Here is a 56,959-nt window from a genome sequence, read left to right as displayed (position 1 = left end):
CGTGACGGAGCTCGCCTCGGCCGGGAGCTCGCGCTCGCCGCGCACCGCGAGCGGCAGCGTGGTCAGGCCGAGCACCTCGGTCTCCGCGAGCGTAGCGGCGCGCTCGACGACGTTCTGCAGCTGCCGCACGTTGCCCGGGAAGCGGTAGCGCTCCAGCGCCTCCAGGGCCTCCTCGGAGAAGCGCAGGTGCGGCCGCCCCAGCTCCTCGCGCATCTTCGAGAGGAAGTGCTCGGTGAGCAGCCGGATGTCGTCGCCGCGCTCGCGCAGCGGCGGCAGCTCCAGGTTGATGACGTTGAGCCGGTAGAGCAGGTCCTCGCGGAAGCGCCCCGCCTTGACCTCGGCCTCGAGCGACTTGTTGGTGGCCGCGACGAGCCGGGCGGCGAAGGGAATCTCCACCGTCCCGCCCACCGGCTTCACCTTGCGCTCCTGCAGCACGCGCAGCAGCTTCACCTGGGTCGCGGCGGGCACCTCGGCGATCTCGTCCAGGAACACCGTCCCCTCGCCCGCGGCCACCAGCAGGCCGGTGCGGTCCGCCGCGGCGCCGGTGAAGGCGCCGCGCACGTGGCCGAAGAGCTCGCTCTCGAGCACGCCCTCGTTGAGGGCGGCGCAGTTGATGGGCAGGAAGGTCGCGCTCGCGCGGGGGCTGCGCATGTGGATGCCCCGGGCGACCAGCTCCTTGCCCGTGCCGCTCTCGCCCGTGATGAGGATGGTGCTGCGGCTCGCGGCCACCTTCTCCACCAGTGCCGCCACCGCGCGCATCGCCGGGCTGCGCCCCACCCACAGCGACGCGCTGTCCAGCGACTTGCGCAGCTGCTGGTTCTCCTCGCGCAGGCCGCGCTTCTCCAGCGCCTTCTGGACCAGGAGCAGCAGCTCCTCGTTGTCGAAGGGCTTGCAGATGTAGTCGTAGGCGCCCGCGCGCATCGCCTCCACGGCCGAGGCCGGGGTACCGAAGGCGGTGATCAGGATGACCTCGGGCGGCGCGGCCAGCGCCCGGGCGGCGCGCAGCACCCCCATGCCGCTGCCCGCGCCGATCCGGATGTCGGAGACCACCAGGTCGACGGCGCTCTCGCTCAGCCGCTGCACGGCCTCGCGCTCGGTCGCGGCGAGCGTGACGACGTAGCCTGCGCGCGCGAGGAGGAACTCGAGGTACTCGCGCATGGACAGCTCGTCATCAACGACCAGGATGCGCACGGGAGGCCTCGGCGGTGTCGAGCGGCAGGGTGATGGTGAACTCCGTCCCGGCCTGGGGCGAAGAGGTTACTTCGATCATTCCGCCGTGGGCCTGGACGATGGCGTGCGCAGTCGACAGGCCGAGCCCTGTCCCGCCGGGCCGGCTGGAGACGAAGGGCTCGAATATCCGGACGAGGTCCTCCGCGGGCACGCTCCCCGCGGAGTCCCACACCCGCAGCCGCGCCTCGCCGCCGCTCGCCTCCAGCTGGACCCGCACCTCGCCGCCCGCTCCCGTGGCCTGGAGCGCGTTGCGCAGGAGGTTGAGCAGCACCTGGCGCATCTGGTCCGGGTCCACCTCGGCCTCGACCGCGGCCACCTGCCCGCCGAGCACGACGTCCGTGGCCAGGGGGTCGGCGCGCAGCATCTCGAGGGTCTCCTCGACGAGCGAGGCCAGGTTCACCACCTGGCGCGCGGGGCGCGGCGGGCGGGCGAAGCGCAGGAACTCCTCCACCAGGCGCGAGAGGCGGTCCGCCTCGCGCAGCACGATGGAGAGCAGCCGCGCCTGGGCCGGCTGTTCCGCGAGGTCCTGCGCGAGCATCTGCGCCGAGCCCCGCATCGCGGCCAGCGGGTTGCGGATCTCGTGCGCCAGCTGGGCGGACAGCGTCCCCAGCGAGGCCAGCGCGTCCGCCCTGCGCAGGGCGGCCTCCATGCGCCGCAGGTCCGTGAGGTCCTGGAAGACGATGAGCAGCGCCTGGTCGCCGCTCTCGAGCGGGGTGATGGTGAGCCCCAGCGTGCGCAGCCCGTGGGGCGTCTGGACCGCCAGCTCCCTGCGTCGCGCGTGCGGGCCCAGGCCCTGGACGCCCGGCAGGAAGCGCTCCAGCTGCTCGTCCGTCTCGGCCCCCTCCTCCAGCCCGAGCAGCGCCCGCGCCGCCGGGTTGATGAAGGTGATGCGCCCGTGCTCGCCGCTGGTGATGAGCCCGCTGGGCATGCTCGCGAGGATCTGCCGCTGCAGGGCGGCGAGCTGCTGCAGGTCCGCCGTGGTCGCCGAGAGCTGCCCACCCGTCGCCAGCAGCTGGCGCGAGAGGTAGCCCGCGAGCACCGCGATGAGGAACTGCGCCAGCACGTGGCTGCCGAGCACGAAGAACAGCCGGCCCGGCGGCAGGTGCGCCCCTCCGTCGGGAGGGTGCAGCCAGCCCGCCTGCGCGAGCAGCACCATCGCCACGTACGCGACCGAGGAGAGCGCGGCGGCAGTGCGCGCCCCCCGCTCGAAGAGCAGGATGGACGCCGCCACCACCGCCAGCGAGTACGTGAAGATGAACGGCGAGTCGGCGCAGCCCGTCACGTAGACGAGGCCCGTCGCCAGCGCGACGTCGCCCACCACCTGCGCGTAGGCGCTGAACTTCCCGCCGCGGCCCTGGCGCAGCAGCAGCCCGTAGACGAGCGTCAGGACGTAGACCGCGCCCAGCAGCGCGAACGCGAGCAGCTCCTCGCGCGTCAGATCCCTGGGAGGGCCCGACAGCAGCCGCGCCGCGATCGCCACCATCGACAGGGTGGTGGCCACCGTGCGGAACACGGTGAGCCAGGTCAGCTTGCGGAGCAGCTCGTCGGGAGAGACGAGCGCAGGCCTACTTGATGGCACCGGCGATGGAGAAGATGGGGAGGTACATCGCGATGAGGAAGCCACCGACGATGCCGCCGAGGAACACCATCATGATCGGCTCGATCATCGCCGTGAGGCCCGCGACCGCGGTGTCGACCTCGTCGTCGTAGAAGTCGGCGATCTTGTTCAGCATGGTGTCCATGGCGCCGGTGGCCTCACCGACGCCGATCATCTGCACCACCATCGAGGGGAACACCTTGGTCTCGAGCAGCGGCCCCGCGATGTTCTTGCCCTCGGAGATCTTCGTCCGGACGTAGAGGATCGCGTCCTCCACCGTGCGGTTGCCGGCGGTCTTCGCCGTCACGTCGAGCGCGTCCAGGATGGGCACGCCCGAGCTGATCATCGTGCCCAGCGTGCGGGTGAAGCGCGCCACGGCGACCTTGCGAAGCACGGGCCCGAGCACGGGCATCTTCAGCATGACCTTGTCCGAGATGCGCCGGCCCTTCGGGTGGCGATAGAAGTACACCATGGAGAAGATGACCGCCGCGATGCTCCCCATCAGGTGGAAGATGTAGGCCTGCAGCCACTCGGACATGTCCACCACGAACTGGGTGGGGCCGGGCAGCGCGCTGCCGAAGTCGCTGAACATCTTGGCGAAGGTCGGCGTGACCTTGAGCAGCAGCAGCGCCACCACGCCCACCGCGACGCAGAGCACGATGACCGGGTAGGTCATGGCGCTCTTCACCTTGCGCTTGAGCTTCTCCGCCTTCTCCCGGTACTGCGCGAGCCGGTTGAGGATGTTGTCGAGGATACCGCCGACCTCGCCCGCCGCGCACAGCTGCACGAAGAGCTCGTCGAACACCTTGGGGTGCTCCTTGAGCGCCTCCGCGAAGGTGCTGCCGCCCTCCACCTTGGTCTTGATGGCGTACACGACCTTCTTGAAGGCCGGGTTGTCCATCTGGCTCGCGAGGATGTCGAGGCACTGCACCAGCGGCAGGCCCGCGTCGATCATCGTGGCGAACTGGCGCACGAAGACGAGGATGTCCTTGCCGGTGACGCCGCCCAGGCCCGGCATCGTGGAGAGGTCCGCATCCAGGATGCCCTTCTTGCGCACCTTGGTGGGCGTCATGCCCAGGGACTTCAGGCGTGCGTCGACGGCGGCCGCGTCCATGGCCTCCATCTCGCCCTTCTTCACCTCACCGCCGCGAGTCTTCGCCTCCCAGAGGAACTGGGCCGTACTCTTCTTGGGTGCGGTCTTCTGCGCCGGCGCTGCCATCCGGGAAACCTCCACTGGGGAGGCGGGAGATTACCCGCCCCTCGCGAATCTCAGAATTATCGACCGGGCGCCTGGCTGGCCGGCCGCTGCCCAGGCGCCATCTGGCCGCCCGTCTGGGCCATGATGTTGCGCAGCTCCTCGGGGTCGCTCGAGCGGCCGAAGGCCTCGTCCTGGCTGATGATCCGCCGCGCGAGCAGCGCCGCCAGGGCCTGGTTGAAGGTCTGCATGCCGTACTTCTGCTGGCCCACCTGCATCTGCGAGTAGATCTGGTGCACCTTGTCCTCGCGGATGAGGTTGCGGATGGCGGCGTTGGGCACCATCACCTCGAGCGCGAGCACGCGGCCCGGCGAGTTGTTGCGCGCCACCAGCGCCTGGCTCATCACGCCCTCGAGCACGAAGGACAGCTGCGCGCGCACCTGCGGCTGCTGGTAGGGCGGGAACACGTCCAGCACGCGGTTGATGGTCTGCACGCAGCTGTTGGTGTGCAGGGTCGCGTAGCAGATGTGGCCCGTCTCCGCGATGGTGAGCGCCGCCTCGATGGTCTCGAGGTCTCGCAGCTCGCCCACCAGCACGATGTCCGGGTCCTGGCGCAGGATGTACTTGAGCGCCGTCTTGAAGTTGCGCGTGTCCGCGCCCACCTCGCGCTGGTTCACGAGGCAGTTCTTGTGCGGGTGCAGGTACTCGATCGGGTCCTCGATCGTCATGATGTGCTCGTGACGGTCGGTGTTGATCTTGTCGATCATGGACGCGAGCGTGGTGCTCTTGCCCGAGCCCGTGGGCCCCGTGACCAGGATGAGCCCGCGCGGCTTCTTCACCAGCTCGCCCACGATCGGCGGCAGGCCCAGCTCCTGGAAGGTGAGGATCTTGAAGGGGATGGTGCGGAAGGCGCCCGCCACCGCGCCGCGCTGCATGTAGATGTTCGCGCGGAAGCGGCTCAAGCCCTTCACTCCGAAGGACAGGTCCAGCTCGTTGTCCTCCTCGAACTTGTGCTTCTGCGCGTCCGTGAGGATGGAGTAGCAGAGCTGCTTCGTCTCCACGGGCGTGAGCGGCGCGGTCTTGAGCGGCACCAGCTCACCGTCCACGCGCAGCTGCGGCGGGGACCCGGTGGTGATGTGCAGGTCGGAAGCACCCTTCTCGACCATCGCTTTCAGCAGCTGGTGCAGGTTGGCCACGTGTGTTGATCCTCGGGGAGTAAGGATTGCGGAGTGTGCTGCGGGAGGGGCGGCCTAGAAGCGGTCCGGACCGGTGTTGGCCACGACCTCGTCGAGGGTGGTGACGCCGGCCATCATCTTGGCGAGCGCGGACATGCGCAGGCTGCTCATGCCCAGGCGGATCGCCTCCTGCTTGAGCTCGGCGGCGCTGCCGCCGTTGATCACCAGCTCCTTGAGCCCGTCCCAGAAGGGCATGACCTCGTACACCGCCACGCGGCCGCGGTAGCCGCGGTCGTTGCACTCGCGGCAGCCGTTCTTCTGGAACAGGGTGAAGGTGCCCAGCTTCTCGGGCGGCACGCCGGCGTCGATCAGCGCCTGCTCCTCCACGTTCTCCGCGGGCTTCTTGCACGCGTTGCACAGGCGGCGGCAGAGGCGCTGGGCGAGGATGAGGTTGAGCGAGGCCGTCACGAGGAAGGGCTCGATGCCCATGTTCAGGAGGCGGCTCACCGTGCCCGGCGCGTCATTGGTGTGCAGCGTGCTGAGCACCAGGTGGCCCGTGAGCGCCGCCTTGATCCCGATCTCCGCGGTCTCGAAGTCGCGGATCTCGCCGATCATGATGATGTCCGGGTCCTGGCGCAGGAAGCTGCGCAGGGCGGCGGCGAAGTTCAGGCCGATGTCCTCGTGCATCTGCACCTGGTTGATGCCGGCGAAGTTGAACTCCACCGGGTCCTCCGCGGTGCACAGGTTGGTGCCCACCTCGTTGAGGGCGGAGAGCGCCGAGTACAGGGTCGTGGTCTTGCCCGAGCCCGTGGGGCCCGTCACCAGCACCATGCCGTAGGGGCGGTCGATCGCCTCCTTGAACCAGGCGAGCGGCTGCGGGTCGAAGCCCAGCTTGGACATGTCCAGCTGCAGGTTGCTCTTGTCGAGCAAGCGCATCACGACCTTCTCGCCGAACAGCGTGGGGCACACGCTGACGCGGAAGTCCATCTCCTTGCCGCCGCCGATCTTGATCTTGATGCGGCCGTCCTGCGGGAGCCGGCGCTCGCTGATGTCCAGCTCCGCCATGATCTTCAGGCGGCTGGTGATGGCCTGCTTGAGCTTCTGCGGCGGGCGCATCACCTCGTACATCACGCCGTCGATCCGGAAGCGCACCCGGAAGTCCTTCTCGTACGGCTCGATGTGGATATCGCTCGCGCCCTTCTTGATGGCGTCCAGCAGGATGAGGTTCACCAGCTTCACGACGGGCGCGTCGTCCGCGGCGCGCGCCATCTCGGCGATGTTCGCCTCGTCCTCGGCCTGGGCGACCTCCACGTCCTCGGTCACCTCGCCCACGAGGTCCTCGAGGCTCGGGCCCTTCTCCGCGTGGTAGCGCTCGAGCGCCTCGCGGATGCTCACCTCGCTCGCGACCACCGCCTCGATGTTGTAGCCGGTGAGGAACTTGAGGTCGTCCACCGCGTAGATGTTCGAGGGGTCGCACATCGCCACGATCAGCGAGGGCCCCGCGCGGTTCACCGGGATCACCAGGTGCTTCTCGGCCACCTCCTTCGGCACGAGCTTGATGATCTCGGGGTCGATGTCGAAGTCCTTGAGGTTGATCGCAGGGACCCCGTACTGCTTGCTGAGGAAGTCGGTGAGCTTCGACTCCTCGATGGCGCCGGTCTTGATCAGCGCCGTGCCGATGCGCGCGCCCGACTTCTGCTGCTCCTCCTGCGCCTTGCGCAGCTGCTGCACCGAGATGAGGTTCTCGCGGACCAGCAGTTCACCGAGTCGACCGGACATGCTCTTTGTGCCTCGTTACGTGCAGAGAGGGGTGCGTAGGGATGGCGGTAGGGCCACCGGCCGAGCAGCGCTGCTTCGGCGGGCGCATCAACAGTTCAATTTCGCGCCAAATTCTACGGGCCTGGGGAATGTAGGAGTCAAGGCACGGGCTGCGCTCAACGTGCCCCCAAGCCGCGAGAAGGACTGAAGAAATCTCAGTCGTCTGCTCGGGCGATCACCGTGCGGGCAGCCTCGATGTCGCGCTTGATCTGCCCCGCGAGCTCCGCCACCGAGCCGAAGCGCTGCTCCGGCCGCAGCCGCTCGAGGAACTGCACCCGCAGCTCGCGGCCGTACAGGTCCCCACTGAAGTCCAGCAGGTGCGCCTCGATGGTCACCTCGCTGCCGCCGAAGGTGGGCTTCACCCCGATGTTCGCCGCCCCCGGGTGCCAGCGGGACACGGCGCGCACGCTGCCCGGGCCCGCGGCCCCCTCCGGCTCGAGCAGCCCCACCCGGATGGCGTACACGCCGGGCGCCGGGCGCAGCTCGTTCTGGGTGTCCACGTTCGCGGTGGGAAAGCCGATGCCCCGCCCGCGCCCCGCGCCCGGCACCACGGTGCCGTCCAGGTCGAAGGGGCGCCCGAGCAGCCGCTGCGCCGCGCCCACCCTTCCCTCGAGGATGTACTCGCGCACCTTGGAGGAGGAGGCCACGACGCCGTCCACCGTGACGGGCGCCACCACGTGCACGCTCGCCCCGCGCTCGGCCGCGGCCTGCCGCAGGGTGGCCACGCTGCCGCCGCGCGCCTGGCCGTAGGTGAAGTCGCTGCCCACCACGAGGTGGCGCGCGCCCAGCGCATCCAGCAGCGCCGCCTCGAACTCGCGCGGCGGGGTGCGCGCGTAGTCGCGGCTGAAGGGCTGCACGATGGCGCCCGCGAGCCCGCAACGCGCGAACAGCTCCAGCTTGCGCGGCAGCAGCGTGATGAGCTTGGGGGCCAGGTCCGGCTGCAGCACCTTGCCCGGGTGCGGCTGGAAGGTGAAGGCGAAGGCGGGGCCGTGGCGGCGCGCCTCGGCGAACAGGGCCTGGTGCCCCAGGTGCACCCCGTCGAAGTTGCCCAGCGCCACCGCGCTGCCCTCGCCCGCCCCGCGCGCGCGCGCCTCGGGGGCCGAGTGGAAGACACGGAAGGAGTCGGGGCCGCGCGCGTCTGGGGAGGTCTCCGTCATCGCGAGCGCCGGTATAGCGCGCCCGCCCCCTGCCGCGCCCGCGCTTTTGCCCTGGCCAAGCCCCGCCGGAGCGTGCTTCAAGGCGCGCGGCTCCCCCGGGCGCAGGCTCCTTGCGCCCCTTCCCCCACCTGCCCCCCTCGCTCGCGCCCATGGCCCGCCCTCCCCTGCTCCCCGACCCGGTCGGCCTGCACCTGATGCAACTCGAGGCCCCGCCGGACTGGGATGCCGAGTTCGGCTTCCCGGGCCCGCTGGAGCTGGAGATCGGCAGCGGCGCGGGCGGCCACGCGCTCGAGTACTGCCGGCGCAACCCGGGCGTGCGCTTCGTGGCCTTCGAGTGGCGCAAGAAGTACGCGCGCGACACGAAGGCGCGCGGCGACAAGCTGGGCCTGAAGAACCTGCGCGTGCTCGAGGCGGACGCGCGCGACCACGTGCCCCTGCTCTTCGCGGACGGCTCGCTCTCCGCCATCCACCTCCAGTTCCCGGACCCCTGGTGGAAGCGCGCGCACTTCAAGCGCGCGGTCATCCAGCCGGACTTCACCCGGCTGCTGATGGACAAGCTGCGCCCCGGGGGCCTCTTCGACCTGCGCACGGACGTGGAGGACCGCGCCCGCCAGATGCTCGCGGTGCTGGAGGCCGCGGGCTTCGAGAACCCGCTGGGCAAGGGGGCGTTCCACCCCTATGACCCGGAGGAGGTCCCCTCCACGCGCGAGCGGCGCTACCTGGTGAGCGGCGAGCCGGTGTACCGCGCGCGCCTGCGCAAGCCCGCCTAAGTAGGTAGCCAAAAGTATCGAGACAAATTCTGCCTCGAGGCGCAGCTTGGAGGGCATGCGACGAGCACGCCCTCCAAGCGAGTTGGGGCTGACGGGACGCGACGTGCGGCGGCTGGACAAAGCGCTGCACGCAGCCCGGGACGCGCGGCACTTTCGCCGCCTGCTGGCGGTGAAGCTGGTGGCGGAGGGCAAGACTGTGGCCGAGGCCGCGCGCCTCTCGGCCATGAGCCGGCCGGCGGTGTACGCGTGGGTTGAGCGCTATGTGCAGAGGCGCCGCCCCGAGGCGCTGGAGGACGCGCCGCGCGCGGGGCGCCCGCGCGAGGCGCAAGCCTTGAGTGCCGAGCGCCTGCGCGCGCTGGTGGCGAAGAGTCCTACGGAGTGTGGCTGGGCCAGTGGCGGCTGGACGGTGCCCCTCTTGTGCGCGCACCTGGCCCACGAGGGCTGCAGCGTGAGCTGCCGCACGCTGCGCCGCCGCCTCCACGAGGCGCACCTCGCCTGGAAGCGCCCGCGCTACGTGTACGCGTTGGCTGCGCCCCACCTGGCGCAGAAAAAGGGGGGCTTGTTCGCCGTATAAAAGCGCTTCTGAGGCGATTCCCGCGCGCGGTGCTGCTGGTGTCCGACGCCACCATCCTGCGCTGGTTTCCGCCGCTGCGCTCAGCCTGGGCCCCCGAAGGGCAGCAGGCCCAAGTCCTCATCACCGGCGAGAATGCGAAGCGCACGCTGTGGGGCGCGCTCAACCCGCGCACCGGCCACCGCATCGTCACGGCCAGCCGCGGCTGCACTCAGGAGGCCTTCATGGACTTCCTCCGGGCGCTGCGCCGCGCCTACCCGGGCCGCCCCATTCTCCTGCTGCTCGACCGCGCCAGCTGCCACACCGCCCAGAAGGCCCAGGCGCTCGCCAAGCGCCTCGACATCCACCTTCTGTGGCTGCCCAAGCAGCACCCGGAGCTCAGCTGCATGGACCAGCTGTGGCGCGCCCTCAAGCAGTACGTGTCCTCCAACCGCCAGTACCCGGGCATCGAGCTGCACGTCGATGCCGCCGTCCTCTGGCTGCTGTCCCTCACGCGCACCGAAGCCCTCCGTAAGGCGGGCGCCTTGGCGAAGGGCTTCTGGCTGCGCGATTTGTTAGAGAACTTCTGGCTACCTACTTAGGCTGCACGTCCCGCAAACCCCGCTCGCGGGGGTCGATCCGGACCTGCGGGCCAGGGGGGTGCGAAGTTGGCTTCGCCCCTCGAACGGGGAAGAATGCCCCTCATGGCCGGCGCTCCGCACAGCCTCAAAGATGCGCCCGGTGATGCGCCCGGCGGCGCCCCCCGGCGCCCCGCGGGCCCCACCGCCGCGCCCGAGCTCGCGGGCCGCCGCGTGCTCATCGTGGACGACGAGCCCGCCATGGTCGCGCTCGTGCGCAGCGGGCTCGCGCCGCAGGGCTACGCCTTCTTCGAGGCGGCCAACGGCGCCGAGGCCCTGCGCGCGGTGCGCGAGCACCGGCCGGACCTCATCGTGATGGACGTGGAGATGCCGGGCCTGGGCGGCGTGGAGGTGTGCCGCATCATCAAGGCGAACGCCTCGGAGAGCGGCTTCGGCTTCATCCCGGTCATCCTGATGACGGCGCGCCAGGCGGCCAACCGCGTGGAGGGCCTGGAGATCGGCGCGGACGACTACCTCATCAAGCCCTTCGACATGCTCGAGCTGAGCGCGCGCGTGAAGTCCATGCTGCGGCTCAAGGCGCTGCAGGACGCGCTGGTGGAGAAGAACCGCGAGCTGGACCGCGCGAACAAGGAGCTGGACCGGCGGCGCGAGGAGCTGCTCGCGCTCAGCCGCACGGACGCGCTCACCGGCCTGAGCAACCGGCGCTACTTCGAGGAGCGGCTGGCGGTGGAGTTCGCCCGCTCCAGCCGCTACCGCTCCCCGATCGCGCTGGTGATGCTGGACATCGACCACTTCAAGGGGCTCAACGACCGCTACGGCCACCCCTTCGGGGACCAGGTGCTGCGCGCGGTGGCGCAGGTGGCGCGCGAGCGGCTGCGCGACACGGACCTGCTCGCGCGCTACGGCGGCGAGGAGCTGGTGGCGCTGCTGCCCGAGACCGGCCTGCGCGAGGCGAGCGGCGTGGCGGAGCGGGTGCGCGCGGGCATCGAGGCGCTGCGCGTGCCCTTCGTCGCGGCGGCCGCGGGCGTCCCGGGTGCCCCCGCGCCCGAGCGCATCTCGGTGGGCTGCACCGCTTCGCTCGGCGCCGCCTCCTTCCCGGCGCGCGGCGTGGACGAGCCCCAGGACCTGGTGCGCGCCGCGGACGACGCGCTCTACGCGGCGAAGGAGTCGGGCCGCAACCGGGTGTGCCTACACGAGGAGTGAGGTCGAAGGCGCTCCCGAGGCCGAAGGGCTTTGCCCGAAAGGCCCGTTTGCCGTAGATCCCCTTCCCGCCCATGCGTCCGTTTGCGATACCGCTGCTCGTGCTGGCCCTGGCCGGCTCGGCGCTCACTGGCTGCCACCGGCCCCGCTTCGACACGCCCGTGGACGCGTACCGCTCCTTCCACCGGCTGGTGCAGCGCGGCGAGCTCGCCCAGGCCTACGACGTGCTCTCCACGCCCACCCGCGAGGCACTCGCCCGGCGCGCCCACGCGCTCGCCGAGGCCTCCGGCGGCAGCGTGAAGGACGACCCGGTGGCCCTGTTCTTCTCGAATGTTTCGCGCCCCGCCGATGTTTCCGAGGTCACGCTCGCCGGCGAGCAGGGGGACGCCGCCACGCTGCACGTGGTGTCCTCCGGGGCGGCTCGCACCGTGCGGATGGTGCGGGAGCCCTCCGGTTGGAGGGTGGACCTGTCGGAAGTTCTCAAGCCGTGAGGCCGGTGCCCTGCCGGGCGCTGGCGGCTCACCTGCAAGATGGGTAGTGAGAGACCGTGACTGACCGCAAGACACGCCCAGGTCCCCCCGCCGTCGAGGTCATCCGGCGCCCCGGGGCTCCCGCTGGCGCCCCTCCGGGCAGCTCGCCGGCCGGCGCGGGCACCCCGCCCGGCGCCCCGGCGCCGCGCCCCGTGCCCCGCCCTGCCGTCACGCCCAGCGTGCGTCCGGCGGCTCCCTCGCCTGCCCCCGCTCCGTCCGCCCCGGTGGCCTCCCCGCCGCCCGCGGCGGGAGCGGATGCGCCGCGCGCCGCGGAGTCGGCGCCGGCCGTGCCCTCACCGGCGCCCGCCCCGCGCCCGCTCGTCGCGCCGCGCACCTTCACCCCCGCGCCCCGGCCCTCGGGCGGCGCGCCGGGCGGCGTGCGCCCCGCCGGTGGGATGCGCCCGGGCGGCCCGCCGCGGCCCGGTGGCTTCTCGCGCCCCTCCGTGCCCCGCCCGCCGCCCACCGCCGAGCAGGTGCAGGCGCTCGCCGTGCGCGAGCGGGTGCCCGCGCGCATCGCGAAGGGGGAGCTCGAGGGGAAGATGAAGTGCCGCATCTGGCGCAAGCTGCACGCCGAGGAGGCGAAGCGCTTCGACCAGGTGTACACCCTGATGGCGCAGCACCCGGGCCTCTCGCTGCCGGACGGCTTCGGCGTGGTGCAGAGCGGGATGAGCGTGGCGGAGTTCCTCGCCCGCAAGGACCGCACCCAGCGCAAGGCGGCCATCAAGCAGGCGCGCGGCGCGGTGGACAACGAGGCGGTGGACGCCTTCATGCAGGCGAGGCTCGAGGAGAAGGCGGAGCTCGCGCTGGTGCTCGGCGAGCGCACGCTGCTGGACCTCGTCACCGCGGTGGAGCCCATCGCCCTGCGCCTCGAGCGCAGCGGCCGGCTGGAGAAGCTGCAGCTGGTGCTGCTCGCGCGCCGCGCGGACTGGGAGCAGCTCGGGCCCACCTTCAGCCGCGAGCCCAAGCTCTCGCAGAAGCCCGCGGGCGTCGCGCGCCAGCCCGACAAGCGCCCCTACTCCGACCCGCGCCCCTTCCTCGCCCACCTCGGGCAGCCGCTGCGCCTCACCCTGCGCAACGGCATCCAGCTGAACCTGCCGCTGCGCCTCGCGGGCCGCTTCGACCTCATCGTCGGCGACGAGGGCCACGAGCTGCTCGTCCCGCTCCATGCGATCGTCCGCTTCGACGCCCCGGAGTCCGAGGGCTCTCCCGACGCGCCGCCCGAGGGCGCCCCGGATGCCGGCGCCTGACCCCCTTCCCCCAGCTCCTCCCCGCCGCCCCACCGAGCCCCTGCGATGCACGCCTTCTCCCGCCTGATCAAGACCGCGCTGGCCCTCACCGCCAGCGCCCTGATGCTCCACGCGGCGAGCGCGCGCGCCGCAGCGCCCGCGTCCAAGCCTGCGCCCGCGCCGAAGCCCGTGGCCGCCTCGAAGTCCGGGGAGGCCGCGGGCGAGAAGCCTGCGCCCGCGGGCGAGGTGCGCACCGTGGCGCTGCGCGTGACCCAGAACGGCTTCGAGCCCAGCCCCGTCACGCTCAAGCGCGGCGAGCCGGTGCGCCTGGTGGTCACCCGCGCCACGGACGAGACCTGCGCCACGGACCTGGTCATGCGCGACCCGGACATCAGCGTGGAGCTCCCGCTCAACAAGGCGGTGGAGATCACCCTCACCCCGACGAAGAGCGGCACGCTGAAGTACGGCTGCGCGATGGGGCAGATGGTCTCCGGCATCTTCCTCGTGGAGTAGGCGGGCGAGCGCCTCACCCGACGATGTCTCCGATGCAGCGGCCGCGATGATGTCGGACGAGAGGGCTAGCGTCCGCGCCGAGATGGGCGGCGCCGCCGAGCTCTTCACCCGACACGTGTTCCTCGACCTCGAGACGACGGGGTTGGACCCCCGCGTGGACGAGGTCATCGAGCTGGGGGCGCTCTTCGTGGAGGGGGGCCGCGAGGTGGGCCGCGTGGCGCACCTCTTCCGCCCCTCGCGCCCGCTGCCCATCGCCATCCGGCGCCTCACCGGCATCGAGGACGCGATGCTCGCGGACCGGCCGCCGCTCGCCGCGCTCGTGCCCCAGCTGCGCGAGCAGCTGCGCGGCTGGACGGTGGTCGCGCACAACGCCCCCTTCGAGAAGGGCTTCCTCCCGGACCTGCTAGGGCCCATCTCCGCCCCGCTGCTCGACTCCTGCGAGCTCCTGCACTACCTGCACCCGGAGCTGCCCAGCCACTCGCTCGAGGCGCTGCTGCGCTGGGCGGGGCTCGAGGGGCGCACGCGCCACCGCGCGATGAGCGACTGCGAGTCCACCCACGCCGTGCTGCTGCACGCGCTCGCGGGCTGCATCCGCGAGGGGCGCGCCGAGGACGTGGCGGACCTGCTCACCACGCTGGACCCGCGCCCGCGCGCCGCGCTGCGGCTCGCCCAGGCCGAGGCGGGCGAGGCCGGTGGCTCCGAGTCTGGCGCCGAGGCCCAGCCCCTGCTGCAGCTGCTCTCGGGGCTGTGGGAGGCGTGCCGGCGCACCCCGGTGCCGCTCACGCTCACCTCCGCGGGCTTCTCACCGGGCCGCCCCGAGCGCCTGCGGCGCGACGGCAAGGTGAGCCCGCCGCCGCCCAAGGACGGAGAGCCCGAGCGCCCGGTGGAGCCGGTGACGGAGGCCGAGGTGCAGGCGCTGCTCGGCCCCGGCGGCGCGCTCGAGCGCGAGCCGGGCGGCTTCGCCCCGCGCGCCGCGCAGCTGGACATGGCCCAGGCCGTGGCGCGCACGCTCTCCGAGGGCGGGATGCTCGCGGTGGAGGCGGGCACCGGCACCGGCAAGAGCCTCGCGTACCTCGCGCCCGCTGCCCTCTTCGCCGCGCGCAACGGGCGCAAGGTGGGGGTGGCGCCGCACACCAAGACGCTGCAGGACCAGCTCATCGAGAAGGATCTGCCGCGCCTGCACCGCGCCACCGGCGGCGCCTTCGGCTACGCGCTGCTCAAGGGCCAGACCAACTACCTGTGCCGCCGCCGCGCGCTCGAGGCCACGCTGGTGGAGCCCGGCATGGGCCACGGCGCGCGCGCCCCGCGCGCCTACCTGCGCGCCTACCTGCGCCGCAGCCCGGACGGAGACCTGGACCGGCTCTCGCACTGGTTTCGAGAGCGCTTCCCCGTCACCCACGCGCTGCTGCCCCAGCTGCGCTCGGAGGCGTCCACCACGCTGGGCGAGCGCTGCGCGCACTACCACCGCTGCGCCTACCACTCGGCCGTGGCCCAGGCGAAGGCGGCGGACGTGCTGGTGGTGAACCAGTCGCTCGCGTTCGCGTGGCCCCAGCGCTACCCGAAGCTCGAGCACCTGGTGCTGGACGAGGCGCACGAGGTGGAGGACGTGGCCACCCAGGCGCTCTCCTCGGAGCTCTCGGACCCCGCCTTCGCCCGGCTCTTCGAGCGGCTGCACGGGCGCGACGGGCGGCGCGGGCTCTTCGCCGAGCTGCGCCGCGCGCTCTTCTCCTCGCGGCTCGGCCAGGCGCGCGGGGTGATGAGCGAGGTGGAGGGCAGCCTCGCCTCGCTCGGGCGCTCGGTGCAGGGGCTGGGCGAGGCGGTGACGGCCTTCTGCGTGCCGGCCGCCGCGGCCGAGGCGGCGGCCGCCGGAGCCGAGGAGGTGGAGGAGGCCGCGTACGCGCCCGAGGTGCGGGTGACGGACGCGGTGCGCGCGAGCGCCGCCTGGGCGCCGGTGCGCGACGGGCTGCTCGGGCTGCGCGAGGCGCTGGACGTGCTGCACAAGCTGCTCACCCTGCGGGTGCCGGAGTGCCTGCCGGAGCTCGCGGTGCGCCAGCCCGCGCTCGAGCGCGAGCTGTCCGGAGCCACCACCGAGCTGCAGGAGCTCGCCACGCTCGCGCAGGAGCTGGCGGACGAGCCCGCGCCCGGGCGCTGCTACGCGGCGAGCGCGGTGCCGCGGCGGCGCGGCTGGAGCGTGGTCGCGCAGCCGGTGGACGTGTCGGGCTTCGTGTCGAAGGACTTCGCGGCGCAGAAGCGCGCGCTGGTGCTCACCTCCGCCACACTGAGCACCGGGCCCCAGGCGCCCTACGTGCTGCGCCGCCTCGGCCTCGAGGGGCGCAGGCAGGGGCCCAACGAGCGGGTGCCCCCCCGCGTGCTCAGCGCCCCCTCCCCCTTCGACCTGCAGCGCCAGGCGCTGGTGGTGCTGGTGACGGACGCGCCGCGCGCGCACGAGGACGCGTTCGTCGAGTGGGCGGCGGGGCGCGTGGCGGGGCTCGCCCAGGTGATGGGCGGCCGGGTGCTGGGGCTCTTCGCCTCCACGCGGCGGCTCGAGCGCGTGGCGCGCGAGGTGCAGTCGCGGCTGGAGCCGCGGGGCATCGAGGTGCTGCGCCAGACGCGCGGCCACGGCCGCTCGCTCGCGGCGCGCCAGGAGCGCGACGCGGGCACGGTGCTCCTGGGCACCAAGAGCTTCTGGCAGGGCGTGGACATCCCCGGGCGCGGCGTGGGCTGCGTCTTCATCGACAAGCTGCCGCTCGAGCCCGCGGGCCGCCCGCTCGTCACCGCCCGCGAGGAGGCGCTCGCGGGGCGCAGTGCCGGAGGAGGAGGAAACGCGCACTGGGGCTTCGTGGGCTACCGGCTGCCGCGCGCGCTGCTGCAGCTGCGCCAGGGGGTGGGCCGGCTCATCCGCTCGCACGCGGACCGCGGGGTGGTGATCATCGCGGACCCCGGCCACGCGAGCTACCGGGGGCAGCTGCTCGCCGCGCTCGCCGGCTACCGCGTGGAGGCGCTGCCCTGGGCGCAGGCGCGGCTGCGCGTGCACCAGGAGCTCACCGAGATGGGGCTCACCCTCTCCGCGAGCTGACGCCCCGGCCCGCGGCTGCGGCGCCGGGCGCGGGGGCGAACGCCGCGCGCGAGTCCCCGTCGTCCAGGCGGTGGCGCATGCGGGCCTCGAGCGCGCGCAGCTCGCCGAGGGCGCCTGCGGCGAGCCCGCCCGCCTCCGCCTGCGCGAGCGCGCGCGAGAGCTCGAGCACGTCCTCCTCCTGCCGCTCGCGCAGCCGCTGCACCATGCGGCTCACGGACTCGAAGGTCTCCTTCAGCTCGTCGCGCTCGCGCAGCGCGTGCAGGTGTCCCTGCAGCTGCCCGTCCGCCACCGCCTGCACGATGCGGCGGATGCGCATCAGCGGCCCCACGATGCGGTGCGTGGCGACGATGGTGGCGAGCGCCACGAAGACGATGAAGCCCAGGAGGCAGCCGGCGAGCACCACCCAGGTGAGGCGCTGGCGGTGCACCAGCTCGGCGCGCTGCTGCACGATGGCCGAGCGCTCGGCCTCGTACGCCGCGTCGATGGCCTGGGACTTGGCCTTGAGCTGCGCCTCGAACGCGGGGTCGTCCATGCGCGCGAGCAGCTCGTTGTTGAGCGTGGCGGTGGACACGCTGCGGCTCGCCTCCGCCGCGCGCGAGCGCGCCTCGACGGCGGACTCGGTCTCCTGCATCAGCACGCGCGTGGTGTGCACGAGGAAGGCGCCCAGCAGCACCGAGAGCACCAGCGAGGAGAGCACGATGTAGCTGGTGAACTTGAGCTGGAAGCGCGGCTCGAGCAGGTAGTTGCGCAGGCGGCGGTTCACCGCACCGGGCGGAGGGGTCACGAGGGTCGCGGTCGGGGGCATGGTCAGGGGCTCCACTCGAAGGTCTGGGCGGCCTCGTCCACGGCACGCGGGGCGAGGGCCTTGAGGAGGTCAGCGGGCTTGGCGCCGGAGGCCTTCACCTCCACCTGGCCCAGGAGGGACTGCTCGGGGTAGGTCATGCACAGCAGCGCGAGCTTCAGCCCGCCGCCGGGGCCCGGGAGCACCTCGGCGCTGAGGCGGTAGCCCTTGAGGCGGCGCTTCTTGAGCACGCTCTTCGCGTTCGCCTTGGACTCGTCCGCGGGCGCAAGCAGGGCGCCGAGCGAGGCGAGCTTGCGGCGCAGGCGCGCCTCCGCGAGCTGGGTGAGCGCCGCGTCCAGCTGCCCCGACTTGTCCGCCACGCCCGCGAACGCGAGGTAGAAGCGCGGCGGGCGGTCGCGCGCGGCCTGCAGCGCGCCCAGCGCCTCCTTCCGGGCGCGCTCGGCCTCGGCGTCCGGGTCGCTGGGGCGCGCGTGCAGGCAGTCCAGGCCTCCGGGCTCCCCCAGCGTGCCGAGGCTGCGCGCGGCGGCCGCGCGCACCAGCTCGCTCGGGTCCGCGAGCGCCCGGCACAGCGGCTGGAGCGCCTCCGGATCCTCGGTGGCGCCGAGCACGAGCGCGGACTGCGCGCGCACGCGCGGATCCTTGGCCCGCTCGAGCTGACGCGAGAGGTAGGCGATGCGGCCGTCACCCTGGGCGAGCGCGGCGGTGGGTGCCAGGAGGGCGAGGACGAGGAGCGCGAGCAGCGGCATGCGGGCGGCGCGCACTGTAGCGCGGCGCCCGCTCCCTGCGCAGCGGGGCGCGCCCGGCCTGCGCGCCCACACGGAGGCCCCCGCCCTTACACCGCCCTACTGGCAGATGCTGACGCGGTTGCCGCCGATGGTCTTGAAGGTGCACTGGCGGTTGCCGCAGCAGAGGTTGTCGGGCGGGTCGTCCGGGCACTGCTCGCAGCAGTCGCCGCTCTGGCACGTCTTGCTGCCCGGCAACGCCGAGCAGCGCGTATCGCAGGTGCCACAGTGGGCGTCGTCGGTCTGCAGGTCGAAGCAGGCGTTCTGCCCTGCGCAGCAGACCGTCCCGCTAGGGCCTTCGGGGCAGGCGGCGCCATCGTAGAGTTTCGGTGCGGTGCAGGCGCCGTCCCCGTTGCACATGTCCATCGTGCAGCGGTTGTCGTCGAAGGCGCAGGGCGTCCCGTTCTGCGTGTAGACGAACTGGCAGGCGATGCTGCTCCCGTCGCAGACATCCGCGGGATCGCACTCTCCGTTGGCCGGGCGGCACTGCTCCCCTTGGAGCTTCCGGAGGTCCGTGCAGGTACGGCTGAGGCCCGTGCAGAAGTCGTCGCGGTCGCACAGTCCCTGCGCCGCCCTGCACAGCGTTCCGGAGGGCTCGAGCGCATCCGGGGGACAGGTCCGGCTCTTGCCATCGCACGTCTCCACCCGGTCGCAGAGGTCTCCCGGCTGGCGGTCCCGGCACAGGGTGCCGGCGAGCGCGACCGCATCCGGCGGGCACGTGGGCGAGTTGCCCGTGCAGTACTCGGGCGGGTCGCACGCGTCGCTCCCGGCAGGGCGGCACTGCGTGAAGGACGGCTTGTTCACCGGCACCGCGCAGCTGCCGTTGGCGAGGCAGCGCGACGCCTGGGTGCACGCGCCTTCGGCCTGGCAGAGCTGGTCGATGCAGTTGTCATCCGCGCAGTCGATCTTGCCGTCGCAGTCGTCGTCCACGCCGTCCGAGCAGTTCTCCTCGCGGGTGGTCTTCGCGTGGCAGCAGGCGCCCTGGCGGCAGGTGCCCCCGCCCTCGCAGGCGCGCGCATCGCAGGAGGTATCCGCGCAGTCCGCCGCGCGGTCGCAGTCGTTGTCCGCGCCGTCCGCGCAGCTCTCCTCCGTCGTCTCGGTGGCGCGGCACACGCACGCGCCGGCCGCGGCGTCGCAGTGAAAGCTCGCCCACGGGCACTGCGCGTCGCCGAGGCACTCCACGCACGCGTGCGACTGCGGGTCGCACACCTTGTCGCCGCAGTCCTGGCCACCGCACTGCGGGTCCCCACAGCTCTCGCCCACGCACACCGTGCCGGCGGCGCACACCACGCCCGCGGCGCACTGCTCGGCGTAGCAGGCGCCGTCCACGCACTGCTCGCCGTCTGCGCAGGGGCACGCGAGCCGGCACTGCCCCAGCGCGCACACGGTGGCCTGGGGACACTCGGACTGCTCCGCGCAGGAGGCGGGCAGGCCGCAGCCGGCGAGAGCCGCGGCGGCGGTGAGGGCCAGCAGGGCGAGCAGGGTCTGGAGAGGGCGCATCGGGAGCACCTCGAAGGATCGGTTCACGTCAGCGCCCCGCGTCCGGTGCGCCGGCGTCCGGCGCGGCCGCATCGCCTACGCCGCTCACGCACGCCTCGAGCTCGGCGTCGCAGTGGCTGCTCTCGGGGCAGTCGCTGTCCTCGCTGCAGGCGGTCACCGCCCCGCCGAGGTTGCAGCCGCCCAGCGCGAGCGCGAGCAGCAGGAGGGCGCCGCGCGCGGCGCGCGCCCGCCCGGCGTTCTCAGAACTGGCCATGGACCTGCACTCCCATCGCGTCGGGCGCGAGCCCCGCGGACACCTGGAGGTGCCCCTCCGGCTCGCGCGAGAAGAAGTAGAGGGCGCCGCCGGCGAGCGCGGCCACGCCGCCGCCCACGACGAGGCCGGTGATGGTGCGCCCGCGGCTCTGCAGGTCGCGGTACAGCTGGGCCCCCGGCACATCGTCCGCGCGCAGCACGCCGTCGGGCGCGCGCAGCGCGAGCACCTCGCGCTCGGCCTGCGAGCGCTCGTAGAGCACGCCGGCGGTGGTGAACGCCGCGAGCGCGGCGCCGCCGGCCACGTAGCTGCCCACCCGCAGGACCTGGCGCCGCTTCGCGGCCTGCCCCGGGTCCGCGGGCGTACGGGCCTGCGCGGCCGCGAGCGCCGGCGCAGCGGCGGGCGGCGGCGGCGGCGCGGGGGCCTGGACGAGCTGCGCCGGCCCCTGCACCACGCCGGGCGCCCCCTGCCCCGTCACGATGAAGAGCGCGAGGTCTGCGAGCGCAGCGTCCGCCTCGGCGCCCGCGCCGGCGCCCGTCTTGAGGCTGCCCTCGCGCACGCGCTGGCCGCCCTGGGCGTTGAGCAGCGAGGCCGTCACCCACCCGGGGCCCCCGAGCTGGCGCTGCAGCCGCAGCACCACGATCTCCTCCACCCCCAGGAGCGCCCCGAGCTTCACCGCTGGGCGCAGCGGGTCTGCCGTCCCCTCGCGCCCCTGGAGGCACAGCGGCTGCCCCGCCTGCACCGAGCCCTCGAAGCCCAGGTCCACCTGCTGCTCGAGCGCGGTGCCCCCCTCGGGCAGCTGCAGCGGCCGCGGGAAGGAGCGGCCCGCGCCCTTCACCACCTGCAGCTGGTAGGGGCCGGGCGGAAAGCTCCCCTTGAAGGGCGTGCGCCCCACGGCCACCCCGTCCAGGTACACCTCCGCGCCGGCCGGCGTGGAGCCCACCTGCAGCAGCGTGGGCGCCAGCGCCTGCAGCCCCTTGCGCACCTTCTCGAAGGCCGCGCGCGTGCTGGGGGCGAAGTAGTTCACGTCCAGCCGGTAGTTCGGCGCGAGCCGCAGCACGTGGCGGAAGGACTCGTCCGCCTCGCCGAAGCGGCCCATGGCGCGCAGCACCTGGGCCTGCAGCAGGCGCGCCTCGATGGCCAGCCCCCGCCGCTCCTCGCCGGGCGCCAGCCGCTCGATGTCCGCGAGCGCCTCGGTCAGCTGGCGCGCCGCCGCCGCGTTGCGCGCGTTGTAGAACTGGGTCTCGGCCGCCTCGAGCTGCCGGCGCAGCTCGTCCGGGGTCCGGGTGGCCTCGGGGCGCAGGCCCTGCGCGAGCTCCGCCGCCCCCGCGCCGGCCGTGCCCAGCCGCCCCCGCAGCTTCTCGTCCAGGGTGCGCGCCACCGCGCGCAGCTCCGGGTCCGCACAGTCTCCGAGCGACACCGCCAGCATCCGCGGCGCGGGATGGGCGAGCCCGGGGAGGAGCCCGGCACAGGCCCCCAGCAGGAGCGCAAGGGCTCGAAAACACGGCCATCTGTACTGGAGCACCGGGAGCCTCGTCCGCATGGGGGGCCGGGTACAGCAAGCCCTGGACCGCTGGGCCCGGACCCCTCCGGCCGGGCGCCGGGCAGCCCTTCTAGCCGGAGTTCACTGGAAAACGAAACCCCCTTGCGCACCCTGTCGCACCGCCTGCGGCACGAGGGGCAGAGCGGCCCGCAGGTTCCCGGGGAATCCCCGCGCCTGCTGCGCTATACCCACACCATGCCCTCCGTCCTCACCGCTGCTCAGATCCGCGAGGCCTTCCTGCGCTTCTTCGAGGAGCGCGGCCATCGCCGCATTGCGTCGTCGCCGCTCGTTCCCCAGAACGACCCCACCCTGCTCTTCACCAACGCCGGCATGGTGCAGTTCAAGGACGTCTTCACCGGCCGCGAGAAGCGCGACTACAGCCGCGCCACCAGCTCCCAGAAGTGCGTGCGCGCCGGCGGCAAGCACAACGACCTCGACAATGTGGGCTTCACCGCGCGCCACCACACGTTCTTCGAGATGCTCGGCAACTTCTCCTTCGGCGACTACTTCAAGGCGGACGCCATCGCGTACGCGTGGGAGTTCGTGACGAAGACGCTGGGGCTGGACGTGAGCCGGCTCGCCGTCACCGTGTTCAACGGCGAGAAGGGCCTGCCCTGGGATGAGGAGGCCTACGCGCTGTGGGCGAAGACGGGCGTGGCCCGCGAGCGCATCTACAAGCTCGGCTACAAGGACAACTTCTGGGCCATGGGCGACACCGGCCCCTGCGGTCCCTGCTCGGAGATCCACTACTTCCAGGGCAACGACGTGCCCTGCGCGGAGGAGGCCGCGGGCCGCGCCTGCGAGGGCGTGGCGTGCGACTGCGACCGCTGGCTCGAGATCTGGAACCTCGTGTTCATGCAGTTCGAGCGCAAGGAGAAGGACGCGCCGCTGGTGCCCTTGCCCAAGCCCTCCATCGACACGGGCGCGGGCCTCGAGCGCATGGCGTCCGTCGTCCAGGGCAAGCGCTCCAACTACGACACGGACCTGTTCCAGGCCATCCTGGCGCGCGTGGCGGAGCTCGCGGGCCGCCCCTACCGCCCCGAGGAGGAGCTCAGCGCCTCCATGCGCGTCATCGCGGACCACAGCCGCGCGGCCGCCTTCCTCATCTCGGACGGCGTGCAGCCCTCCAACGAGGGCCGCGGCTACGTCCTGCGCCGCATCATGCGCCGCGCCGTGCGCCACGGCGCGAAGCTCGGCCTCCACGAGGTCTTCTTCCCGAAGACGGTGGACCGGGTCATCGAGGTGATGGGCGAGGCCTTCCCCGAGCTCAAGGAGAACCGCGCCTTCGTGCTCGAGGTGTGCCGCCACGAGGAGGAGAGCTTCCGGCGCACGCTGGACCGCGGCCTGCGCATGATCGACGAGGAGACGGCGCGCCTGAAGCAGAGCGGCGAGAAGATGCTCTCCGGCGAGGCCGTCTTCTTCCTGCACGACACGCACGGCTTCCCGTGGGATCTCACGCAGATCATCGCGCGCGAGCGCGGCTTCGACATCGACCAGGCGGGCTACGAGGCCCGCATGGCGAAGCAGCGCGACCAGGGCGAGTTCGCGGGCTCGGGCGACAAGGCCGTGGGCGCCGCCTACGCGCAGCTGCTCGAGCGGCTCGGGGCCACCGACTTCCTCGGCTACGAGACCCGGGGCCACGAGGGCGAGGGCACCATCAAGGCGCTGCTCAAGGACGGGGTCGAGGTCAACGAGGTGAAGGCCGGCGACACGGCGGAGCTGCTGCTCGACCGCACGCCCTTCTACGGCGAGTCCGGCGGACAGGTGGGTGACACCGGCCGCATCGTGGGCAACGGCGGCAAGAGCGTGGCCCAGGTGCAGGACACCCAGAAGCCGGTGAGCGGGCTCGTGGTGCACAAGGTGCAGGTCACCGAGGGCGCCTTCCGGGTGAACGAGATGGTGCAGGCGGGCGTGGACGCGATGCGCCGCACCTCCATCCGCGCGAACCACTCGGCCACCCACCTGCTGCACCGCGCGCTCAAGATCGTGCTGGGCGAGCACGTGAAGCAGGCGGGCAGCGTCGTCGCTCCGGACTACCTGCGCTTCGACTACACGCACTTCGCCGCTCCCAGCCCCGAGCAGCTGGAGAAGGTGGAGGACCTGGTCAACGACTGGGTGCGCGAGAACACCGAGGCCCAGACGAAGCTGATGAAGCTGGACGAGGCGAAGAAGTCCGGCGCGGTGGCGATGTTCGGCGAGAAGTACGGCGAGACGGTGCGCGTGGTCACCGTGCACCCCGAGTCCACCGAGCTGTGCGGCGGCACGCACGTGAAGCGCAGCGGCGACATCGGGCTCTTCAAGATCGTGAGCGAGAGCGGCATCGCCTCGGGCGTGCGCCGCATCACCGCCGTCACCGGCGTGGGCGCGCTCGCCTACCTGCGCGAGACCGAGCGCGAGATGCGCCACGCGGCCGAGCTGCTCAAGGCGTCCCCCCGCGAGCTGGTCAAGCGCGTGGAGGCCACGCTCAAGCGCACCAAGGAGCTGGAGAAGAAGGTGGAGGAGGTGCAGCTCAAGGCGCAGGCCGCGAGCAGCAAGGACCTGCTCTCCCAGGCGCGCGACGTGAACGGCATGAAGGTGCTCGCCACCCGCGTGGACCCGGCGGACGCGGACGTGTTCCGCGGCCTCGCCGACCAGCTGCGCGACCGGCTGCAGTCCGGCGTGGTGGCCATCGGCGGCGAGAAGGACGGCAAGGCGCTCATCCTCGTGGCCGCGACGAAGGACGTGGTCGCGCGCGGCATCAAGGCCGGAGACCTGGTGCGCGAGATGGCCAAGGAGGTGGGCGGCAAGGGCGGCGGCAAGCCGGACATGGCCCAGGCCGGCGGCGCCGATCCCTCGCGCATCGCGGCCGCGCTCGACAAGCTGTACGAGCTGGTCCAGGGCGCCAAGCCGAGCGCCTAGCCCGGGTCCTTTCCACCCCGCCCCCGCCGAGACCGGCCGGGGCGGGAACTTGCCAGCGGGCTCGGACCGGGGGAGCTTCCGGGGCTGGGAGGAGGACTCCTCCCCGGCCCCACAGCCGCCCACCCGCTGCCTTTCCCCACGTTTGTCGCAGTCGAGTCCCGGGGGGGACTTCGCCGGATGAGTGACGCCAAGCTGCTCCCTTTGCGCGTGCGCCTGCCCTACCAGAGCGAGGACGAGTTCCTCGAGCGGTACGGGAGCAATGTCGCACGCGGCGGCGTCTTCATCGCCACGCGTGCGCCCAAGCCGGAGGGCACCGCGCTCGCCTTCGAGTTCCTCCTCGCCGATGGCGCCCGCATGCTGCGCGGCGAGGGCGTGGTGGTGAAGGTGCAGGGCGACGAGGCGAGCGGCCGCACCGGCATGACCGTGCGCTTCACCCGCCTGGATGCCCCGAGCAAGGCGCTCGTGGACCGCATCCTCGCGCGCCGCACCCAGGGCGGCGCGGCGGCGTCCCGGCCCGGCCCCGCGCCGGCCGCTGCACCGCCCGCGGCGCCCGCGGCCGCCACGCCCCCGGCGGAGCCGCCCCCGCGCACGGTCCCCTCTCCCGAGGAGCTGCGCGCCGCCACCGACACCCTGCCCTCCGTCTCCACGGTGATGCGCCTGGACTCCCTGCCGGCGCCGCTCGCAGCGGCGATCCAGGCCGGCACCGCCGGCGCGCCGGCCTCCGAGCGCCCCACGCCCCGCCCCGCAGCGCCCACGGGTGCCCCGCGCCCCGGCGGCCCGGCGGCTCGCCCCGCCGCAGGCAGCGCCGCACCTGCCGCTCCGGGACGCCCCGCGGGCCCGGCGGCTCCCGGTGCGGGCGCTCCCCCGGGCGCGGCGAGCCCCGCGGCTCCGGGTTCGGGCACTTCCCCCGTCGCGACCGCCTCCGCCGCTGCGAGCCCTGCCGGAGCCGCGCCGCCTGCGCCCGCGAGTGCCCCGGGTGCGCGCACCGCCGCAGCGCCTCCGGCCTCCGCTCCGGGCGCCCCCGCGACCGCATCTCCGTCCGCAGCAGCCCCGTCGGCCGCCGCGCCTGGCCCGGCCTCGCCCGCCGCAGCGGCCGCGGGTGGCCCCCGCGCGCTCGAGTCGCGCCCGGCACCTGCAGCGCGAGGCCCCGAGCTCGAGGCGCCGCGCCGCCGCGCCGTCGCCGAGCCCGTGCCCGCGCCGCTCCCCGGAGCGAGCGCCTCTCCCGGCAGCGAGCCCGTGCTGGGCATCGACGTGGGCGCGCACTCGGCGCGCGCGGCCGTGTTCCACGAGGGCCGCGCCCGCCTCGTCCCCGTCACGGACGAGGGAGGCCTGCAGCTGCCGGCCGCCGTGGCGCTGGACCCCAGCGGCCGCGAGTTCCGCGTGGGCGCGAGCGCGCTGACGAACGAGCTGTACGGCGCGGGCGTGGCCCTGCCGCGCCTGCTGGGCCTGCGCGCCCCGTCCGCGGCGCTGCAGGCGCTGGTGGAGCGCATGCCGCTCACCGTGTCGCCGGATGCCCGCGGCGAGGTGGCCGTGGACCTGGGCGCGCGCGACGTGCCGGTGCTCGAGCTCACCTCGCGGCTGCTCGGCCAGCTGCGCGCGCGCGCGGAGGCCTTCCTCGGCCGCCCCGTCACCCGCGCGGTCATCTGCGCGCCGGCCTACTTCGGCGATCGCCAGCGCGCGGCGCTGCGCGAGGCGGCGCAGGGCGCGGGGCTCCAGGTCCTGCGCCTGGTGAATGCGCCGGCGGCGGCCGCGCTCGCGTACGGCGCGGGCCGGGGGCTCGCCCGCAAGCGCGTGCTGGTGATGGACCTGGGCGCGAGCGCGGTGGACGCGGCCGTGGTGCAGATCACCGGCGACGACCTCGAGGTGATCACGACGGGTGGCGACTCCTCGCTGGGCGGCCTGGACTTCGACGCGCGCGTCTCGGACATGCTCGCGGCGCTCCTGCGCGCCTACGGCGGCAGCCCCTCGGGGGACGTGCTCACGCTGCAGCAGCTGCGGCGCGCGGCCGAGCAGATGAAGGTGGTGCTGAGCCACGAGGAGGAGGCGCTGATGCCCGAGGTGCAGCTGGGCGCGGGCGCCCCCACCGAGCCCCTGCCCCCGCTCTCGCGCGAGCGGCTGCAGGTGGTGACGGCGGACCTCGCGGACCGCGTGGCGCTCACCGCGCGCGCGGTGCTCGAGGGCGGCGCGCTGGGTCCGCAGGGCCTGGACTCGGTGCTGCTGGTGGGCGGCCTGAGCCAGTCGCCCCAGGTGCGCCGGCGCGTGCAGGAGATGCTCGGCGTGGCGGTGCAGACGGACGTGGATCCGCTCGGCGCGCCGGCACTCGGCGCCGCGCTGCTCGGCCACTCGCTCGCGCAGGCGGAGGCGAGCGGCAAGCCGGTGGCGCGCGTCTCCGAGGTGCTCTCGGTGCCCATCGGGGTGGCGGAGCGCAGCGGCGCGCTGCAGACGGTGCTCGCGCGCAACACGCGCCTGCCCGCCGAGAAGAGCCTGGTGGTGCAGGTGCAGCCGGGCCCGGTGGCGCTCGCCCTCTTCCAGGGCCCCTCCATCGTCGCCCAGGACAACGAGTTCCTGGGCACCGTGTTCCTCATCCTCGAGCGCGGCGGCGAGCTGGAGCTGCACTTCTCGCTCGGGCCGGACGGCTCGCTCGCGCTCTCGGCCACCCTGCCCGGCGGGCGGCGCCAGCCGGTCACGCTGGACGCGCGCGACCCGGGAGACGTGGCGCGCGCCGAGCTCATCGCGCGCTCGCCGCTGGGCGCACCGCTCGCCGAGGAGCCGCAGCGCCCCCAGGGCCTGCTCACCGGCATCAAGAAGCTGTTCGGCCGCTAGCTAGAGCGCGAAGCGCGCGTAGAGCGTCTCGGGGCGCGGGTCCTGCGCCCACGCCTCGCGCACCGCGTCCGCGGGAGAGCGCCCGCTGCGGGCCACCTCCGCGAGCGGCGCGAGCAAGGGCGCGTCCTGCGGATCCAGGCGCTCCAGGCCGCGCTGCGCGATGCCCACCATCTCGCCGGCGAGCCGGAACAGCGGCTGGCCACGCAGGAGGCCGCGCAGGCCCTGGGTGCGCGCGGTGGCGTGGAACTCCAGGTGCTCCTCGAAGCTGAGCGCGGGCAGCAGGGCCTCGGCCTCGGCGAGCGCCGTGGGCTCGTAGAGCAGGCCGCGCCAGAGCGCGGGCAGCGCGCCGGTGAGCTCCGCGCTGACGCAGTCCGCGCCGCGCACCTCCATCACCTTCTTCAGCCGCACCTCGGGGAACAGCGTGGACAGGTGGTCCGTCCAGTCCGCGAGGTCCGCGGGGGCCCCCTCGTAGCCCTCCTTCAGCAGCTGGCGGAAGGTGAGCTTGGGGTAGAGGTACTCGCCGCGCCGGCGCAGGAAGAGCAGGGGCGCATCCAGCGCCCACTCCACGTACGCGCGGTAGGAGAAGGAGCCGTCGAACCAGCTGCGCAGGTAGCCGCAGCGCGCGTCGTCCACCTGCGTCCACACCTTGCTGCGGAAGGAGGCGAGCCCCGTGTCCTGGCCCTCCACGATGGGGCTGTTCGCGTAGAGCGCCACCAGCAGCGGGGTGAGCCGCGCGGTGGTGACGGTCTTGCGCACGCAGTCCTCCTCGCTCTCCCAGTCCAGCGAGACCTGACCCGTGGAGGTCATCAGCATCATGTTGAGCGCGAGCGCCCCGCGCGCGCCCAGCGTGCGGCGCATCACCTGGTAGCGGCTCTTGGGCATCCACGGCATCTGCGGGACGCGGTCCACCGGGCGGTAGCCCAGCGCCACGAGCCCCAGGCCCAGGGGGGCTGCGGCGGCGCGCGCCTCGGCCAGGTGCACCAGGTTCTCCGCGTGCGCCTCGCGCGCGGTGGCCCAGGGGCTGCCCGACAGCTCCAGCTGGCCGCCCGGCTCGAGCGACACGGTGAGCATCCCGCGCTGCAGCGCGATGGTGGGCGAGGTGGGGGTCTCGCGGAAGGGGGTGTAGCCCCCGGAAGCCGCCATCCGCTCGAGCAGGGCGCCGATGCCGCTGGGCCCCTCGTAGGGCACCGCCGTCGGCGGCAGCAGGGCGTTGCCCGGCAGCGGGTAGACGAACTTCTCGTGCTCGAGCCCCAGCCGGTGCTGGGCGCGGGGCTTCTCGGCCGAGCGCAGGCCCTCGACGAGCGGCTCGATGGAGGTGATGGGCGCGGCCTCGGCGCGCTGCAGGTCCAGGGACATGGGGCGCGCTATATAACGGGGCCCCTGCGCCCCGCTGTCATTTGCGCCGGCCCTGTCCAAAGCAATGCCCAGCCCCCTTCCCCGACCCTCCATCGTCCCCACCTTCCGCCCCCGCGCCTCGGTCGCGGACTTCTTCCAGGGGCTCGCCCTGCCCTTCCAGGCGCTGGGGCTGATCCTGGGCTCGCCCCGCCTGCGCCGGCTCGCGGCGGTGTGTGCCCTGGTGACCCTGGTGAGCCTGGTGCTGCTCGCGCTGGGGCTGTGGGGGGCCTCGGCGGGGCTCCTGGGCTGGGCCTGGGGGCGGCCCGACGCCTGGCTGGGCGCCACGCTCTGGGAGCTGCTGCGGCTGCTGCTGTTCCTGCTGCTCCTGGTGGTGGGGGCGAACACCGTGCCGGTGCTCCTGCTCGTCCCGCTCGAGGACCCGCTCTCCGAGGCGACCGAGCAGCTGTGCGGCGACTTCGAGGCGCCCCCCTTCCGGCCGGGCGCGGTCCTGCGGGGCATCGGGGTGGGGCTCGGCTACACGCTCGCCCGGGTGGCGCTGCTGCTCGCCGGGCTCGCGCTGCTGCTCCCGCTCAACCTGGTGCCCGGCGCGGGCAGCGTGGCGTTCACCGCGCTCGCCAGCCTCTGGAGCATGTACTGGATGGCGGCCGAGTACCTCGGAGGGCCCATGGCGCGCCACCTGTACCCCTTCCGCGAGGTGCGCGCGGTGCTGCGCCGCCGCCGCCTGCTGGGCCTGGGCTTCGGTGCGGCGGTGTACGTGATCCTGTGGGTACCGGTGCTCAACACCCTCTTCCTGCCGCTCGCCATCGTGGGGGGCACCCTGCTCTTTCGCGGCCTGCGCGCGGCGGGCGCCCTGCCCCCGCCGCCCGGCCCCGGAGCGCGCTGACCGGAGCGCGTTGAAATAAACGCGCGCGCCAGGTGTCCCCCTCTCTGGAGTTCACGGGCGCCGGCAGGGCCCGCCCGCTGCGCCAGGGCCGCGCGCAGAGGGTGGGGAACGGTTCCGGATGCCGAACGGTTGTGCGGGGGTTGTGCGTGTTCCCTGACGGCAATGCCTTGAAGCACCTGACGCCCGTGATTACGCTTGCGCGGCTGCGCCCGGCCCCTTCACTCTCTCCCAACAGCCTGGTTTCGCAGGCCTTTTCCCGCATCACCCCGGGGCACCCGCCGGTGTCCCACCTCGGATAGACCATGCCGCGAATGCTTCGCCGGATTGCCGCCATCGCCGTGCTGTTGGGTGCCTGGGCCCTCGTCGGAAGTGACCGTGCCCCGCTGCCCTTGACCCTCGGGGTGGCGGAGGCCCGCCAGAGCGGCTGGGACGGCTCGCTCAACTCCAAGGGCGAGAAGCCCCCGCACGACCTCTCCAGCCTGCGGATCTTCACGAAGGTCATCCTCTACGTGAAGGACAACTACGTCGATCCGAAGCGGGTGAAGCCCAAGGAGATGATGATCGCCTCGCTCGAGTACGTGGAGAAGAGCGTGCCCGAGGTGCTCGTCGAGGGCAGCGCCGAGACCGGCAAGCTCAAGCTCAACGTGAACGGCAAGACGCGCGAGTTCGACATCAGCCACGTGGACTCGCTCTGGAAGATGTCCTTCCAGCTCAAGGACGTCTTCGACTTCATCAGCAAGAACATCCGCCCCACCGAGGACACGCGCGACATCGAGTACGCGGCGGTGAACGGCATGCTCAGCACGCTGGACCCGCACTCGGTGCTGCTGCGCCCGGAGCTGTACCGGGAGATGAAGATGTCCACCAAGGGCGAGTTCGGCGGCCTGGGCTTCGTCATCCAGATGCGCGAGGGCAACCTCACCGTGGTCAAGGTGCTGCCCAAGACGCCGGCGGCGCGCGCGGGCATCCAGAAGGACGACCAGATCAAGACCATCGGTGACGAGTCCACGGTGAACATGGACCTCAACGAGGCGGTCTCCAAGCTGCGCGGCCCCGTGGACAGCAAGGTGAGCATCAGCGTGGACCGCAAGGGCTGGGAGAAGCCCAAGGCGATGAGCCTCGCGCGCGCGATGATCTCCATCGAGAGCGTGCAGTCGAAGCTGCTCGCCGAGAACGTGGGCTACGTGCGGCTCAAGAACTTCCAGGGCAACACCACGCGCGACCTCGAGGCGGCGCTCGGCGAGATGCGCCGGCAGGCGGCCCCCAAGGGCGGCATGAAGGGCCTGGTGCTGGACCTGCGCGGCAACCCCGGCGGCCTGCTCGAGCAGGCCATCCAGGTCTCGGACACCTTCGTGTCCAGCGGCGTGATCGTCTCCACCGTGGGCCTCTCGGACAAGCTGCGCGAGGAGAAGCGCGCGCGCGCCACCGAGGGCGAGGAGAGCTACCCCATCGCGGTGCTGATCAACGAGGGCAGCGCTTCGGCCTCCGAGATCGTGGCCGGCGCGCTCAAGAACCTCAACCGCGCGGTCATCATCGGCCGGCAGAGCTTCGGCAAGGGCAGCGTGCAGGTCCTCTACGACTTCCCGGACGACAGCGCGCTCAAGCTCACCATCGCCAAGTACCTCACCCCCGGTGACATCTCCATCCAGGAGGTGGGGATCGTGCCGGACATCGCGCTCGTCCCCACGCGCGTGACGGCGGAGCGGGTGAACGTGTTCGCTCCGCGCAAGAGCATGGGCGAGGCGGACCTCGACCAGCACTTCGGCAACAGCGCCAACGGCCCGGTCGCCAAGAAGCGCGAGGACGTGATCGGCCGCGAGAAGAGCCTCTTCTCGCTCAAGTACCTCAAGGTGGACGAGGCCGGGAAGGACGCGAGCGCCAAGGCCCAGCACACCGAGGAGGGCAAGCCCGCCAAGGCGGCGAAGCTCGAGAAGGACGACAAGGCGAGCGCCGCGCGCGGCGGCAGCAAGGATCCGCTGCTGGACGTGGACGTGGCCGGCCAGAGCGAGGACCTCGACGACCAGCTGGACGCCGAGAGCCAGGACGCGATCAAGGAGGACTTCGACGTGCTCTTCGCGCGCGACTTCGTCCTGCACACGCCCGGCAGCGGCAACCGCCAGAAGATGCTCGAGAAGGGCAAGACCTTCGTGGAGCAGAAGCGCCAGGAGGAGGAGGGCCGCATCAACACCGCCATCGCGGCGCTCGGCGTGGACTGGAGCGCCGGTCCCACCCCGAAGAACCCGCAGCTGGTGGCCACCCTCAGCCCCGGCCCGGACACCCGCGTCACCGCCGGGGACCTGCTGGACATGAAGGTCACGGTGGAGAACCGCGGCAGCGAGCCCCTCAAGCGGGTGCGTGGCTGGACGGACAGCGAGAACGCCTTCCTCAACGGGCGCGAGTTCGTGTTCGGCGCCATCGGCCCGGGCGAGAAGAAGACGTGGGACGTGCAGGTGCGCCTGCCCAAGGATCTCACCAGCCGCCGCGACGAGGTGAAGCTCACCCTCACCGACGACTCGGGCCCGCTGCCCGAGCGCGTGGCCACCGAGATGAACTTCGCGGAGCTCCCCCGGCCCACCTTCGCCTTCAACTGGCAGGTGCTCGATGACTGCCAGGCCTGCAACGGCGACGGCGTGCTGCAGCGCGGGGAGGACGCGACCCTGGTGCTGGACGTGACCAACACCGGCACGGGGCCCGCGCTGGACTCCTTCGCCCAGATCAAGAACGGCGGGGACACGAACCTCTTCATCGAGAAGGGCCGCTTCAAGCTCGGCGAGCTCGCCCCCGGCCAGACCAAGAGCGCCCGCTTCACCTTCGACGTGAAGAAGGGGTTCAGCGCCCAGGAGGCGGTGCTCAAGCTCGCCATCATCGACGAGCCGCTCGAGGAGTTCGTCACCGAGAAGCTGCAGCTGCCGGTGAAGGACGCGGCCGTGGCCCAGGTGGAGCCCAAGAAGGGCGCCGTTCGCATCAACGACAAGGCGGAGCTGTTCGGCGCCCCGGTGGCCGGCAGCCCCGCGGTGGCCCGCCTCCCGCGCGGCGGCACGCTCGCGCTCGAGGCCCAGGCCGGCGGCTTCTACAAGGTGCAGCTGGACAAGGACCGCACCGCCTTCGTGCGCCCCCAGGACGCGCGCGACGTGCGCGGCGCCCGCCCCGTGGCCCCGAAGGAGCTCGCCTGGAACACCTTCCGCGCGCCCCCCGAGATCCAGCTCAACGTGAACCCGGCCAACGGCGGCGTGGTGGCCGAGGGTGAGCGCTTCACCCTCACCGGCACGGTGAGCGACCCCACGGGCCTGCTCGACATGTACGTGCTGGTGAACGACCAGAAGGTGTTCTTCAAGGGCGTGGATCCGAAGGCGGACCCGCACCAGCTGAAGTTCAGCACCGAGTTCCCGCTGAAGGAGGGCAACAACAGCGTGCTCGTGGTCGCCCGCGAGGATCCGGAGTTCGCCAGCCGCAAGACGCTCGTCATCCGCCGCCGGGCCCCCGCCGTGGCCGAGAAGCTCGCCGCGCCGGGTGCCAAGGCGCCGGCGCCGCGCCAGTAGCCGCGCGCCCCAGCGCGCATCCGAAGACCGGGCGGTCCGTGCGCGGGGAAGGCTTCCCGCGGGCGGGCCGCCCGTTTCGTTGACACCCTTTTCCGGCGCACGCTAGCGTGCCCGCGCGTCTGCCGCCCCTCTTCGCGCGCAGTCGCGCGGGCGCGCGAGAGCGCAGGGAGGCCCCACGTGAGAGTTGCCAGGTTGAGCCGCGCGGTGGCGCTCGCCGCCCTGCTGGGGGGCGCCGCCAGCGCGCACGCGGACCCCAACGACCTGCGCATCTACAAGCTGGGCAACCCGGCCACCGAGCCGAGCGCCAACGGCGACTTCCAGGCCTTCGCGCGCACCTTCGGCGCGGCCCTTAGCTCGGTGAACCTGATGCCCCCCGAGACGCTCGGGCACGCGGGCTTCAGCGTGAACGGCGAGCTCACCGTGGCGCGCATCTCCTCGTCCACGCCGCTGCCCACCGAGGGCCGCTCGCCCACCACCGTGCTCATGCCCAGCCTCCACGTGCGCAAGGGCCTGCCCTTCTCGGTGGAGCTGGGCGCGCGCAGCACCTGGGTGGAGAAGAGCGGCATGGCGGCCTTCACCGGCGAGGTGAAGGTGGCGATCACCGAGGGCTTCACCTACCTGCCGGACGTGGGCGCGCGCCTGCACGCGACCCGCCTGCTGGGCAACCGCGACTTCAGCCTCACCACGGGCGGCCTGGACGTGGGCGTGGGCAAGCAGTTCCCCATCGGGGGCATGGTCACCCTCACGCCCTACGGCGGGTTGGATCTGATGGGCGTCGCCGCCAGCGCGAACAACGTGAACTTCCGCCCGGATCGGCCCGGCGGTGACACGCTGGGCCCGGACGCGGCGCTCGCGGACCGCGCGAGCTACGCGCCCATCGGGCTCACGGACCACCTCATGCCGCGCATCTACGGCGGCGCGCGCTTCATCGGCGGCGTGCTGCAGCTGGGCGCGGAGGTCTCCTTCACGCAGGTGGGCAGCGTGGCCACCGGCGTGGGCACCGAGAGCCGCTCGGTGCCCGGGGTACTCACCTTCAACACCACGCTGGGGCTGGACTTCTAACCGAGGCTTGCCCGCATCGCGCCGGGGCGGTTGGTGATGAGGTAGCGCACGCCCAGCGTGCGCAGCCGCTCGCCTTCCGCCGGGTCGTCCACCGTCCACGCGGCCACCTCCAGCCCGGCCTCGCGCCACACGCGCATGCGCGCGGGCGTGCACGCGCTCGCGAAGGGGTGCACCGAGTGGCTCGAGACCAGCGGCGCGAGCCCCCAGGCCTGGGGCCACCAGCGCTTGTCCGGATCGATGAGGTAGCCGCGGCGCAGCTCCGGCGCGGCCTGCGCGAGGCGCACGAGGCACAGGGCGTTGAAGCTGGAGACCACCACGCGCTCGGCGAGCCCGCGCGAGCGCACCAGCTCGGCCACCTTCACGCTCAGGCCGTCGTCCTCCACCCGCTCGCACTTGAGCTCGATGTTCACGAGCATCCGCGCGGGCAGCAGCTCGAGCACCTCGGTGAGCAGCGGGATGCGCGCGGGCGCGAAGCCCAGGCGGCTGCCCACGTCCGCGCCCCGCAGCTTCCAGTACGGCGTGCGGCGCACCTCCCAGGGCAGCCCCGCGAGCCGCTCGAGGCGCTCGTCGTGGCACACCACCACCTCGCCCGAGCCGCACACCATCGCGTCCAGCTCCACGCCGTCTGCGCCCTGGCGCACGGCCTCCGCGAAGGCTTCCAGGGTGTTCTCGGGGGCGTCGGCGCTGGCACCGCGGTGAGCGAGCAGGAGCATGGGGCCTCCCTTACCCCAGGGACGCCGGGCGGGGCCAAGGCGGAGCGGCGCGGGGCGTCCAGAGGAGGACCTGCGGCGGCTTGCCAGCCGCGGGGCGCTGGGGCACTGTGCGCCGCATGGGCCTGGGCCTCGGCGAAATCATCGTGATCGGCTTCATCCTGATGGTGGTCTTCTCCGCGGCGCGGATGGGCCAGCTGGGCAACGCCGTGGGCAAGTTCGTCTACTCGTTCAAGCGCGCGAGCCAGGGCCAGGACCTGGTGGACGCCAAGCGCCTGCCCTCGCGCCAGCACCAGGAGCCCTCGGACGCCGAGTTCACCGAGCCGCGCCGCCGCTAGCGCGCGCCGCCGGCTCTCGCGTGCGCGAGCAGCAGCCGCGCCTGCTCGCGCAGGGCCGCGTGCAGGCTGTTGTCCGCGACGAGCTCCTCCAGGTCCGAGGCGTTGAGCAGCGGGACGATCTTCGCGCCCACCTCGGGCGGCAGGTAGGGGTTGAACACCAGCGCGCGGCGCACCGCGTGGCGGGTGCTCCAGCGGCTGCTCTTCCAGATCTCCACCAGCGGCTCGGGACGCGCGGGGCGGCGCGCCGCCATGCGCACCACCAGGGCCTCGGTGAGGCGCGGGTTGATCAGCGCGTTGCGCACCACGGCCGCGTTGCTCGCGGTGGCCAGGCGCGCCAGCTCGTCCGGGTCGCGGGTGAGGCGCGCCTGCTGCTTGAGGTGGCCGAGCGGCATGCTGAAGAGCCGCGCGTCCGCCTTCGCCGCGGCGCGCGGGTCCAGCTCCTGGCGCGCCGGAGCCCGGGTGAAGAGCACCGTCACCTCGGGCAGCGCCTGCGCCCCCGCGCTCTGCTCCAGCACCTCGGGCGCGGGGAGGCTCTCGGTCTCCTGGCCCAGCGCCGCCATCGCGGCCCCCAGCACGCAGGTGGCCGGCTCCCAGCCCTCGCGCGCGAGCAGCTGCAGGGCGTGCACCAGCTGCACCGCCTCGTCCGGAGGGCGGCGCGCGAGCTCACGCGCGGCGGCCTTGCGCACCACCTCGGGGCCTCCCCCGTAGGCGTGGAGCCGGCGTGCCAGGTTCTTCGCCTCTTCGAGCGTGGACATCGGGAGGGGGGCCTGGCCCGGAGGGCTCAGGGCGCGACGGGCTCGGGGGTGAGCTCCAGCCGGTAGTCGCCGAGCTGGGGCGGGTATTCGAAGAAGACCACGGTGAAGGGCGCGCGCTCGCCCGGGGCGAGCACCCGTGCGGCCGCATCCAGCCGGATGCGCAGCGCCATCGCGTCGTCCGCGCTGGTGAGGGCGTAGAGCGCCTCGGGTCCGGGCTCCTGTCCGGCGAGCCCCTCGGCACTCTTCACCCGCTGGTCGCCGTCGTAGAGCGCCGCGCGCACGCGCACCCGCGCCGGCGCCCCGCCGCGGTTCTCCACCTCACCGCGCACGTAGAAGACGGCGCGGCCGTCGCGGGTGTCGTAGAGGCCGTTGCCCACGTCGTGCAGCGCGAGCGGCCCGGAGGAAGGCGCGAGCAGCTCGCCCAGCCGCCCCGGAGCGAGCGCTCCGAGCGCGAGCCGACCCTCGCGAAGCGACGCACGCCCCACCGCAGCCAGGGCGAGCACCAGGAGCAGCGCGAGCGCGAGGTTGCCCGCGAGCCCGAGCACCGTCCCGGTGAAGCGCAGCGGCTGGAAGCGCGCGCGGTCCGCCGCCTCCTCCGGTCCGCCCGCCGAGCGGGCCCGCTCCGCGCCCGGAGCCTGCGCAGGGGCCATGCGCGCAGGAGGCAGCGCGAGCTCGAGCTCGAGCGGCGCCTGGGCCGCGGGCGGCGGGGGCAGCGGCGGGATGACCTCGCGGCGCGGCAGGTCGAAGAGCGCGCGCGCGTTCTCCAGGTCCGCGGCGGACGGGGTGGACGCCCGCTCCTCGGGCGCATCGAGGTCGCCGAGCAGGGACTGTCCCGGCGTGTGTCCCGCCGCGGGCGCTGCGGGCTCACCCGCGAGGTCGAGGTCCCCGAAGCCGCCGAACAGGTCCGCGCTGTCCAGGCCCGACCGGGCCGGGGGCGCCGCGGCAGGTAGCTGCGAGGCGCTCAGGGCCACGGCCGCCGCCGGGGCCGGCGCTGTCCCGCTCGCAGCACGGCGAAGCCCCTCGTCGACCGCCGTCCGCCCGCCCTCCGGGGGCGCGGGGCGCGCCGCCGGCGGGGGCGGCGCTGCCACGGAGGCCTGCGGGGCTGCAGCGCGTGGAGGCGGCGACGCTGCACCGGCGGCGTGCAGCGGGGCGTCGAAGTCGAGCTCGCCGAGCTCCACGCCCGGCGGCGCCGCGGAGCGGGCCGGTGCGAGGGGCCGCACGGCGGGAGGCGGGAGGGAGGACGGTGCCACGGGCGGTGGCCGCGCGGCAGGGGGCGGCGGCGCCACGGCGCGGGCCACCCCAGGCGCAGCGGCCTGCCCGGCGCCGGGCGCGGGCGAGAGGAGCCCCAGCTTCGCCAGCTCCTCGTGGGAGAGGGTGGCCACGCGGGTGGGCTCCTCGAAGGTGTCGGCCGGGCGTTCAGGCGCGGCGCTCGCCAGGCTGGCCGCCGGGGCGTCCGCGAGGGGGCGCGCCACCCGGAAGGTGTGCTGGCACCGCGTGCAGCGGACCTTGACCCCCTTGTCGGTCACCTTCTCGTCGGGGATTCGGAACCGCGTCTGGCACTGCTCACACTGGACGATCATGGGGCCCTGGCCGGGCGGCGAGTATAGGCGGGCCAGCGGCAGGGAGCGAACCGCTCCCGGGCTGCTTGCTCCCCTACCCCCCCTCTGCTACAGCGACGCGAGAGCGCCGTTCCCAGAGCATACTTCCAGCACGGATTCGGCGGAGAGAGTCATGAGCGAGCTCGAACAGTCCGGTGGTGCCCCCGCAGCCCGGGAGCCCAAGGTCATCAAGCGCTACACGAACCGCAAGCTCTACGACACCGTGGAGAGCCGGTACGTCACGCTCGACGAGATCGCCGGGATGATCAAGGAGGGTGTGGAGGTCCAGATCGTGGACAACCGCACCAAGGAGGACCTCACCTCGGTCACCCTCGCGCAGATCATCTTCGAGGAGGAGAAGAAGCAGAACCAGATGCCGCTCGCGGTGCTGCGCGAGATCATCCGCCGCCCCGGCGAGAGCCTCACCGGCTTCATCCAGAAGGAGGTCACCCCGCGCGTGGCCTCCATCCGCGAGGAGGCCGAGAGCCGCCTGGACAAGCTGCTGCGCCGCGACGAGCCGGGCGCCGCCCCGTCCCCCGCCGCGAAGGAGGACGCCGCGGCCGCAGGCCCCGGCGGCCCCGCGGAGCTGCTCAAGGCGAGCCAGCGCGCACTCGAGGACTGGCAGCGGCGCATCGACGAGCGCGTGAAGCACGTGGTGGACAACCTCACGGGCAACCTGCCCGCGCTCGGCCGCGACATGCAGGGGCTCACCCAGCGCCTCGAGCAGCTCGAGCGCAAGCTCGAGGAGCTCGAGAAGAGCCGCAAGGGTTCGTAACGCCTCCTCCCGGGCGCCGCGTGCCGCGAGCGTCTGCGGCAGCTCGCCCGGGAAAGCGTGCACGCGAGCGCGGGCCGCCTGCGCGCCCCTCGCCTACGCGACCTTCGCGCCGCGCTTCCGGCCCGCCGCAGGGCCGTAGATCTCGGCGGCGATCTCGCCGAGCATCTGCGCGCCGCGGCTCGTGGGCGCGTACTGCCAGATGGTCTGGCCGTGGCTCTGGGCCTCGTCCACCTTCACGTTGTAGCCCAGCGGCGTGCGGGCGAGCGCGTCCGGGAAGTAGGCCCCGAGCCGCTCGAGGATGGCGCCCGCGAGCGCCGTCTTGCGGTACAGCGTGGGCACCACCTTCGTCACCCGCAGCTCCGGGCGCCCCTCGGCCTCGGCCACCTCGCGCACCGTGGCGGCCACCTCGGCGCAGCCGTCGAGCGCGAAGTAGGTGAGCGCCACCGGCACCACCACCTCGGTGGAGGCGACGAGGATGTTGCGCGTGGTGAGCCCGAGGGAGGGCGGCGCGTCGAAGACCACCGCGTCGTAGCCGGCCGCCTGCGCGGGCGCGAGCGCCCCGTCGAGCCGGCGCGCGCGCGCGGGGTCCGCCGCCACCGCCACCGGGAACTCGGCCATCTCCTTGTAGGCCGGGATGACGTCCAGCCCGGGCACCTGCGAGGGGCGCACCACCTCTTCGAAGCGCGCCTCCCCGGTGAGCAGGTGGAACACGTTGGGGCGCAGCGAGCGCACGTCCAGCCCCAGCGACTTGCCCGCGTGGCCCTGGGTGTCCAGGTCCACGAGCAGCACGCGCAGCCTGCGCTGCTGCGCGAGCCAGGCGGCGGTGTTCACGGCGAGGGTGGTCTTGCCCGTGCCGCCCTTCTCGTTGATGAACGCGATGCGCCGCATCACCCCTCCTGTGGGCGCCCGGGCGCCCGCGCTCTGCGCCGGCCCTACTTCTTCGCGCCGGCCGCGGCGCCGAGCTTCTCGTCCAGCTTCGCCTCGATCGAGCTGAGCAGGCGCTCCAGGTCGTCCACCTTCGCGCGCAGCTGCTCCACGTCCGCGGTGGAGGGCAGGTTCATCGCGCCCAGCGCCGAGCGCAGCGCGCTGTCCAGCGAGCCCTTCGCGGAGAGCGAGCGGCTCACCAGGGTCTGCACCGTGGCCACGAACTTCTCGTTGGAGAGCAGCTGCTGCGCGAGCTTGCCCACCCGCTCCTCGCCGGTCTCCACCAGCTTCTTCATCACAGGGTTGTTCTTGAGCATGGACTCTCTTCTCGGGGCGCGCGCACGCGGGTGCGGCGCCAGTGCGGGAGGCCCGCGTCTGCGCGCCTCCATCCGGAAAACCGCGCGCACTGTGGGAGGGGCAACGCGTCGTGTCAAGCGGCGCCCGGAGCGCGCGGCCCGGGGGGAAACGCGCGTTGACACCCCCGGGGGCCATCCTTACGGTTCGCGCGCACGCATGCCCGGCCTTCTCGACAAACGCCTGTGGGTGGTCTCCGGCAAGGGCGGGGTGGGCAAGAGCACCGTCGCGGCGGCGCTGGCGCTCGCGTCCGCGCAGGCGGGGCGCCGCACGCTCGTCTGCGAGGTGAACACCCAGGAGCGCGTGAGCGGGCTGCTGGGGCACAAGCCCGTGGGCCCCGAGGTGCGGCTGCTCGAGAAGAACCTGTGGGCGGTGAACTGCAGGCCCCAGGAGTCCATGCGCGAGTACGCGCTGATGGTGCTGCGCTTCGAGGCGCTGTACCGCACGGTGTTCGAGAACCGGCTGGTGCGCTACTTCCTGCGCTTCATCCCCTCGCTGCAGGAGCTGGTGCTGCTGGGGAAGATCCTCTTCCACCTGCAGGAGAAGCTGCCGGACGGGCGCTACAAGTACGAGACGGTGGTGATGGACGCGCCGGCCACCGGCCACGCCATCTCCTTCCTGCGCGTGCCCCAGGTGCTGCTCGAGACGGTGCCCCCGGGCCCCATGTCCAAGGAGGCGCTGAAGATGCGCGACCTGCTCGTGGACCCGCGCACCACCGCCGCGGTGCTGGTGAGCCTGCCCGAGGAGATGCCGGTGAACGAGACGCTGGAGCTGCACGCCGCGCTGCGCGACCGCGTGCGCGTGCGCACCGAGGCGGCGGTGCTGAACATGGCCTTCCCCGAGCGCTTCAGCGAGGACGACCTGAGCGCGCTCGCCGGCCACCCGGAGCTGCTCGCGCTCGCGCAGGCGCACCACGACCGGGCCGCGCGCACGGTGCTCGCGGAGATGAAGCTCGAGCGCAACCTGCACGTGCCCGTGCACCCCGTGCCCCGCCTCTTCCTGCCCACCTTCGGGCGCGAGGCCACCGAGCAGGTGGCCGCGAGCCTCGCCGCGCTCGTGCAGGGCACGCCATGAGCGCGAGCCCCCTCGCGCGCCCGCTCGCCGACAAGCGCACGCTCATCTGCGTGGGCTCGGGCGGCGTGGGGAAGACGACCGTGGCGGCCACGCTCGCGCTGCGCGCCGCGGTGGACGGCCGCTCGGCGATCGTCTGCACCATCGACCCGGCGAAGCGCCTGGCCAACAGCCTCGGCGTCTCGGCGCTGGGCAACACGCAGGCGCGCATCCCCGAGTCCGCGCTGCGCGCCGCGGGGCTGCAGCCGCGCGCCGCGCTCTACGCGATGATGCTGGACATGAAGCAGACCTGGGACGACCTCATCACCCGGTTTGCCCCGGCCGACAAGCGCGAGCGCATCCTCTCCAACCGCTTCTACCAGTCGCTCTCGGGCGCGCTCGCCGGCAGCCAGGAGTACATCGCGATGGAGAAGCTGTGGGAGCTGCGCAGCGGCAGCGACTTCGAGCTGGTGGTGCTGGACACCCCGCCCACCGCGCACGCGCTGGACTTCCTCGATGCCCCCAACCGCGTCCTGGACTTCCTGGACAACGAGGCGGCGAAGTGGCTCCTCACCCCGGCGCTGGCCGCGGGAAAGCTCGGGCTCTCGCTGTTCAACCTCGGCGGCAGCTACGTGGCGAAGACGCTGGCCAGGTTCACCGGCACCGAGACGCTGCAGGAGCTCTCGGCGTTCATGCTGGCCATCTCCTCCATGAACGAGGGCTTCCGCGAGCGCGCGCGCGGCGTGCGCTCGCTGCTCGAGTCCCCGCAGACGGGCTTCGTGCTGGTGACGGCGCCGGCCGCCGAGCGGCTCGACGAGGCCATCCACTTCCACAAGCTGCTGCGCCAGAACCGCATGGACCTCGTCGCCATCGTGGTGAACCGCGTGCACCCGCTGCCCCCGCCCGCGCTGTGGGACGAGGCCCAGGAGCTGGTGCCCGCGCGGCGCGACAAGGTGCTGCGCACGCTGGAGGAGCTGAAGGTGCTGGCCGAGCAGGACGCCGCCGGCATCGCGCAGCTCTCCCAGGCCTGCCCCGGCACTCCGCTCGTGCAGGTGCCGCGCTTCGACGTGGACGTGCACGACGTGGACGCCCTCTGGCGCACCGGGCGCTTCCTGTTGGGAGAAGCACAGCTCGCCTAGCCCCGGCGCGCCCCTTGTCCGCAGCCCCTTCCCGACGGAGCGTGCGAGGGGCACACATGCCGTGCGCTGCCGCACGGCGGGTGGGCAGCCAGGGAAGCTGCAGGGGGGAGTGCGGGTTAAGCTGCCGCACCCAGAGCCGGTGAGGCGCGCGAGGCTCGCGCGTCCTCCCGGGAGCACAGGGCCCCTCGAGGGCCCAGGGGACCCGCAGGGTCTCCATACGGAGCGAGGACACGGATGGCGATGGTTCGTCGGGGATGGATGCTGGTGGGCAGCCTTGCGCTGGGGCTCGCAGGCTGCAGCGGCGCGAGCCGCGCGGGGCACGAGGCGGACGCGCGCGCACAGCGCCAGGAGGTGGCCTACCCGCCCGAGCAGGTGGTGGGAGACCCCGGCCTGGAAGGGCTCAACGACGCGGAGCTCCATGCGAAGGGCACGGCCGCTTTCGCCGCCGGCGACTTCGCGCTCGCGGCGCGCGTCTTCGACCGCATCATCGACCGCTTCCCCCAGAGCGCCCACCGGCGCGATGCGCTGCTGCAGTCGGGGCTCGCCTACGAGCGCACCGAGGGCTGGGCGGACGCGCAGGCCCGCTTTGCGCAGCTCGCGGATCCGGTCCATGGCACGGGCGATGCGCTGGAGGCCTCGTTCCGGCTCGCCGAGGCGGAGTACCACCTCGAGCGCTACCCCGAGGCCGTCCGGGTGCTGAGCGCGCTCGCTGCGCGCGACGACCTGCCCGCGGGCCGGCGCATCGAGGCGCGCGTGCAGCAGGGCGTGTGCGAGCTCGAGTCGGGCGACGCCGAGCGCGCCGAGGGCACGCTGCGCCAGGCGCTGTCGCTCTACGGCAGCGTCTCGGATGCGGGCGAGGTGGACAGCTACTACCCCGCCCAGGCTCACTTCTTCCTCGGGGAGATCTACCGGCTCAACTTCGAGGCGGCGAAGCTGGACCCCTCGCACGGCGCGGACGGGCTCGCGAAGGACCTGGAGCACAAGGCCGAGCTGCTGCTCTCTGCGCAGGGTCACTACCTGCGCTCCATCCGCGCGGGCAACGGCCAGTGGGCCACGGCCTCCGGGGCGCAGGTGGGCAGCATGTACGAGAACCTCCATGCGCAGATGGTGAACACGCCGGTGCCTCCGGAGCTCGATGCCGAGCAGGCCGAGGCCTACCGCCAGGAGGTGCGCAGCCGCGTGCGGGTGCTGCTCACCAAGGCCATCGGCATCTACGAGCGCACGCTCGAGGCCGCCGAGCGCATCGGCTCGGAGAACCCCTTCGTGGAGCGCACCCGCGAGAGCCTGCGCAAGGTGAAGGCGCTGCTGCTTGCGGATGCCGAGGCGCAGCCCTCCCCTGCTGCCACCTCGCCCCAACCGTAGAGAAGAAAAACGCCGCCGGCGAACGGGCCCCAACCCGTCCATCCCACACCAACCCCACCTCGGGGCCCGCTCGCCAGTGGCCACCGCCGCGCCGCTCCCCGACGGCACGGCGACTGCTTTGAACTCGTGCGCCTCAGGCCTTGGGGGCTCCCTGCGCGTGGAAGCGCTCCACGGCGCCCAGCGCGATCGCCTTCACCAGCGCCTTGGCCCTGCGGCCGGCGGCCGTGAGGCCCGCCGGGTCCGCCTCCACCGCGTGGGCGAGGTCCTGGAAGCCCTCGCGGTTGCCCTGCTTGAGGCGCAGCTCACCGCGGTTGCCCAGCGCCACCGGGTTCTTGGGCTCCTGCGCGAGCGCCGCGTCGTACTGCGCGAGCGCCTCCTGGCTGCGCCCCAGCTTCTGGTACACGGTGCCCAGGGCGGCGCGGGCGGCCGCGTCGCGCGGGTTGCCCTCGACGAGCCCCTCGAAGAGCACCCGCGCCTCCTCCAGCTGTCCCGCGGCCGCCAGCTCGCAGCCCACCTGGGCGATGGCCTTGGCCTCCTCGAAGGTCATCCCCTCCACCTGCGCCCACGTCAGCTCCCCGCGCGCGTACGCCCTCAGCCGTGCTGCCATCTCGCTCTGCGTGTCCATGGTGTCCTCCGCCTCTGGGGTGACCGGGTCGAGGGCGCGGCTCACGCGCGCCCCAGGTTGGAGATGGCCGTGTTCGCCATCTCGTTGAACTTCTGGGACATGTTGCTCATCAGGTCGAACATGGCCTTGCGCTTCTCCACGAGCTTCTGCAGGCGCATGCTGAGCTTCTGCACGTCCGAGTCCGCGCTCTCCTGGGCCTGGTTGCCGCCGTCCTTCATGTGCGCGGCCTTGTCCTGGGCAGCCGCCAGGTCATCCATGGTGCGGGAGATCTCCGAGTCGATGCCGTCCAGCACCGAGGAGAGGACCGCCTCGACCTTCTCCTCGATGCTCATGCTCGGGTCGCGCACGATGTCGCCGATGCTGCTGGCGCCGGAGCCGCTGCTGCTCCCGGAGCGTGGCGGCGCGCCGTACTTGCGCAGGTCCGCCTGCACCTGGCCGATCTCCGAGCGCACGCCCTGCAGGTCGACCGCGTCGTCGTTCGCGCTGCCACCTGCGCCATCCAGGCGCTCGAAGTAGCCGGGATTCGTGGAGAGGAACTGCGCAGCCTTGCGCAGCTCGGGCGAGAGCCGCAGGTCGCTCGCCATGTTGCGCAGGTCCTCGAGCGAGAGGCGCGCGTTCACGCTGCCCGCCGCACCGTCCATCGTGGGGAAGTTCGCCTCGAGGGTGCGCAGCGCGGAGAGGTAGTCGTGGATCTCGGGGTCCAGCGGCGAGCCCGAGCCGCCCGTTCCCGGCGAGGGCGTGGAGGGGGTTCCACCCGGAGGCGGGGGCGTCGAGGGCGTGCCGCCCGAGGGCGGAGGCGGCGGCGCACAGGGCGGGGGCGCATCACAGGGCTCGCGCACGCCGTGCTCGGCGATGGCCTTGTCCACGTTGCGCAGCGCCTGGTCCAGGTCCTTGCGGCTGATGGTGCCGTCGGGGTTACCGCCCCGGTGCGCCGTGTCGAGCTGGCGCAGGTACTCGGGGTGGCTGAGGAGGAAGTCCGCCGCCTTCCGCACGTCCGCCGGAACCTGGCCGTTGTCACGGACCTTCCCCAGGGTCTGGTAGCTGAACTTGTCGTTGTTGCTGCCGTCGATGACGTCGAAGAGCTCGAAGTTCGAGGACACCGTGCGCAGCGCGTCCCGGTACTCGAGCACGCGGGGGTCCAGCCTTCCCGCCTGCGGATCGGGGCCCACCGGAGCTCGGCTCCCGCCCGCCGGGGGCGCATAGCCGGGGCAGCTCTGCTGCCCGCCCGAGCCCCCGGGGGAGTACTCCGTCCTCGCAGGAATATGGCGCGCGGCGTCCTCGGCCGCGTCTGCTGCGCCCGTGGCAATCATGACCACGTTGCCCGTGGCGAAGCCGGCGCCGATCTTGAGCGCGTGCTTCACCTCCGGCGGAAGCCCGAGCGCATCGCCCGCCGCGTCCAGCAGCTTCGACACCGGGTTGAGACTGTCCAGCATGTGCAGTGCGCCACTCAGGAAGCTCATCGTGACTCTCCTGCGCGCAGGGCCGGGTGGGGACTGCTGCGTGGCCGCGCGTCGCGGGGGAGGCCCTGTGCAGCGGCGGTGCCGTCCGCCTGCCTGCCGCTCGCGCCAACGATTCAGCGCACTTGGCCCACGTCCCCCCACAAGAGCGGTCCCCGACGGTGGACGGCGCGGTCCAGGGTGGGAGATTGCGGCTAGAGTCCGGCCGGGATGCGCACCTTCGGGCTGGACGTGGGAACCAAGACCATCGGCGTCGCCGTGTCGGACGGACTCGGGCTCACCGCCCAGGGCGTCACCACGGTGCGCCGCACCAACCTGAAGGCCGACCTCACCGCCCTGAAGGCGCTCGTGCAGGAGCACGAGGCCGAGCGCTTCGTGGTGGGACTGCCGCTCAACATGGATGGCAGCGAGGGCCCGCGCGCCGAGGCGTCCCGCAAGTTCGCCGACCAGCTGACGGCGGCCACGGGACTTCCGGTGGAGTTCTGGGACGAGCGCCTGTCCACGGTCGCGGCCACCCGCACGCTGCTGGAGGCGGACGTGTCGCGCGCGAAGCGGCGCGAGGTCATCGACCAGATGGCCGCGCAGTTCATCCTGCAGGGCTGGCTCGATGCGCGCCAGCCTCCATACGATCCGTCGGACTACGACGACTACGACGAAGGGAACTGAAGTGAAGAGAGTCCTGCTCGCCCTCCTCGCGCTGGTGCTCGTCGCCGGCGTTGCCGCTGGCGCCTGGTACTGGAACCGCGAGCGCCGCATCGACGCCTTTGCCCGCACGCCGGTCACCCTCGCCTCGCCCGCCATCGTGAACGTGGCGCCGGGCACGGGCCCCCGCGCGCTCGCCACCCAGCTCGCCCAGGCGGGCGTGGTGAACGACGCGGAGCTCGCGTACCTCTACATCCGCCGCGAGAACCTGGGCCCCAAGCTCAAGGCGGGCGAGTACTACTTCGAGGGGACGCTCACGCCGCCCGAGGCGCTCGAGCGCATCCGCACCGGCACCGTGCGCGTGTACCGCTTCACCGTGCCCGAGGGCCTGCGCGCCGAGGAGATTCTGCCCATCGTGGCGGCCTCCCCGCTGGGGCTGGACCGCGCCCAGCTCGAGCGGCTCGCCGCCGACCCCGCCTTCCTTCACAAGGTGGGCGTACCGGCGGACTCCATCGAGGGCTTCCTCTTCCCGGACACCTATACCTTCACCCGCAGCGCTACGCCGGAGAGCGTGCTGACCAAGATGGTGCAGCGCACGCTCGAGGAGTACCGCAAGGCGGATGCGCAGCGGCAGGCGGGCGTCACCCTGGACCTGCTGCAGACGGTGACGCTCGCCTCCATCATCGAGAAGGAGACGGGCCAGCCCCAGGAGCGGCCGCACATCAGCTGCGTGTTCCACAACCGGCTGAAGCAGGGCATGCAGCTCGCCACCGACCCCACGGTCATCTACGCGATGCGGCTCTTGCGCGGCGTGTACTCGAAGAACATCACCGCGAAGGACCTGCGCACCCCGCACCCGTACAACACCTACCTCACCAAGGGGCTGCCGCCCGGCCCCATCGCGAGCCCGGGCGCCGCGGCGCTGCAGGCGGCGCTCAACCCGCTGCAGGACTGCAAGGACCTCTTCTTCGTCAGCCGCAACGACGGCACGCACATCTTCTGCCCCACCTACGAGTGCCACCAGGCCGCCGTGCAGCAGTGGCAGGTGGAGTACTTCCGCAAGAAGAAGCGCGGCGGGTAGCGCGGCACGGGCGGCGCCCCGCCCTCGCCTCTCCCCACGGGCCCTGCCGAGACGAGAAGGGCCGCGACGTCTGCCGTCGCGGCCCTTCGCTGCTTCATGCTCGCGCGGGGGGCGCTACGGCGCCCGGTGGTACACGTGCACCGGGGCGTGGAAGCCGTCCACCTCCTCGAAGCGCAGGCCGTCCACGCTGAGCGTGCGGCCCTCGAGCTTCACGCCCGGGTCCTTCGCCAGGTTGCCGTTGTCGAAGCGCACCAGCACCGCGGGGTCCGCGTCCGCGAGGCGCTGGCGGAAGGTGTCCCAGCGGTAGCGCGCCATGCGCAGCTCCGGCAGGCCGCTGAAGAAGGCGAGCTGCAGGTCCATGTAGAGCTGCGGCTCGTCGTCGAGGATGGCGCCCTTCCCCTTCGCGGCCGCCTCGGCCTTGAGGTAGCGCGCCGCCTCCATGATGGGGACCGGGTTGGTGGTGACGGGGCTCACCGGCCGCATCGTGTCCGCGAGGCCGCCGTCGCGCCGGAAGGTGTAGAGCCCGAGCGCGAGCGGCATGGCGACCGCGAGCAGCACCGTGGCCACCCCCACCGCACGCCGCGCCCCCGCGCTGCGCCCGGCGACGGAGGTCTCGTAGCCGAGCCACACGAAGGGCAGGAGCACCACCAACTGCGTCACCGTGAAGCGCCCCAGCGGGACGAAGTTCAGCAGCACCGCGCCCTTGAAGGCGTAGAACGCCGCGGGCAGCAGCGCCGAGAGGATGAGCCAGCGCGTCTCGCGCTCGGTCTTCCACGCCCGCCGCATGCCGAGCGCGCCCAGCAGCGCCACGCCCGGGGTGAGCGTGAACAGCGCCATGGCCGGCCAGAAGCCGAGGTTCTGCAGCCGGTACAGCAGGTGCCCGTAGCGCCCCACCCCGTCCGCCACCCACGCCGCGTGGAACTTCTCGATGTCGTGGATGGGGAAGAAGGGGTCGCCGTGCATCAGCTCGTTGCCCTGCATCCACACCAGCGGGAAGGGCAGGCACACCAGGCCGAAGCCCACCGCGCGCGTCACCCGCGCCACCACGTCCCCGGGGCTGAACAGCAGCAACCCCGTGAGCAGCGGCATGTACATCCAGGCGTCGTAGCGCGTGGCGCACGCGAAGTTGAGCAGCACCGCGCTCCAGAACAGGGGCGCGAAGCGGTTCTCGTCGAGGGCCTCGGCGTAGAGCGCGAAGACGCCCAGCATGAGGAAGAGCGCGAGCGCCTCGCTCGCCGCCGTGGTGGACATCTGCAGGTGCATGCCCCACGCCGCGAGCGCGAGGCAGGCCCACGCGGCCGCCTTCCAGCCGAAGAGCCGGCGGGTGAGCGCGTAGAGCGGCACCACGCTGAGCGTGCCGAACACCAGGCTCATCAGCCTTCCTGCGTGCTCGCGGTAGGGCAGCAGCTTCAGGAACAGCGCGCCCAGGTACACGTGCAGCGGGCCGAACTGGAAGGTGCCGTCCCCGTAGCCGCGGATCCAGTGCGGATGGCCGAGCCAGCGCTCTGCCAGCTCGGTGCGCACCACCGCGTCCCCGTAGAGGTTCTCGTTGAAGAAGAAGAGCCCCAGGCGCGGCAGCAGCGCCGCGGCGAGCAGCCACAGCAGCAGCCGGGCGGGCTCGGGCGCGGCCACGGCGGCCGGCGCCGGCGTGAGCGCGCCGAGCGGAGGGGTCTGGGAGGGGGCGGCGGCAGAGGGGGCGACAGACGACATGGCGCGCGAGGAGCTATCCCACCTGGCTCCCAAAGGAAAGGGAGCGGGTCTGCCGGCAGGGCAGGCAGGCGGGCGCGCAGCGCGCGGGCGGTGGCCCCGCCGTGCCGGGGGCCGTGTGTTGGACGGGCGTACACGCGCCCCGTCGCGCACCGTCCAGTTCCTGGCGAGCGTGCGTCCGGCGCGTTCACCAATGGCCGGGAGAACGGGGGCCCGTTACCCCTAAGGGCAGGGGGCTCCATATACTCAGAGCCGTGCTCTCTCACCCCGTGGAGGCAGGGCGCCGCACCGGCGGCGCGACCACCGACACGCGCACGCGGTCCGACTCCGCGGCGGGGACCCGAGAGGACAGCGAACGCAGTCGTCGTGCCTGGGCCCGCGCAGCCGTACGCGCGGGAGCCCGGACGGGCTGGAATCGCTGCCCGTCACCCCAGGTTCACGCATTCACCTCCCAGGCGCGCGCGCGGCCGGCGCGGGCTCCCGGGTTGGCCGAGGGAGAGACATGAAGGACGCTTCGCAGCAGGGTTCGTGGGTCGCCAAGATCGCCGCGCTCCAGGACGTGAAGACGTACGCCGAGCTCAACTGGGAGGGCTCGTTCGAGGAGTACCTCGAGCTCGTGCGCCGAAACCCCAAGGTCACCCGCACCGCGTTCCAGAGGATCTACGACATGATCCTCAGCCACGGGAAGAGCGAGTACATCGACAACAAGAAGAAGCTGATCCGCTACCACTTCTTCTCCGATGAGCGCTTCGGCGGCCGCGACGCCATCTTCGGCCTGGACGTGCCGCTGATGAAGCTGGTGAACGTCTTCAAGAGCGCCGCCCAGGGCTACGGCACCGAGAAGCGCGTCATCCTGCTGCACGGGCCCGTGGGCTCGTCCAAGAGCACCATCGCGCGCCTGCTCAAGAAGGGCATCGAGGAGTACTCGAAGACGCCCGAGGGCGCCTCGTACACCTTCAGCTGGATGCTGGACAAGAAGGCCGCGGATGGCACGAACACCCGCGAGCGGATGAAGTGCCCGATGAACGAGGAGCCGCTCAACCTCATCCCGCGCGAGTGGCGCGCGAAGGTGTTCGCAGAGCTCGCGCCGCCGGAGGCCGGCTACACCATCCCGCAGGGCAGCGAGCTGTGCCCCGCCTGCCGCTTCGTCTTCAAGGACCTGATGACGCAGTACGCGGGCGACTTCGCCAAGGTGATGGAGCACGTGCGCGTGAACCGGCTCGTCTTCAGCGAGAAGGACCGCGTGGGCATCGGGACCTTCCAGCCCAAGGACGAGAAGAACCAGGACTCCACCGAGCTCACCGGCGACATCAACTACCGCAAGATCGCCGAGTACGGCTCGGACTCCGACCCGCGCGCCTTCAACTTCGACGGCGAGTTCAACATCGCCAACCGCGGGATCATCGAGTTCGTGGAGGTGCTGAAGCTGGACGTGGCCTTCCTCTACGACCTGCTGGGCGCCTCCCAGGAGCACAAGATCAAGCCCAAGAAGTTCCCGCAGACGGACATCGACGAGGTCATCCTCGGGCACACCAACGAGCCCGAGTACAAGAAGCTCGAGAACAACGAGTTCATGGAGGCCTTGCGCGACCGCACGGTGAAGATCGACGTGCCGTACATCACCAAGCTCTCCGAAGAGGTGAAGATCTACGAGAAGGACTTCAACTCCCGCGCGATCAAGGGCAAGCACATCGCGCCGCACACGCTGGAGATGGCGGCGATGTGGGCAGTGCTCACGCGGCTCGAGGAGCCCAAGAAGCACAACCTCTCGCTCCTGCAGAAGCTCAAGCTCTACAACGGCAAGACGCTGCCCAACTTCACCGAGGACAACATCAAGGAGCTGCGCAAGGAGAGCTCCCGTGAGGGCCTCGAGGGCATCAGCCCGCGCTACATCCAGGACAAGATCTCCAACGCCCTGGTGAGCGACAAGGGCGAGGGCTGCATCAACCCCTTCATGGTGCTCAACGAGCTGGAGGCGGGGCTCAAGGGCCACTCGCTGATCAACAGCGAGGATGCGCGCAAGAACATGAAGGAGCTGCTCACCAGCGTGAAGCGCGAGTACGAGGACATCGTGAAGAACGAGGTCCAGCGCGCCATCAGCGCCGACGAGGACGCGATCGGCAAGCTGTGCGGCAACTACATCGACAACATCAAGGCGTACACGCAGAAGGAGAAGGTGCGCAACAAGTACACCGGCCTCTACGAGGAGCCGGACGAGCGGCTCATGCGCGCCATCGAGGAGAAGATCGACATCCCGGACAGCCGCAAGGACGACTTCCGCCGCGAGATCATGAACTACATCGGCGCGCTGGCGGTGGACGGGCGCAGCTTCAACTACCGGACCAACGAGCGGCTGCACAAGGCGCTGGAGCTCAAGCTCTTCGAGGACCAGAAGGACAGCATCAAGCTCAAGAACCTCGTGTCCAGCGTGGTGGACAAGGAGACCCAGGAGAAGATCGATCTGGTGAAGGACCGGATGATGAAGAACTACGGCTACTGCGAGATCTGCTCCACGGACGTGCTCAACTTCGTGGCGAGCATCTTCGCCCGGGGTGACGCGAAGGAGTAGGCGCCGTGTCCCTCAAAATCCACCAGGACCACTCGCGCTTCAAGCAGATCGTCCGAGGGAAGATCAAAGCCAACCTGCGCAAGTACGTGCAGAAGGGCGAGATGCTGGGGAAGAAGGGCAAGGACTTCATCAGCATCCCCCTGCCCTTCATCGACATCCCCCACTTCAAGTACGGCCACAAGGAGCAGGGCGGCGTCGGGCAGGGCGACGGCGAGGTGGGCCAGCAGCTGGGGCCCGGCAGCGTGCAGCCCGGCGAGGGAAAGCAGGCGGGCCAGGGCGAGGGAGAGCACTCGCTGGAAGTGGACGTGACGCTGGACGAGCTCGCGCAGATCCTCGGCGAGGAGCTGCAGCTGCCGCGCATCGAGCGGCGGCAGAGCGAGAAGATCGTCACCCAGAAGATCAAGTACACCGGCGTCAACACCACCGGCCCCGAGTCGCTGCGCCACTTCAAGCGCACCTACAAGCAGGCGCTGAAGCGGCAGATCGCGAGCGGCACCTACGACCCGGGCAAGCCGCTCATCGTGCCCACGCGCGAGGACCGGCGCTACCGCAGCTACAAGCTGCAGGACCTGCCGGACACCAACGCGGTCATCATCTACATGATGGACGTCTCCGGCTCGATGGGCGACGAGCAGAAGGAGATCGTTCGCATCGAGAGCTTCTGGCTCGATACCTGGCTGCGCCACCAGTACAAGGGGCTGGAGAGCCGCTACGTCATCCACGACGCGGTGGCGCGCGAGGTGGACCGCGAGACCTTCTTCCACACCCGCGAGTCGGGCGGGACGATGATCTCCAGCGCCTACAAGCTGTGCCGGGAGATCATCCAGGCGGACTACCCGAAGAGCGCGTGGAACGTGTACCCCTTCCACTTCAGCGACGGCGACAACTGGAGCGCGGACGACACGCGCCAGTGCATCGACATGCTGCGCGACGACATCCTCCCGCACGTGAACCAGTTCGCGTACGGCCAGGTGGAGAGCCCCTACGGCTCAGGGCAGTTCATCAAGGACCTGCGCGAGAGCGTGGGGGACCACGAGAACGTGGCCCTGAGCGAGATCAGCGACAAGGACGCCATCTACCCCTCCATCAAGGACTTCCTCGGAAAGGGGCGCTGAAGCCCATGCCCAAGAGCCTCACGCCGCGCCTGTCCGCGCTGAAGGACGAGATCGAGGGCTACGCGCGCGCCTTCGGGCTCGACTTCTTCGAGACCGTGTTCGAGGTGCTCACCTACGACGAGCTGAACATGGTGGCCGCCTACGGCGGCTTCCCCAACCGCTACCCGCACTGGCGCTGGGGCATGGAGTACGAGCAGCTGTCCAAGGGGTACGAGTACGGGCTCAGCAAGATCTACGAGCTCGTGATCAACAACGACCCCTGCTACGCGTACCTGCTGGAGAGCAACGCCGAGGTGGACCAGAAGCTGGTGATGGCCCACGTCTACGGGCACTGCGACTTCTTCAAGAACAACTTCAGCTTCCGGCACACCAACCGCCGGATGATCGACGACATGGCGAACCACGCCACGCGCGTGCGGCGCTGGGTGGACAAGATCGGCGTGGAGAAGGTCGAGGACTTCATCGACCGCACGCTGTCGCTCGAGAACCTCATCGATCAGCACGCGCCGCACATCCGCCGCAACCCCGACCCCAAGCGGGCCGAGGACGAGGCGAAGAGCAACGAGCGGGTGGAGGGCTTCAAGGTGGGGCGCGAATACATGCGCGGCTTCATCAACCCCTCCGAGTTCCTCGACGAGCAGCGCAAGCGCGTGGAGGACGAGAAGCAGCGGGCAAAGCGCTTCCCCGAGCGCCCCCAGCGCGACGTGCTGCTCTTCCTGCTCGAGCACGCGCCGCTCGAGGACTGGGAGGTGGACATCCTCTCCATCCTGCGCGACGAGGCCTACTACTTCGCGCCGCAGGGCCAGACCAAGATCATGAACGAGGGCTGGGCCAGCTACTGGCACTCCACGATCATGACCACGCGGGCGCTCAAGGACCACGAGATCATCGACTACGCGGACCACCACTCCGGCACCATGGGCACCCGCCCCGGCAGCCTGAACCCCTACAAGCTGGGCATCGAGCTGTACCGGGACATCGAGGAGCGCTGGAACAAGGGCCGCTTCGGCAAGGAGTGGGACGAGTGCGACGACCTGCGCGCGCGCCGCTCCTGGGACAAGAAGCTGGGCGCGGGGCGCGAGAAGCTGTTCGAGGTGCGCAAGCACTACAACGACATCACCTTCATCGACACCTTCCTCACCCCCGAGTTCGCGATGGAGCAGAAGCTGTTCGTCTACGGCTTCAACGACAAGCGCAACAGCTGGGAGATCCTCGACCGCGAGTTCCGCAAGGTGAAGAGCAAGCTGCTCGCGGGGCTGACCAACTTCGGCCAGCCGATCATCGAGGTGGTGGACGGCAACCACGAGAACCGCAGTGAGCTGCTGCTCGCGCACAAACACGACGGGCAGGACCTCAAGGGCGACTACGCCCGGGAGACACTCCGCAACCTGCAGTCCCTGTGGCGCCGCCCGGTGAGCCTGGTGACGCGCTACGATGGCAAGGGCGTGATGCTGCGCTTCGACGGGCAGAACCACTCGGAGAAGAAGGTCGACCTGTAGGGCCGCTCCCGGAGCGGAGCGCACGACGCGGAGGACGGCGACGCACATGGCGCGGATCGAGCGGATGCAGGTGCACTCCTTCTGGCTGGAGGTCCCGCGGCGCGCCCTGGAGCGCCTTCCCGGCGAGCTCGCCCCCGAGCTCGCGCTGCGGCTCACCCGGAGCCCGGGCCCGGGCGGCGCAGAGCTGCTGGAGCTCGCGGAGGAGCGCGGGGGCTGCCTGCTGCGCTTCGCCCCCGTGGAGCCGGCGGACGAGGGGGTGGTGGCGCTGCGGGAGGTCCAGATCCGCGAGGACGCGGACGGCAGCTTCTTCCTCGCCACCCTGGGCGCGATGATGGTGCGCTACGGCGGGGACCTCGAGGCCCAGGTGCAGGGCGGCCCCGGGGCCCGACCTACCCCCGTGCACATCGTGCGCGGCGTGACCGACTACCCCGGCCTGTCCACCCACTCCGCCGCGGCGCACCTCGCCCAGGCGGCGGACGACGCGGGGGCGAAGGACCGGGCGCAGGCGCCCGCGGTCTCCGCCGCCCCCGCGGCCTCCTCCGGCACGGAGGCCCCCGGCGCCGCGGGCGGCGGGGCCGGCCAGGAGGAGCAGGAAGTGCACGAGCTGCTCGGCCGCGCCCAGGCGCACTGGGCCGAGTACCAGCGCCTCAAGGGCCGGCGCGGCGAGTAGCGGGGCCCGCAGGGCGCAGCGCCCTTCCCCCGCCCCGGCCGTCTCGCAGTGCGAGAGGGGACCGTGGCGCGGTGGAGCTGGAAAACTGCGCCGCACCTCGCTGCCGCGGCCCTGCGCCGGATGTAGGGAGCGACCGGACGGACGAGCCGGAAAGATTTTTCGTCGGCCACCTGTTGGGCCGCAGCCGCGAGCTCCTCTACACTTCGCGCTCTCCCCCCCGCCCTGCCCCGGTGTCCATGCGTCATCTGTCTCTCGTCCTCGCGGCGCTGCTGCTCGCCGCCCTCCCCGCCCAGGCCGCCACCCCCTCCCGCTCGCTGGTGAAGAACCGGCGCGTCGAGCAGGGCTCGACACTGAAGCAGGCGCTGCACGACGCGGGGCTCCCGGACGAGCAGGTGGAGGCGGTGATCGCCGCGCTCGAGGGCGTGTTCGACTTCCGCAAGAGCCGCACGGGTGACCAGGTGCGCCTGGTGCTGCGCGACGGCGAGCTGGACTTCCTGGACTACCGCCAGAGCGACCTGGACGAGTGGCAGGTGCGCCGCGAGGGCGAGAAGCTGGTGGGCAGCAAGCGCGCCATCGAGGTGGAGAAGCAGGTGTCGCTGGTGACGCTGGACGTGACCAGCTCGCTGTACGAGGCGGCGGTGGCGGCGGGCGAGGACCCGAGCATCGGCATGGTGCTCGCGGACGTGTTCGCGTGGGACATCGACTTCTACCGCGACGTGCAGAAGGGCGACCAGGTGCGCGCGCTGGTGGAGAAGTTCGTGAGCCGCGGGCGCGTGGTGCGCTACGGCGACGTGCTCGCGGCCAACTACGCGGGCAGCACGGTGGGCAAGAAGCGGGTGTTCCGCTACGAGCTGCCGGGCGGCATCGCGAGCTACTACCAGCAGGACGGGCAGAGCGCGCGCAAGGCCTTCCTCAAGAGCCCGCTCAAGTTCGCGCACGTGACCAGCGGCTTCGGCAGCCGCTTCCACCCGGTGCTCCAGTACGTGAAGGCGCACAACGGCGTGGACTACGGCGCGGCCATCGGCACGCCGGTGTGGGCGGTGGCGGACGGCGTGGTGACGCGGGCGCAGAACACGGGCCCGGGCGGCAACACGGTGTGCATCCGCCACGTCAACGCGATGGAGACCTGCTACCTGCACCTGAGCCGCTACGGGGCGGGCGTGCACCAGGGCTCGCGCGTGAGCCAGAAGCAGGTCATCGCGTACTCGGGCAACACCGGGCGCAGCACGGGGCCGCACCTGCACTTCGCCCTCAAGCGCAACGGCGCCTTCGTGAACCCGCTGAACCAGAACTTCCCCCGCGCCGAGCCCCTGCCGCGCACCCTGGTGGCGGACTTCCAGGCGAAGATCGCCCCGCTCGCGGACCGCCTGGACTCGATGAACGTGGCGGCGGTGGCGGCCCAGGCCCCGGTGGGCCCGGCCGTGACCGGTCAGCCTTAAGCCTCCTCCCCTTCCCTCCCGCATTCCCCCGCGCCCCCGCCGCAGCGCCCCCTGGACCGGGGCGCTGGCCGGGGGCGCGGCCGTTTGCGGGGGCCCTGCTGCCCGCCCGCCCTCCGACCAGGGCTGAACGGAGGCGGAAGAGGCTCCCACGGCGCGCTAGAGGCAGGCGCGGGCGGCGCGGTACACCTCTGGGTCGCTCGCCCCACTCGAAAGGACCTCCGCTCCCCATGGCCCGCCTCCCGAGCTCCGACGCCTCCCTGCTCGCGCCCGCCCCGCTCGCGCCCTCCGACGAGGACCTGCTGCTGCGCACCGGCACGGACGCGGCCAGCCTGCGCCGCTCCTTCCTGGACCACGTGCGCCACAGCCGCGCGAAGAACCCGGAGACGGCGACCGCGCACGACCGCTTCATGGCGCTGTCGCTCGCGGTGCGCGACCGGCTCGCGGCGCGCTGGGTGCGCACGGCGAAGAGCTACTACGAGCAGGACGTGAAGCGCGCGTACTACCTGTCCGCCGAGTACCTGCTGGGGCGCGCACTGGGCAACAACCTCATCAACATGGGGATGTACGAGGCGGCGCAGGAGGCGATGCGCGAGGTGGGCGTGGACCTGACCGCGCTCATCGAGATGGAGCCGGACGCGGGCCTGGGCAACGGCGGCCTCGGGCGGCTCGCGGCCTGCTTCCTCGACTCGCTCGCCACGCTGGGCTACCCGGCGGTGGGCTACGGCATCCGCTACGAGTTCGGCATCTTCACGCAAGACCTGGTGAACGGCTACCAGGTGGAGCGCGCGGACGAGTGGCTCAAGTTCGGCAACCCCTGGGAAATCGTGCGTCCGGAGAAGGCGGTGCCGGTGCGCTTCTACGGCCGGGTGGAGCACCACACGGGCGCGGACGGGCGGCCGGTGGCGCGCTGGGTGGGGGGCAAGACGGTGATCGGCGTGCCCTATGACACACCCATCGCGGGCTACGGCACGCAGAGCGTGAACACGCTGCGGCTGTGGCAGGCGCGCGCGTCCGAGGAGTTCGACCTGCTGCTCTTCAACGCGGGCGACTACGAGCGCTCGGTGGTGGAGAAGAAC

At 72.3% G+C, this 56,959-nt stretch carries 46 protein-coding genes and 1 pseudogene (2 of these 47 cut by a window edge); 26 read left to right on the top strand and 21 right to left on the bottom strand.

The features are described from left to right. The 6 genes from FGE12_RS20235 to ribF form a co-directional block, all read right to left on the bottom strand. On the bottom strand, positions 1-1,158 hold the 5' portion of the coding sequence (locus tag FGE12_RS20235; RefSeq protein ID WP_153868187.1) for a sigma-54 dependent transcriptional regulator. Its footprint begins 177 nt before the window's first position; the window shows 1,158 of its 1,335 coding nt (coding positions 1-1,158); it begins with the start codon at positions 1,156-1,158; its stop codon lies off the left edge, out of view. Between the two features lie 13 nt (positions 1,159-1,171). After that, positions 1,172-2,809, bottom strand: a complete 1,638-nt coding sequence (locus tag FGE12_RS20230; RefSeq protein WP_370459079.1) for a nitrogen regulation protein NR(II) — start codon at positions 2,807-2,809, stop codon at positions 1,172-1,174. Next, positions 2,796-4,046 carry a type II secretion system F family protein gene (locus FGE12_RS20225; RefSeq protein WP_153868156.1) on the bottom strand — a complete coding sequence of 417 codons (1,251 nt, stop codon included), beginning with the start codon at positions 4,044-4,046 and terminating at the stop codon, positions 2,796-2,798. The genes FGE12_RS20230 and FGE12_RS20225 overlap by 14 nt, the downstream gene beginning before the upstream one ends. Before the next feature lie 56 nt (positions 4,047-4,102). Next, the gene (locus tag FGE12_RS20220) at positions 4,103-5,218 is read right to left on the bottom strand and encodes a PilT/PilU family type 4a pilus ATPase (protein ID WP_194798098.1); all 1,116 of its coding nucleotides are present in this window, start codon (positions 5,216-5,218) and stop codon (positions 4,103-4,105) included. A gap of 54 nt (positions 5,219-5,272) precedes the next feature. Next, a complete protein-coding gene (pilB, locus tag FGE12_RS20215) occupies positions 5,273-6,976 on the bottom strand; it encodes a type IV-A pilus assembly ATPase PilB (protein WP_153868155.1) in 1,704 nt (567 codons plus the stop codon). A gap of 194 nt (positions 6,977-7,170) precedes the next feature. Next, positions 7,171-8,172, bottom strand: a complete 1,002-nt coding sequence (gene ribF / locus FGE12_RS20210) for a riboflavin biosynthesis protein RibF (RefSeq protein WP_153868154.1) — start codon at positions 8,170-8,172, stop codon at positions 7,171-7,173. 149 nt (positions 8,173-8,321) lie between these two features. On the opposite strand from ribF, the gene FGE12_RS20205 reads away from it, so the two are divergent. The 8 genes from FGE12_RS20205 (at position 8,322) to FGE12_RS20170 (ending at position 16,636) form a co-directional block, all read left to right on the top strand. Next, a complete protein-coding gene (locus FGE12_RS20205) occupies positions 8,322-8,942 on the top strand; it encodes a tRNA (guanosine(46)-N(7))-methyltransferase TrmB (protein WP_153868153.1) in 621 nt (206 codons plus the stop codon). 55 nt (positions 8,943-8,997) lie between these two features. Beyond that, a complete protein-coding gene (locus tag FGE12_RS20200) occupies positions 8,998-9,516 on the top strand; it encodes a helix-turn-helix domain-containing protein (RefSeq protein ID WP_194798097.1) in 519 nt (172 codons plus the stop codon). A 38-nt stretch (positions 9,517-9,554) separates the two neighbouring features. Beyond that, positions 9,555-10,094, top strand: coding sequence for a transposase (locus FGE12_RS20195; protein ID WP_194798096.1), 540 nt, complete (start codon positions 9,555-9,557; stop codon positions 10,092-10,094). A gap of 102 nt (positions 10,095-10,196) precedes the next feature. Beyond that, positions 10,197-11,294: a diguanylate cyclase gene (locus FGE12_RS20190; RefSeq protein ID WP_153868152.1), complete on the top strand. Its 1,098-nt coding sequence runs from the start codon at positions 10,197-10,199 to the stop codon at positions 11,292-11,294. Between the two features lie 71 nt (positions 11,295-11,365). Then, complete coding sequence (locus FGE12_RS20185) at positions 11,366-11,782, top strand: hypothetical protein (RefSeq protein WP_153868151.1); 417 nt, start codon at positions 11,366-11,368, stop codon at positions 11,780-11,782. 326 nt (positions 11,783-12,108) lie between these two features. After that, positions 12,109-13,068, top strand: coding sequence for a hypothetical protein (locus FGE12_RS30400; protein WP_304503092.1), 960 nt, complete (start codon positions 12,109-12,111; stop codon positions 13,066-13,068). 45 nt (positions 13,069-13,113) lie between these two features. Continuing rightward, complete coding sequence (locus FGE12_RS20175; protein ID WP_153868150.1) at positions 13,114-13,560, top strand: cupredoxin domain-containing protein; 447 nt, start codon at positions 13,114-13,116, stop codon at positions 13,558-13,560. Positions 13,561-13,642: 82 nt separating this feature from the next. After that, on the top strand, positions 13,643-16,636 hold the full coding sequence (locus tag FGE12_RS20170; protein WP_153868181.1) for a helicase C-terminal domain-containing protein: 2,994 nt from the start codon (positions 13,643-13,645) through the stop codon (positions 16,634-16,636). Here the strand turns inward: FGE12_RS20170 and FGE12_RS20165 are convergent. From FGE12_RS20165 to FGE12_RS20145, 5 genes are all read right to left on the bottom strand, one after another. Beyond that, positions 16,617-17,441 carry a HAMP domain-containing protein gene (locus tag FGE12_RS20165; RefSeq protein WP_153868149.1) on the bottom strand — a complete coding sequence of 275 codons (825 nt, stop codon included), beginning with the start codon at positions 17,439-17,441 and terminating at the stop codon, positions 16,617-16,619. The genes FGE12_RS20170 and FGE12_RS20165 overlap by 20 nt on opposite strands. A 2-nt stretch (positions 17,442-17,443) precedes the next feature. Beyond that, entirely contained in the window at positions 17,444-18,184 is a 741-nt protein-coding gene (locus FGE12_RS20160; protein WP_153868148.1) for a HEAT repeat domain-containing protein, read from the bottom strand. Between the two features lie 96 nt (positions 18,185-18,280). Further along, entirely contained in the window at positions 18,281-19,720 is a 1,440-nt protein-coding gene (locus FGE12_RS20155; RefSeq protein WP_153868147.1) for a hypothetical protein, read from the bottom strand. Between the two features lie 28 nt (positions 19,721-19,748). Continuing rightward, a complete protein-coding gene (locus FGE12_RS20150) occupies positions 19,749-19,973 on the bottom strand; it encodes a hypothetical protein (protein ID WP_153868146.1) in 225 nt (74 codons plus the stop codon). Next, positions 19,960-21,390: a PEGA domain-containing protein gene (locus tag FGE12_RS20145; protein WP_153868145.1), complete on the bottom strand. Its 1,431-nt coding sequence runs from the start codon at positions 21,388-21,390 to the stop codon at positions 19,960-19,962. Before FGE12_RS20145 ends, FGE12_RS20150 begins: the two co-directional genes overlap by 14 nt. A 318-nt stretch (positions 21,391-21,708) precedes the next feature. Between FGE12_RS20145 and alaS the strand changes: the two genes are divergently transcribed. Together alaS and FGE12_RS20135 are read left to right on the top strand one after the other, a co-directional pair. Continuing rightward, entirely contained in the window at positions 21,709-24,411 is a 2,703-nt protein-coding gene (gene alaS / locus FGE12_RS20140; protein WP_153868144.1) for an alanine--tRNA ligase, read from the top strand. A gap of 177 nt (positions 24,412-24,588) precedes the next feature. Continuing rightward, positions 24,589-27,234: an Hsp70 family protein gene (locus FGE12_RS20135; protein WP_153868143.1), complete on the top strand. Its 2,646-nt coding sequence runs from the start codon at positions 24,589-24,591 to the stop codon at positions 27,232-27,234. Here the strand turns inward: FGE12_RS20135 and FGE12_RS20130 are convergent, their stop codons facing one another. Continuing rightward, positions 27,235-28,590: a glutamate--cysteine ligase gene (locus FGE12_RS20130; protein WP_153868142.1), complete on the bottom strand. Its 1,356-nt coding sequence runs from the start codon at positions 28,588-28,590 to the stop codon at positions 27,235-27,237. Between the two features lie 64 nt (positions 28,591-28,654). On the opposite strand from FGE12_RS20130, the gene FGE12_RS20125 reads away from it, so the two are divergent. The 3 genes from FGE12_RS20125 to FGE12_RS20115 all read left to right on the top strand — a co-directional run bounded on the left by FGE12_RS20125 (position 28,655) and on the right by FGE12_RS20115 (position 34,074). Further along, positions 28,655-29,473, top strand: a complete 819-nt coding sequence (locus FGE12_RS20125; RefSeq protein WP_153868141.1) for an EI24 domain-containing protein — start codon at positions 28,655-28,657, stop codon at positions 29,471-29,473. A gap of 302 nt (positions 29,474-29,775) precedes the next feature. Next, positions 29,776-33,012 (top strand): MXAN_5808 family serine peptidase, encoded by a 3,237-nt coding sequence (locus FGE12_RS20120; protein WP_153868140.1) that lies wholly within the window; start codon positions 29,776-29,778, stop codon positions 33,010-33,012. Positions 33,013-33,189: 177 nt separating this feature from the next. After that, positions 33,190-34,074 carry a hypothetical protein gene (locus tag FGE12_RS20115; protein WP_194798094.1) on the top strand — a complete coding sequence of 295 codons (885 nt, stop codon included), beginning with the start codon at positions 33,190-33,192 and terminating at the stop codon, positions 34,072-34,074. Here FGE12_RS20115 and FGE12_RS20110 read toward each other — a convergent pair. Further along, the gene (locus FGE12_RS20110; RefSeq protein WP_153868139.1) at positions 34,071-34,787 is read right to left on the bottom strand and encodes a glycerophosphodiester phosphodiesterase family protein; all 717 of its coding nucleotides are present in this window, start codon (positions 34,785-34,787) and stop codon (positions 34,071-34,073) included. The genes FGE12_RS20115 and FGE12_RS20110 overlap by 4 nt on opposite strands. A gap of 116 nt (positions 34,788-34,903) precedes the next feature. On the opposite strand from FGE12_RS20110, the gene FGE12_RS20105 reads away from it, so the two are divergent. Further along, positions 34,904-35,122, top strand: coding sequence for a twin-arginine translocase TatA/TatE family subunit (locus FGE12_RS20105; protein WP_153868138.1), 219 nt, complete (start codon positions 34,904-34,906; stop codon positions 35,120-35,122). Here FGE12_RS20105 and FGE12_RS20100 read toward each other — a convergent pair. From FGE12_RS20100 to FGE12_RS31005, 3 genes and pseudogenes are all read right to left on the bottom strand, one after another. Beyond that, complete coding sequence (locus FGE12_RS20100; RefSeq protein WP_153868137.1) at positions 35,119-35,877, bottom strand: hypothetical protein; 759 nt, start codon at positions 35,875-35,877, stop codon at positions 35,119-35,121. The two genes, FGE12_RS20105 and FGE12_RS20100, sit on opposite strands and share 4 nt — an antisense overlap. Positions 35,878-35,903: 26 nt before the next feature. Next, complete coding sequence (locus FGE12_RS20095; protein WP_255449927.1) at positions 35,904-37,349, bottom strand: hypothetical protein; 1,446 nt, start codon at positions 37,347-37,349, stop codon at positions 35,904-35,906. A 9-nt stretch (positions 37,350-37,358) separates the two neighbouring features. Next, positions 37,359-37,457, bottom strand: a pseudogene (locus tag FGE12_RS31005) (zinc-ribbon domain-containing protein); the annotation flags it as partial. A gap of 151 nt (positions 37,458-37,608) precedes the next feature. On the opposite strand from FGE12_RS31005, the gene FGE12_RS20090 reads away from it, so the two are divergent. After that, positions 37,609-38,250, top strand: a complete 642-nt coding sequence (locus FGE12_RS20090; RefSeq protein WP_153868135.1) for a polyhydroxyalkanoate synthesis regulator DNA-binding domain-containing protein — start codon at positions 37,609-37,611, stop codon at positions 38,248-38,250. A gap of 93 nt (positions 38,251-38,343) precedes the next feature. Here the strand turns inward: FGE12_RS20090 and FGE12_RS20085 are convergent, their stop codons facing one another. Beyond that, positions 38,344-39,138: a ParA family protein gene (locus FGE12_RS20085; RefSeq protein ID WP_153868134.1), complete on the bottom strand. Its 795-nt coding sequence runs from the start codon at positions 39,136-39,138 to the stop codon at positions 38,344-38,346. A 44-nt stretch (positions 39,139-39,182) separates the two neighbouring features. Then, positions 39,183-39,491: a hypothetical protein gene (locus tag FGE12_RS20080; RefSeq protein ID WP_153868133.1), complete on the bottom strand. Its 309-nt coding sequence runs from the start codon at positions 39,489-39,491 to the stop codon at positions 39,183-39,185. A 196-nt stretch (positions 39,492-39,687) separates the two neighbouring features. On the opposite strand from FGE12_RS20080, the gene FGE12_RS20075 reads away from it, so the two are divergent. The 3 genes from FGE12_RS20075 (at position 39,688) to FGE12_RS20065 (ending at position 43,079) form a co-directional block, all read left to right on the top strand. Beyond that, a complete protein-coding gene (locus tag FGE12_RS20075) occupies positions 39,688-40,602 on the top strand; it encodes an ArsA-related P-loop ATPase (protein WP_153868132.1) in 915 nt (304 codons plus the stop codon). Further along, positions 40,599-41,717, top strand: coding sequence for an ArsA-related P-loop ATPase (locus tag FGE12_RS20070; RefSeq protein WP_153868131.1), 1,119 nt, complete (start codon positions 40,599-40,601; stop codon positions 41,715-41,717). Before FGE12_RS20075 ends, FGE12_RS20070 begins: the two co-directional genes overlap by 4 nt. Before the next feature lie 234 nt (positions 41,718-41,951). Next, complete coding sequence (locus tag FGE12_RS20065) at positions 41,952-43,079, top strand: tetratricopeptide repeat protein (protein WP_153868130.1); 1,128 nt, start codon at positions 41,952-41,954, stop codon at positions 43,077-43,079. Between the two features lie 133 nt (positions 43,080-43,212). Here the strand turns inward: FGE12_RS20065 and FGE12_RS20060 are convergent, their stop codons facing one another. Together FGE12_RS20060 and FGE12_RS20055 are read right to left on the bottom strand one after the other, a co-directional pair. After that, positions 43,213-43,704 carry a tetratricopeptide repeat protein gene (locus FGE12_RS20060; RefSeq protein ID WP_153868179.1) on the bottom strand — a complete coding sequence of 164 codons (492 nt, stop codon included), beginning with the start codon at positions 43,702-43,704 and terminating at the stop codon, positions 43,213-43,215. Between the two features lie 41 nt (positions 43,705-43,745). After that, the gene (locus tag FGE12_RS20055; RefSeq protein ID WP_153868129.1) at positions 43,746-45,164 is read right to left on the bottom strand and encodes a hypothetical protein; all 1,419 of its coding nucleotides are present in this window, start codon (positions 45,162-45,164) and stop codon (positions 43,746-43,748) included. 207 nt (positions 45,165-45,371) lie between these two features. Between FGE12_RS20055 and ruvX the strand changes: the two genes are divergently transcribed. Both ruvX and mltG read left to right on the top strand, forming a co-directional pair. After that, positions 45,372-45,827 carry a Holliday junction resolvase RuvX gene (gene ruvX / locus FGE12_RS20050; RefSeq protein ID WP_153868128.1) on the top strand — a complete coding sequence of 152 codons (456 nt, stop codon included), beginning with the start codon at positions 45,372-45,374 and terminating at the stop codon, positions 45,825-45,827. 1 nt (position 45,828) lies between these two features. Beyond that, positions 45,829-46,884, top strand: coding sequence for an endolytic transglycosylase MltG (mltG, locus tag FGE12_RS20045; RefSeq protein ID WP_194798093.1), 1,056 nt, complete (start codon positions 45,829-45,831; stop codon positions 46,882-46,884). 114 nt (positions 46,885-46,998) lie between these two features. Here the strand turns inward: mltG and FGE12_RS20040 are convergent, their stop codons facing one another. Then, complete coding sequence (locus FGE12_RS20040; protein ID WP_153868126.1) at positions 46,999-48,594, bottom strand: glycosyltransferase family 39 protein; 1,596 nt, start codon at positions 48,592-48,594, stop codon at positions 46,999-47,001. 499 nt (positions 48,595-49,093) lie between these two features. Here FGE12_RS20040 and FGE12_RS20035 point away from each other — a divergent pair, with 499 nt between their 5' ends. The 6 genes from FGE12_RS20035 to FGE12_RS20010 form a co-directional block, all read left to right on the top strand. Continuing rightward, positions 49,094-51,160: a PrkA family serine protein kinase gene (locus tag FGE12_RS20035; RefSeq protein WP_153868125.1), complete on the top strand. Its 2,067-nt coding sequence runs from the start codon at positions 49,094-49,096 to the stop codon at positions 51,158-51,160. Positions 51,161-51,165: 5 nt separating this feature from the next. Further along, positions 51,166-52,275, top strand: coding sequence for a DUF444 family protein (locus FGE12_RS20030; protein ID WP_194798092.1), 1,110 nt, complete (start codon positions 51,166-51,168; stop codon positions 52,273-52,275). 5 nt (positions 52,276-52,280) lie between these two features. Further along, on the top strand, positions 52,281-53,774 hold the full coding sequence (locus tag FGE12_RS20025; protein ID WP_153868124.1) for a SpoVR family protein: 1,494 nt from the start codon (positions 52,281-52,283) through the stop codon (positions 53,772-53,774). Between the two features lie 46 nt (positions 53,775-53,820). After that, on the top strand, positions 53,821-54,444 hold the full coding sequence (locus FGE12_RS20020; protein WP_153868123.1) for a hypothetical protein: 624 nt from the start codon (positions 53,821-53,823) through the stop codon (positions 54,442-54,444). Positions 54,445-54,680: 236 nt separating this feature from the next. Beyond that, complete coding sequence (locus FGE12_RS20015; protein WP_153868122.1) at positions 54,681-55,883, top strand: M23 family metallopeptidase; 1,203 nt, start codon at positions 54,681-54,683, stop codon at positions 55,881-55,883. Positions 55,884-56,110: 227 nt separating this feature from the next. Then, positions 56,111-56,959 carry the start of a glycogen/starch/alpha-glucan phosphorylase gene (locus FGE12_RS20010; RefSeq protein WP_153868121.1) on the top strand. It continues 1,665 nt past the right edge of the window, so 849 of the gene's 2,514 nt are visible here — the first part of the coding sequence; the start codon lies at positions 56,111-56,113; its stop codon lies off the right edge, out of view.

This window comes from Aggregicoccus sp. 17bor-14 (assembly GCF_009659535.1).
Lineage (GTDB): Bacteria > Myxococcota > Myxococcia > Myxococcales > Myxococcaceae > Aggregicoccus.
The sequence above is the reverse complement of the archived record's forward strand: the minus strand, read 5'-3'. Positions and strand labels throughout refer to the sequence as shown.

Coding starts and splice junctions, on each gene's coding strand:
- FGE12_RS20225 (WP_153868156.1), bottom strand. CDS start 4,046: ATGGCAGCGCCGGCGCAGAAGACCGCACCCAAGAAGAGTACGGCCCAG.
- pilB (WP_153868155.1), bottom strand. CDS start 6,976: ATGTCCGGTCGACTCGGTGAACTGCTGGTCCGCGAGAACCTCATCTCG.
- ribF (WP_153868154.1), bottom strand. CDS start 8,172: ATGACGGAGACCTCCCCAGACGCGCGCGGCCCCGACTCCTTCCGTGTC.
- FGE12_RS20205 (WP_153868153.1), top strand. CDS start 8,322: ATGGCCCGCCCTCCCCTGCTCCCCGACCCGGTCGGCCTGCACCTGATG.
- FGE12_RS20200 (WP_194798097.1), top strand. CDS start 8,998: ATGCGACGAGCACGCCCTCCAAGCGAGTTGGGGCTGACGGGACGCGAC.
- FGE12_RS20190 (WP_153868152.1), top strand. CDS start 10,197: ATGGCCGGCGCTCCGCACAGCCTCAAAGATGCGCCCGGTGATGCGCCC.
- FGE12_RS20185 (WP_153868151.1), top strand. CDS start 11,366: ATGCGTCCGTTTGCGATACCGCTGCTCGTGCTGGCCCTGGCCGGCTCG.
- FGE12_RS20175 (WP_153868150.1), top strand. CDS start 13,114: ATGCACGCCTTCTCCCGCCTGATCAAGACCGCGCTGGCCCTCACCGCC.
- FGE12_RS20170 (WP_153868181.1), top strand. CDS start 13,643: ATGGGCGGCGCCGCCGAGCTCTTCACCCGACACGTGTTCCTCGACCTC.
- FGE12_RS20165 (WP_153868149.1), bottom strand. CDS start 17,441: ATGCCCCCGACCGCGACCCTCGTGACCCCTCCGCCCGGTGCGGTGAAC.
- FGE12_RS20160 (WP_153868148.1), bottom strand. CDS start 18,184: ATGCCGCTGCTCGCGCTCCTCGTCCTCGCCCTCCTGGCACCCACCGCC.
- FGE12_RS20155 (WP_153868147.1), bottom strand. CDS start 19,720: ATGCGCCCTCTCCAGACCCTGCTCGCCCTGCTGGCCCTCACCGCCGCC.
- FGE12_RS20150 (WP_153868146.1), bottom strand. CDS start 19,973: ATGGCCAGTTCTGAGAACGCCGGGCGGGCGCGCGCCGCGCGCGGCGCC.
- alaS (WP_153868144.1), top strand. CDS start 21,709: ATGCCCTCCGTCCTCACCGCTGCTCAGATCCGCGAGGCCTTCCTGCGC.
- FGE12_RS20135 (WP_153868143.1), top strand. CDS start 24,589: ATGAGTGACGCCAAGCTGCTCCCTTTGCGCGTGCGCCTGCCCTACCAG.
- FGE12_RS20130 (WP_153868142.1), bottom strand. CDS start 28,590: ATGTCCCTGGACCTGCAGCGCGCCGAGGCCGCGCCCATCACCTCCATC.
- FGE12_RS20125 (WP_153868141.1), top strand. CDS start 28,655: ATGCCCAGCCCCCTTCCCCGACCCTCCATCGTCCCCACCTTCCGCCCC.
- FGE12_RS20120 (WP_153868140.1), top strand. CDS start 29,776: ATGCCGCGAATGCTTCGCCGGATTGCCGCCATCGCCGTGCTGTTGGGT.
- FGE12_RS20110 (WP_153868139.1), bottom strand. CDS start 34,787: ATGCTCCTGCTCGCTCACCGCGGTGCCAGCGCCGACGCCCCCGAGAAC.
- FGE12_RS20105 (WP_153868138.1), top strand. CDS start 34,904: ATGGGCCTGGGCCTCGGCGAAATCATCGTGATCGGCTTCATCCTGATG.
- FGE12_RS20100 (WP_153868137.1), bottom strand. CDS start 35,877: ATGTCCACGCTCGAAGAGGCGAAGAACCTGGCACGCCGGCTCCACGCC.
- FGE12_RS20090 (WP_153868135.1), top strand. CDS start 37,609: ATGAGCGAGCTCGAACAGTCCGGTGGTGCCCCCGCAGCCCGGGAGCCC.
- FGE12_RS20085 (WP_153868134.1), bottom strand. CDS start 39,138: ATGCGGCGCATCGCGTTCATCAACGAGAAGGGCGGCACGGGCAAGACC.
- FGE12_RS20080 (WP_153868133.1), bottom strand. CDS start 39,491: ATGCTCAAGAACAACCCTGTGATGAAGAAGCTGGTGGAGACCGGCGAG.
- FGE12_RS20075 (WP_153868132.1), top strand. CDS start 39,688: ATGCCCGGCCTTCTCGACAAACGCCTGTGGGTGGTCTCCGGCAAGGGC.
- FGE12_RS20070 (WP_153868131.1), top strand. CDS start 40,599: ATGAGCGCGAGCCCCCTCGCGCGCCCGCTCGCCGACAAGCGCACGCTC.
- FGE12_RS20065 (WP_153868130.1), top strand. CDS start 41,952: ATGGCGATGGTTCGTCGGGGATGGATGCTGGTGGGCAGCCTTGCGCTG.
- FGE12_RS20060 (WP_153868179.1), bottom strand. CDS start 43,704: ATGGACACGCAGAGCGAGATGGCAGCACGGCTGAGGGCGTACGCGCGC.
- FGE12_RS20055 (WP_153868129.1), bottom strand. CDS start 45,164: ATGAGCTTCCTGAGTGGCGCACTGCACATGCTGGACAGTCTCAACCCG.
- ruvX (WP_153868128.1), top strand. CDS start 45,372: ATGCGCACCTTCGGGCTGGACGTGGGAACCAAGACCATCGGCGTCGCC.
- FGE12_RS20040 (WP_153868126.1), bottom strand. CDS start 48,594: ATGTCGTCTGTCGCCCCCTCTGCCGCCGCCCCCTCCCAGACCCCTCCG.
- FGE12_RS20035 (WP_153868125.1), top strand. CDS start 49,094: ATGAAGGACGCTTCGCAGCAGGGTTCGTGGGTCGCCAAGATCGCCGCG.
- FGE12_RS20025 (WP_153868124.1), top strand. CDS start 52,281: ATGCCCAAGAGCCTCACGCCGCGCCTGTCCGCGCTGAAGGACGAGATC.
- FGE12_RS20020 (WP_153868123.1), top strand. CDS start 53,821: ATGGCGCGGATCGAGCGGATGCAGGTGCACTCCTTCTGGCTGGAGGTC.
- FGE12_RS20015 (WP_153868122.1), top strand. CDS start 54,681: ATGCGTCATCTGTCTCTCGTCCTCGCGGCGCTGCTGCTCGCCGCCCTC.